This window comes from Aminobacter sp. DSM 101952, assembly GCF_001424795.1.
GTDB lineage: Bacteria > Pseudomonadota > Alphaproteobacteria > Rhizobiales > Rhizobiaceae > Aminobacter > Aminobacter aganoensis.
The window spans coordinates 1-55,495 of sequence record NZ_LMCL01000006.1 but is presented as its reverse complement, the minus strand read 5'-3'; the positions used below and the strand labels follow the sequence as shown (position 1 = coordinate 55,495).

The 55,495-nt window shown below is 58.7% G+C and carries 58 protein-coding genes and 3 pseudogenes (1 of these 61 cut by a window edge); 38 read left to right on the top strand and 23 right to left on the bottom strand.

The annotated features are described in order from the left end of the window. The 5 genes from proV to ASC75_RS07520 all read left to right on the top strand — a co-directional run. Window positions 1-516, top strand: partial view of a glycine betaine/L-proline ABC transporter ATP-binding protein ProV gene (proV, locus tag ASC75_RS07540; RefSeq protein ID WP_055972508.1) — the 3' end only. 699 nt of this gene lie to the left of the window's left edge; the window shows 516 of its 1,215 coding nt (coding positions 700-1,215); its start codon lies beyond the left edge, outside the window; it ends in the stop codon at window positions 514-516. 23 nt (window positions 517-539) lie between these two features. Further along, window positions 540-1,424: a proline/glycine betaine ABC transporter permease gene (locus ASC75_RS07535; protein ID WP_055972505.1), complete on the top strand. Its 885-nt coding sequence runs from the start codon at window positions 540-542 to the stop codon at window positions 1,422-1,424. A 70-nt stretch (window positions 1,425-1,494) separates the two neighbouring features. Further along, window positions 1,495-2,370, top strand: coding sequence for a glycine betaine ABC transporter substrate-binding protein (locus ASC75_RS07530; RefSeq protein WP_055972503.1), 876 nt, complete (start codon window positions 1,495-1,497; stop codon window positions 2,368-2,370). 76 nt (window positions 2,371-2,446) lie between these two features. Next, the gene (locus tag ASC75_RS07525) at window positions 2,447-2,716 is read left to right on the top strand and encodes a helix-turn-helix domain-containing protein (RefSeq protein ID WP_244487778.1); all 270 of its coding nucleotides are present in this window, start codon (window positions 2,447-2,449) and stop codon (window positions 2,714-2,716) included. A gap of 430 nt (window positions 2,717-3,146) precedes the next feature. Beyond that, entirely contained in the window at window positions 3,147-3,620 is a 474-nt protein-coding gene (locus ASC75_RS07520; RefSeq protein WP_082496444.1) for an NUDIX domain-containing protein, read from the top strand. A 43-nt stretch (window positions 3,621-3,663) separates the two neighbouring features. On the opposite strand, the pseudogene ASC75_RS25305 reads toward ASC75_RS07520, so the two are convergent. Then, window positions 3,664-3,987 (bottom strand): annotated as a pseudogene (locus ASC75_RS25305) (helix-turn-helix domain-containing protein); the annotation flags it as partial. Window positions 3,988-4,439: 452 nt separating this feature from the next. Between ASC75_RS25305 and ASC75_RS26930 the strand changes: the two are divergent. Both ASC75_RS26930 and ASC75_RS07505 read left to right on the top strand, forming a co-directional pair. Then, a complete protein-coding gene (locus ASC75_RS26930) occupies window positions 4,440-4,601 on the top strand; it encodes a Thivi_2564 family membrane protein (protein ID WP_156381151.1) in 162 nt (53 codons plus the stop codon). 894 nt (window positions 4,602-5,495) lie between these two features. Then, window positions 5,496-6,656: a hypothetical protein gene (locus tag ASC75_RS07505; RefSeq protein WP_244487777.1), complete on the top strand. Its 1,161-nt coding sequence runs from the start codon at window positions 5,496-5,498 to the stop codon at window positions 6,654-6,656. 602 nt (window positions 6,657-7,258) lie between these two features. Here the strand turns inward: ASC75_RS07505 and ASC75_RS07500 are convergent. The 4 genes from ASC75_RS07500 to ASC75_RS25295 form a co-directional block, all read right to left on the bottom strand. Continuing rightward, window positions 7,259-7,624 (bottom strand): GtrA family protein, encoded by a 366-nt coding sequence (locus ASC75_RS07500; RefSeq protein WP_055972489.1) that lies wholly within the window; start codon window positions 7,622-7,624, stop codon window positions 7,259-7,261. 32 nt (window positions 7,625-7,656) lie between these two features. After that, window positions 7,657-8,349 (bottom strand): class I SAM-dependent methyltransferase, encoded by a 693-nt coding sequence (locus ASC75_RS07495; protein ID WP_055972486.1) that lies wholly within the window; start codon window positions 8,347-8,349, stop codon window positions 7,657-7,659. Next, window positions 8,349-9,380, bottom strand: coding sequence for a glycosyltransferase family 2 protein (locus ASC75_RS07490; RefSeq protein ID WP_055972483.1), 1,032 nt, complete (start codon window positions 9,378-9,380; stop codon window positions 8,349-8,351). Before ASC75_RS07490 ends, ASC75_RS07495 begins: the two co-directional genes overlap by 1 nt. Window positions 9,381-9,944: 564 nt before the next feature. Next, a complete protein-coding gene (locus tag ASC75_RS25295; RefSeq protein WP_184117424.1) occupies window positions 9,945-10,532 on the bottom strand; it encodes a DNA-3-methyladenine glycosylase in 588 nt (195 codons plus the stop codon). Between the two features lie 702 nt (window positions 10,533-11,234). Between ASC75_RS25295 and ASC75_RS07485 the strand changes: the two genes are divergently transcribed. Further along, window positions 11,235-11,813 (top strand): peroxidase-related enzyme, encoded by a 579-nt coding sequence (locus ASC75_RS07485; protein ID WP_280137932.1) that lies wholly within the window; start codon window positions 11,235-11,237, stop codon window positions 11,811-11,813. Window positions 11,814-12,001: 188 nt separating this feature from the next. On the opposite strand, the gene ASC75_RS07480 is transcribed toward ASC75_RS07485, so the two are convergent. Beyond that, window positions 12,002-12,235, bottom strand: a complete 234-nt coding sequence (locus ASC75_RS07480) for a DUF1344 domain-containing protein (protein WP_244487776.1) — start codon at window positions 12,233-12,235, stop codon at window positions 12,002-12,004. A 246-nt stretch (window positions 12,236-12,481) separates the two neighbouring features. On the opposite strand from ASC75_RS07480, the gene ASC75_RS26675 reads away from it, so the two are divergent. The 7 genes from ASC75_RS26675 (at window position 12,482) to ASC75_RS07455 (ending at window position 18,901) form a co-directional block, all read left to right on the top strand. Beyond that, entirely contained in the window at window positions 12,482-12,688 is a 207-nt protein-coding gene (locus ASC75_RS26675) for a PRC-barrel domain-containing protein (RefSeq protein WP_244487775.1), read from the top strand. Further along, window positions 12,631-12,822: a hypothetical protein gene (locus ASC75_RS26670; RefSeq protein WP_244487785.1), complete on the top strand. Its 192-nt coding sequence runs from the start codon at window positions 12,631-12,633 to the stop codon at window positions 12,820-12,822. Before ASC75_RS26675 ends, ASC75_RS26670 begins: the two co-directional genes overlap by 58 nt. Window positions 12,823-13,231: 409 nt before the next feature. Further along, a complete protein-coding gene (locus ASC75_RS07475; protein ID WP_055972681.1) occupies window positions 13,232-14,050 on the top strand; it encodes an N-formylglutamate amidohydrolase in 819 nt (272 codons plus the stop codon). Beyond that, entirely contained in the window at window positions 14,047-15,915 is a 1,869-nt protein-coding gene (locus tag ASC75_RS07470; RefSeq protein ID WP_055972477.1) for a flavohemoglobin expression-modulating QEGLA motif protein, read from the top strand. Before ASC75_RS07475 ends, ASC75_RS07470 begins: the two co-directional genes overlap by 4 nt. 11 nt (window positions 15,916-15,926) lie before the next feature. Next, window positions 15,927-16,973: a glutathione synthetase gene (locus ASC75_RS07465; protein WP_055972474.1), complete on the top strand. Its 1,047-nt coding sequence runs from the start codon at window positions 15,927-15,929 to the stop codon at window positions 16,971-16,973. A gap of 277 nt (window positions 16,974-17,250) precedes the next feature. Then, window positions 17,251-17,556, top strand: a complete 306-nt coding sequence (locus tag ASC75_RS07460; RefSeq protein WP_055972471.1) for a DUF1236 domain-containing protein — start codon at window positions 17,251-17,253, stop codon at window positions 17,554-17,556. Between the two features lie 718 nt (window positions 17,557-18,274). After that, complete coding sequence (locus ASC75_RS07455; RefSeq protein WP_055972468.1) at window positions 18,275-18,901, top strand: hypothetical protein; 627 nt, start codon at window positions 18,275-18,277, stop codon at window positions 18,899-18,901. Here ASC75_RS07455 and ASC75_RS07450 read toward each other — a convergent pair. Next, window positions 18,894-19,082, bottom strand: coding sequence for a helix-turn-helix transcriptional regulator (locus tag ASC75_RS07450; protein WP_156381149.1), 189 nt, complete (start codon window positions 19,080-19,082; stop codon window positions 18,894-18,896). The genes ASC75_RS07455 and ASC75_RS07450 overlap by 8 nt on opposite strands. Window positions 19,083-19,590: 508 nt before the next feature. Here ASC75_RS07450 and ASC75_RS07445 point away from each other — a divergent pair. Continuing rightward, on the top strand, window positions 19,591-19,800 hold the full coding sequence (locus tag ASC75_RS07445) for a hypothetical protein (protein WP_156381148.1): 210 nt from the start codon (window positions 19,591-19,593) through the stop codon (window positions 19,798-19,800). A 1,377-nt stretch (window positions 19,801-21,177) separates the two neighbouring features. Here ASC75_RS07445 and ASC75_RS07435 read toward each other — a convergent pair. Continuing rightward, window positions 21,178-21,528: a hypothetical protein gene (locus tag ASC75_RS07435; RefSeq protein ID WP_055972456.1), complete on the bottom strand. Its 351-nt coding sequence runs from the start codon at window positions 21,526-21,528 to the stop codon at window positions 21,178-21,180. Window positions 21,529-21,596: 68 nt separating this feature from the next. On the opposite strand from ASC75_RS07435, the pseudogene ASC75_RS25275 reads away from it, so the two are divergent. Next, window positions 21,597-22,048, top strand: a pseudogene (locus ASC75_RS25275) (aldehyde dehydrogenase family protein); the annotation flags it as partial. A 186-nt stretch (window positions 22,049-22,234) separates the two neighbouring features. On the opposite strand, the gene ASC75_RS25930 reads toward ASC75_RS25275, so the two are convergent. Beyond that, window positions 22,235-22,453 carry a hypothetical protein gene (locus tag ASC75_RS25930; protein ID WP_156381146.1) on the bottom strand — a complete coding sequence of 73 codons (219 nt, stop codon included), beginning with the start codon at window positions 22,451-22,453 and terminating at the stop codon, window positions 22,235-22,237. Window positions 22,454-22,479: 26 nt separating this feature from the next. Continuing rightward, window positions 22,480-22,776, bottom strand: coding sequence for a hypothetical protein (locus ASC75_RS25925; protein WP_156381145.1), 297 nt, complete (start codon window positions 22,774-22,776; stop codon window positions 22,480-22,482). A 203-nt stretch (window positions 22,777-22,979) separates the two neighbouring features. Between ASC75_RS25925 and ASC75_RS07420 the strand changes: the two genes are divergently transcribed. Together ASC75_RS07420 and ASC75_RS07415 are read left to right on the top strand one after the other, a co-directional pair. Beyond that, a complete protein-coding gene (locus tag ASC75_RS07420; protein WP_156381144.1) occupies window positions 22,980-23,219 on the top strand; it encodes a hypothetical protein in 240 nt (79 codons plus the stop codon). A gap of 461 nt (window positions 23,220-23,680) precedes the next feature. Beyond that, window positions 23,681-24,130 (top strand): MucR family transcriptional regulator, encoded by a 450-nt coding sequence (locus tag ASC75_RS07415; protein WP_055972447.1) that lies wholly within the window; start codon window positions 23,681-23,683, stop codon window positions 24,128-24,130. A 45-nt stretch (window positions 24,131-24,175) separates the two neighbouring features. Here ASC75_RS07415 and ASC75_RS26665 read toward each other — a convergent pair whose 3' ends face one another. Next, the gene (locus tag ASC75_RS26665) at window positions 24,176-24,403 is read right to left on the bottom strand and encodes a hypothetical protein (RefSeq protein WP_244487784.1); all 228 of its coding nucleotides are present in this window, start codon (window positions 24,401-24,403) and stop codon (window positions 24,176-24,178) included. Here ASC75_RS26665 and ASC75_RS07410 point away from each other — a divergent pair. The 4 genes from ASC75_RS07410 (at window position 24,311) to ASC75_RS26660 (ending at window position 29,125) form a co-directional block, all read left to right on the top strand. Continuing rightward, complete coding sequence (locus ASC75_RS07410) at window positions 24,311-26,311, top strand: ATP-dependent helicase (RefSeq protein ID WP_244487781.1); 2,001 nt, start codon at window positions 24,311-24,313, stop codon at window positions 26,309-26,311. The genes ASC75_RS26665 and ASC75_RS07410 overlap by 93 nt on opposite strands. A gap of 516 nt (window positions 26,312-26,827) precedes the next feature. Beyond that, window positions 26,828-27,928, top strand: a complete 1,101-nt coding sequence (locus ASC75_RS07405; RefSeq protein ID WP_055972441.1) for a flavodoxin family protein — start codon at window positions 26,828-26,830, stop codon at window positions 27,926-27,928. An 83-nt stretch (window positions 27,929-28,011) separates the two neighbouring features. Then, a complete protein-coding gene (locus tag ASC75_RS26860; protein ID WP_280137931.1) occupies window positions 28,012-28,143 on the top strand; it encodes a hypothetical protein in 132 nt (43 codons plus the stop codon). Window positions 28,144-28,393: 250 nt separating this feature from the next. After that, window positions 28,394-29,125, top strand: coding sequence for a DUF427 domain-containing protein (locus tag ASC75_RS26660; RefSeq protein WP_244487774.1), 732 nt, complete (start codon window positions 28,394-28,396; stop codon window positions 29,123-29,125). Window positions 29,126-29,424: 299 nt separating this feature from the next. On the opposite strand, the gene ASC75_RS07395 is transcribed toward ASC75_RS26660, so the two are convergent. Beyond that, window positions 29,425-29,763 (bottom strand): PRC-barrel domain-containing protein, encoded by a 339-nt coding sequence (locus ASC75_RS07395; RefSeq protein ID WP_055972439.1) that lies wholly within the window; start codon window positions 29,761-29,763, stop codon window positions 29,425-29,427. Window positions 29,764-30,221: 458 nt separating this feature from the next. Between ASC75_RS07395 and ASC75_RS07390 the strand changes: the two genes are divergently transcribed. Both ASC75_RS07390 and ASC75_RS07385 read left to right on the top strand, forming a co-directional pair. Further along, the gene (locus ASC75_RS07390; protein ID WP_055972673.1) at window positions 30,222-30,458 is read left to right on the top strand and encodes a hypothetical protein; all 237 of its coding nucleotides are present in this window, start codon (window positions 30,222-30,224) and stop codon (window positions 30,456-30,458) included. Window positions 30,459-30,460: 2 nt separating this feature from the next. Further along, window positions 30,461-30,925, top strand: a complete 465-nt coding sequence (locus ASC75_RS07385; RefSeq protein ID WP_055972436.1) for an NUDIX hydrolase — start codon at window positions 30,461-30,463, stop codon at window positions 30,923-30,925. A 158-nt stretch (window positions 30,926-31,083) separates the two neighbouring features. Here the strand turns inward: ASC75_RS07385 and ASC75_RS07380 are convergent, their stop codons facing one another. Continuing rightward, window positions 31,084-31,716, bottom strand: a complete 633-nt coding sequence (locus tag ASC75_RS07380) for a DUF6766 family protein (RefSeq protein ID WP_055972671.1) — start codon at window positions 31,714-31,716, stop codon at window positions 31,084-31,086. Between the two features lie 345 nt (window positions 31,717-32,061). On the opposite strand from ASC75_RS07380, the gene ASC75_RS07375 reads away from it, so the two are divergent. From ASC75_RS07375 to ASC75_RS07360, 5 genes are all read left to right on the top strand, one after another. Beyond that, the gene (locus tag ASC75_RS07375; protein ID WP_055972434.1) at window positions 32,062-32,976 is read left to right on the top strand and encodes a hypothetical protein; all 915 of its coding nucleotides are present in this window, start codon (window positions 32,062-32,064) and stop codon (window positions 32,974-32,976) included. A 110-nt stretch (window positions 32,977-33,086) separates the two neighbouring features. After that, entirely contained in the window at window positions 33,087-33,305 is a 219-nt protein-coding gene (locus ASC75_RS25270) for a KTSC domain-containing protein (protein WP_082496438.1), read from the top strand. Window positions 33,306-33,703: 398 nt separating this feature from the next. Then, window positions 33,704-34,015: a hypothetical protein gene (locus tag ASC75_RS07370; protein WP_055972430.1), complete on the top strand. Its 312-nt coding sequence runs from the start codon at window positions 33,704-33,706 to the stop codon at window positions 34,013-34,015. Window positions 34,016-34,049: 34 nt separating this feature from the next. After that, window positions 34,050-34,673: a general stress protein gene (locus ASC75_RS07365; RefSeq protein ID WP_055972427.1), complete on the top strand. Its 624-nt coding sequence runs from the start codon at window positions 34,050-34,052 to the stop codon at window positions 34,671-34,673. 135 nt (window positions 34,674-34,808) lie between these two features. Next, a complete protein-coding gene (locus ASC75_RS07360) occupies window positions 34,809-35,075 on the top strand; it encodes a hypothetical protein (protein ID WP_055972424.1) in 267 nt (88 codons plus the stop codon). Window positions 35,076-35,309: 234 nt separating this feature from the next. Here the strand turns inward: ASC75_RS07360 and ASC75_RS07355 are convergent, their stop codons facing one another. Next, the gene (locus tag ASC75_RS07355) at window positions 35,310-35,660 is read right to left on the bottom strand and encodes a hypothetical protein (protein WP_156381143.1); all 351 of its coding nucleotides are present in this window, start codon (window positions 35,658-35,660) and stop codon (window positions 35,310-35,312) included. Between the two features lie 269 nt (window positions 35,661-35,929). On the opposite strand from ASC75_RS07355, the gene ASC75_RS07350 reads away from it, so the two are divergent. Both ASC75_RS07350 and ligD read left to right on the top strand, forming a co-directional pair. Next, on the top strand, window positions 35,930-36,781 hold the full coding sequence (locus ASC75_RS07350; protein WP_055972417.1) for a Ku protein: 852 nt from the start codon (window positions 35,930-35,932) through the stop codon (window positions 36,779-36,781). Window positions 36,782-36,783: 2 nt separating this feature from the next. Then, complete coding sequence (ligD, locus tag ASC75_RS07345; RefSeq protein ID WP_055972668.1) at window positions 36,784-39,339, top strand: DNA ligase D; 2,556 nt, start codon at window positions 36,784-36,786, stop codon at window positions 39,337-39,339. Here the strand turns inward: ligD and ASC75_RS07340 are convergent. Next, on the bottom strand, window positions 39,336-40,136 hold the full coding sequence (locus ASC75_RS07340; protein ID WP_055972665.1) for a Ku protein: 801 nt from the start codon (window positions 40,134-40,136) through the stop codon (window positions 39,336-39,338). The genes ligD and ASC75_RS07340 overlap by 4 nt on opposite strands. 253 nt (window positions 40,137-40,389) lie before the next feature. Between ASC75_RS07340 and ASC75_RS07335 the strand changes: the two genes are divergently transcribed. The 4 genes from ASC75_RS07335 to ASC75_RS07320 all read left to right on the top strand — a co-directional run bounded on the left by ASC75_RS07335 (window position 40,390) and on the right by ASC75_RS07320 (window position 45,802). Then, entirely contained in the window at window positions 40,390-40,653 is a 264-nt protein-coding gene (locus ASC75_RS07335; RefSeq protein WP_055972662.1) for a hypothetical protein, read from the top strand. Between the two features lie 139 nt (window positions 40,654-40,792). Next, complete coding sequence (locus tag ASC75_RS07330; protein WP_055972414.1) at window positions 40,793-41,860, top strand: chemotaxis protein CheB; 1,068 nt, start codon at window positions 40,793-40,795, stop codon at window positions 41,858-41,860. Then, entirely contained in the window at window positions 41,814-45,395 is a 3,582-nt protein-coding gene (locus tag ASC75_RS07325; protein ID WP_082496437.1) for a CheR family methyltransferase, read from the top strand. The genes ASC75_RS07330 and ASC75_RS07325 overlap by 47 nt, the downstream gene beginning before the upstream one ends. Window positions 45,396-45,427: 32 nt before the next feature. Continuing rightward, window positions 45,428-45,802 carry a response regulator gene (locus ASC75_RS07320; protein WP_055972408.1) on the top strand — a complete coding sequence of 125 codons (375 nt, stop codon included), beginning with the start codon at window positions 45,428-45,430 and terminating at the stop codon, window positions 45,800-45,802. Window positions 45,803-45,878: 76 nt separating this feature from the next. Here the strand turns inward: ASC75_RS07320 and ASC75_RS07315 are convergent, their stop codons facing one another. After that, a complete protein-coding gene (locus ASC75_RS07315; protein WP_055972404.1) occupies window positions 45,879-46,304 on the bottom strand; it encodes a CHRD domain-containing protein in 426 nt (141 codons plus the stop codon). Between the two features lie 96 nt (window positions 46,305-46,400). Continuing rightward, entirely contained in the window at window positions 46,401-46,760 is a 360-nt protein-coding gene (locus ASC75_RS07310) for a low affinity iron permease family protein (protein WP_055972400.1), read from the bottom strand. Window positions 46,761-48,635: 1,875 nt separating this feature from the next. Here ASC75_RS07310 and ASC75_RS07305 point away from each other — a divergent pair. Then, window positions 48,636-48,899, top strand: a complete 264-nt coding sequence (locus ASC75_RS07305) for a hypothetical protein (RefSeq protein ID WP_055972397.1) — start codon at window positions 48,636-48,638, stop codon at window positions 48,897-48,899. 849 nt (window positions 48,900-49,748) lie between these two features. On the opposite strand, the gene ASC75_RS07300 is transcribed toward ASC75_RS07305, so the two are convergent. Beyond that, window positions 49,749-50,465 (bottom strand): DUF1236 domain-containing protein, encoded by a 717-nt coding sequence (locus tag ASC75_RS07300; RefSeq protein WP_055972394.1) that lies wholly within the window; start codon window positions 50,463-50,465, stop codon window positions 49,749-49,751. A 201-nt stretch (window positions 50,466-50,666) separates the two neighbouring features. Here ASC75_RS07300 and ASC75_RS07295 point away from each other — a divergent pair, with 201 nt between their 5' ends. Beyond that, entirely contained in the window at window positions 50,667-50,963 is a 297-nt protein-coding gene (locus ASC75_RS07295; protein ID WP_055972392.1) for a PRC-barrel domain-containing protein, read from the top strand. A gap of 376 nt (window positions 50,964-51,339) precedes the next feature. Here the strand turns inward: ASC75_RS07295 and ASC75_RS07290 are convergent, their stop codons facing one another. From ASC75_RS07290 to ASC75_RS07275, 5 genes and pseudogenes are all read right to left on the bottom strand, one after another. After that, window positions 51,340-51,651, bottom strand: coding sequence for a DUF1778 domain-containing protein (locus ASC75_RS07290; RefSeq protein ID WP_055972389.1), 312 nt, complete (start codon window positions 51,649-51,651; stop codon window positions 51,340-51,342). A 91-nt stretch (window positions 51,652-51,742) separates the two neighbouring features. Continuing rightward, window positions 51,743-52,363: an XRE family transcriptional regulator gene (locus ASC75_RS25250; RefSeq protein WP_280137930.1), complete on the bottom strand. Its 621-nt coding sequence runs from the start codon at window positions 52,361-52,363 to the stop codon at window positions 51,743-51,745. A 47-nt stretch (window positions 52,364-52,410) separates the two neighbouring features. Beyond that, complete coding sequence (locus ASC75_RS07285; protein WP_162244905.1) at window positions 52,411-53,712, bottom strand: DUF4147 domain-containing protein; 1,302 nt, start codon at window positions 53,710-53,712, stop codon at window positions 52,411-52,413. Window positions 53,713-53,890: 178 nt separating this feature from the next. After that, a pseudogene (locus ASC75_RS07280) lies at window positions 53,891-54,490 on the bottom strand (HupE/UreJ family protein); the annotation flags it as partial. A gap of 12 nt (window positions 54,491-54,502) precedes the next feature. Then, a complete protein-coding gene (locus ASC75_RS07275) occupies window positions 54,503-55,354 on the bottom strand; it encodes an urease accessory protein UreD (protein ID WP_162244904.1) in 852 nt (283 codons plus the stop codon). Window positions 55,355-55,495 lie beyond the last annotated feature (141 nt).

The following is a 55,495-nucleotide window of genomic DNA, read 5'->3' as shown; positions in this document are numbered from 1 at the left end:
GAGGCCATGCGGATCGGCGACCGGATCTGCATCATGCAGAACGGCGAGGTCGTGCAGGTCGGCACGCCCGACGAGATCGTGCTCAAGCCCGCCAACGACTATGTGCGCTCCTTCTTCCGCAACGTCGACGTCTCGCAGGTCTTCCGCGCCGGCGACATCGCCCGCAAGACGCAGGTGACGATCATCGACCGGCAGGGCGTGTCTGCTGCCGCGGCGCTGGAACGCATGGAGCACTACGATCGCGACATCGCCATCATCCTCGGCCGTGACAAGACCTATCACGGCATGGTCAGCCGCAATTCGCTGATCGAAACCACGCGAGACGGTGCAAGCGATCCCTACCGGCGCGCCTTCCTGAAAGACATCGAGCCCATCCCGGCGGCGGAAAGCCTTTCGAACGTTCTCGGCAAGGTCGCGGCCAGCGCCTTTCCGGTTCCGGTGATCGACGAGGCGAACCGCTATCTCGGCTCGATCAGCAAATCCACGCTGCTCGAAACGCTCGACCGCACCGCCTGATCGAGCTCATTCGGAGACAATCCATGACTTTCGATATCGGCGACGGCGTCGACAGCGCCGTCAACTACATACTCGACAATTTCTCGCCGCTGCTGGATCTGATCGCGGCGGTCATCGGCGCGGTGACGAATGGCATTCAGACGGTCCTGCTTGCGACGCCGATGACGCTTGGCATCGCGATCTTCGTCTTGCTCTCGCTCTGGCGCGTCGGCTTCGGCTTTGCGCTCTTCACCGCCGCTTCCCTTTGGCTCGTCGATCATATGGGCCTGTGGTCCGCCATGATGGAGACGCTGTCGCTGGTGCTGGCCTCGACGCTCGTCGCCATGCTGATCGGCCTGCCGCTCGGCATCGCCATGGCGCGCAGCGACCGCGTGGCAGCGATCGTTCGTCCAATCCTCGACCTCATGCAGACCATGCCGGCCTTCGTCTACCTGATCCCCGCCGCCATGTTCTTCGGCCTAGGCGCGGTGCCGGGCACCATTGCGACCGTCATTTTCTCCATGCCTCCGGTCGTTCGCCTGACCAACCTCGGCATCAGGCAGGTGCATGTCGAATTCATCGAGGCGGGCAACGCCTTCGGCTGCACGGCCTCCCAACTGCTCTTCAAGGTGCAGCTCCCCAATGCGCTGCCCTCCATCATGACCGGCATCAACCAGACGATAATGCTGTCGCTGTCGATGGTGGTGATCGCCTCGATGATCGGCGCGGGCGGCATCGGCAACACGGTGCTCACCGGCATCCAGCGCCTCGATGTCGGCACCGGATTCGAGGGCGGAATCGCGGTCGTCATTCTCGCGGTGATCCTCGACCGGATCACCCAGAGCCTCGGAAAGGAACGCGCCGGTTTCTGCCGCCTTCTTTTCCGCCGTCAGGCGCAGCTGCCCACTGCCTCAGCCGTCACGGCCTGAGGCGCGCCCGCTGTGCTGAAAGAAGGCGGTGTCCAGTCCGCCGAATGCGAACCTCAAAAAAGGAGCAAAAATGTTCAAGACACTCGCTACCATGGGCTTGGCAGCCGGGATTATTGCCGGCTCCTTCGTCTCGGCGCTGGCTGAAGACAAGGCGCCGGTGAAGCTCGGCTGGGCGGCCTGGTCAGACGCCGAATTCGTGACAAAGCTTGCCGCCAAGCTCATCAAGGACAAACTCGGCCACGAGGTCGAACTGGTTCAGACCGACGTGGCGCCGCTCTATCAGGGCGTCAGCCGCGGCGACATCGACGCCATGATGATGGCCTGGCTGCCGGAGACCCACGCCGACTACTTCGCCAAGGTGAAGGACAAGGTAACGACGCTGGGTACCGTCTATGATGGCGCAAAGCTCGGCTGGGTGGTGCCCAAATACGTGCCCGAGGACGCCATCGCCTCCATCGAGGACCTCAAGAAGTCCGATGTGAAGGAGAAGCTGAAGGGCCGTGTCGAGGGTATCGATCCCGGCGCCGGCCTTATCCGCCTTTCCGAGCAGGCGCTCAAGGACTACGCGCTGGACGGCTACAAGCTGCAGATCTCCAGTGAAGCCGGCATGCTGACCACCATCGACCGGGCGGTGCGCAAGCAGGAATGGTTCGTCGCCACGTCGTGGAGCCCGCACTGGATGTTCGGCAAGTACGAACTTCGTTACATCGACGACTCCAAGGGCTCGCTTGGCAAGGCGGAGCATGTCGATGTCATCGCCCGCAAGGATTTCCCGACGGACAATCCTGAAGTCGCGGCCTTCCTGTCGCGCATCAAGCTGCCGATCGGAGACCTCGAGGCGGCAATGTTCGACGCGCAGGAGACCTCCTATGAAAAGGCGGTCGACAAGTACATCGCTGACCATCCCGACCAGGTCAAAGCGTGGCTCGCCGCCGACGAAGGCTGACATCGCGCATTGCTATAATCTTTGGTCCTCGCGAGAACGCTCGCGAGGACTTCCCATCGCCGATGAGGGAACGCACATGTCCAGAGACCACTCCATTTCCATGCTCCTCGCGCCCGAGATTGCCGACGACACGCTTGGCGGCCGGATATCGCTGGCACGAGACTCCCGCGGTCTGTCAATTGCAGAAGCTTCCGCGGTTACGGGAGTGATGGCAGAGACGTGGAACAACTGGGAAAATGATCGAGCGGAGCCACGCTCCGATCGTCTCGGCATGCTCGCTGGTGTTCTGCAGATTAGTATTACTTGGCTGATTCACGGGCAGGGCAAGGGTCCAAACCAGATCTAGTAGAAATTGTCGAACCGCGACGTGTTCAGATATGTAACCTTGGGCGTTGGCCCAGCCACGGTCGTAGGATTGGCGCTTCCGCTCTCTGACGATGTCCGAGCGGTGCAGAATGTTGAGTTCTAGGCTAAATCTTCGGTCGTGACGTCGCACTTCAAGCTACAACCCACCGATCTACATGGGTTGTCACGGCAACTTAAAGATGAGACAAACAGTAAACTTAGAAACACGACACCATACTATCGTTTAAGCCTGCATCTGCAAACAAAATATTTGCGTAATACGCAGACATAAGCTGCCGGCCGGGTGGAGCTGGTTAGCGTTGCGGAGCCCGACCGGGGGCGATCCAGTCAAACTCCACTGGGCTTTAGCTTTCTCATCCTGATTGCGGTATGGACGGGCGGGCTCCCGAGGAGACCCATGGAGGTAGGTAGTGGTTTTTTCGCAGGACCAGTTCTTTCAAGCTTTTGCGTCTAGGCAAATCCCAAGAATTAGAATTGCGGGAATCGTCGTGGAGCAGAGTGCGGTTTTGGTCCAAAGACCCGCCGATGATCCGACATCATGCTACGCGTTTATCGGCGGAGAGTATGAGGTTGGAGATACCTTCGAGACCCGACTGAGGAAGGAGTTCGAGGAGGAGACCAATGCGAGAGTGGTCGAAGCTCACTACCTGTTCTGTGTCGAGAACCATTTTCGATACAATGAGAACCTAGTTCAGCAGGCGGAGCACTATTTCCTTGTTAGCTTGGATCGATTTGATGTCGAAAGCCGAGAAAACCACCTGAGACAGGATTGGCTACCCCTTTCGCTGTTCGGTCAAGCCGATGTGCGACCCATCGCCGTCCGCGACGCTGTCGCCGACGGTAGTTATTTGAGTAAACGACACATCGTTCAGATGGCCAATTAATCGATTGCGACCATGGCGCCACTGCTCATTCCGCTGCAGCCAGACGTGATACCGTCAGACCATGGTTCGACGCCAGCTTCTCGGCCGCTAGGGTCGGGCCGATATCGACATATTGGTCACGCACCAGGTCGAGCGCAGCGTTCCGAAAATCCTCGGTATGACGTCGATTGCTTGGCCGGCCGCGCCGCTTCGAGGCCAGGCCGCCGGCGCCGTCCTGATCATAGCTCTGTAGCAGACGGTGCACCTGACTTCGGCTGAGATTCAACAGCTCAGCCGCCTGAACGACACTCAGTCGCCGATCGCGGACTTTCTGGATGGCTTCGAGGCGGTGCAGTTCTTCTTGCGACAAGGTGATGAGACAAGGCATGACGGCTCCAGGCTGAAGCCATCAACCTTCCTTTCCAGCTTCGGGTTGGCGAGCGTCGGAGCTGTGAAAGTCGGGTCGCATCTCTAAATTGCTCAACTGTCGCATCTCTATATAGCCGCTACAGACATTTGCCGCATAAGTTATGTTATGGAACTATTCCGTTGCCACTCGCCGAACATGGGCTATCAGTCAGGCAAGGCTTGCCGGTGAGGCCAAAGCTCAGGCATTTGCCGGGTTGACCGATTCTTTATGCGTAGCACACCGCCTCGCCACCGAGCTTCGTGTTCAACGCCCGTCGCAGATTTCCGCAGTGATTTTGTTTTGGCGCGCTCACCGCTCCTCTCACTGGGCGCCAGTGAACGATGCTGCAAAGGACTGGCTGCGAGGCTGGAACCGTAGGCGCCACCACTCGTTACTCCTTCATCTATCACCAGGATGACAGGCAAGCAGGCATGGGCGTGTTGATCGGAATTCTAATTACTTTCCTTGTAGTTGTTCTGGTTCTTTGGCTAGTCAATCGGCTGCCGTTGGACGGCCGCACTAAGCAGATAGCTCAGGTCATCGTCATAATCATTGGCATCGTGTCCCTCCTCAGGCACCTCGCCGTTTTCTAAACGTTGCAAAGCCCAAGATGAAAGGCTCCCCTATGGCCACCGGTAATCCTTCAGACAACACAAACAAGGCAAACCAGCATGAGGCGCAGGAAGCTTTGGAAAAGCAGGTAGCTCAGATGAGGCGCGAGATCGCCAAGATCAATCGGGTCTTGACAGAACGAGCCGAGGAAGCCGCCGCATCTGCGGCCGGATGGCTAGATAGTGCGAGCGATCGCGCATCCAAAGCGACCCAGGCCCTCCGGAGCCAGGCTCAGACTGTCTCCGAAACCGTGCGGACAAACCCCGGCACTATCTCATCAGCGATGATAGTTGGCGGCGTGGTTGGGTTCGTGCTGGGTTGTATTCTCACACAGGGATCAGACCAACGACGCCATTGGTACTGATGCTGAGAACGGCAGCCCGGCCCAAAGCATTGGCGGCGGAGCACCGAGGGCGGCCGTCATGATACGGCAGGTAGCTTCGAACGTTAGCTCGAAAAAAATTGAGGCCGCACTAGCACCCGATATAGCGATCTAAACGATGAAAGCTTCACAATTTTCGTTAGTTAGGCGGGTTAGTCTGGGATTCCTGCCGCACCCGTTTGCGGGTTCCGGTTCCTTGTCCGAAGGAACGTTTGGGGTCACCCCTTCCCTGTTCACCGTGTCTGCGAATGCGCTCATCGCTGTTGCTGGTTATCACACGCGTGGCCGAGAACCAGGGCAGATATCACAACTGCAACTCTGACGCATCTCATGGTTCAACACCTCCTGAAGGATAATCATCAGGAAGGGAAATATGTTCATTCTTCTTAGGGCGATGACACGGACGGAACAAGCACCGCGCTCAACGATTTACGATGGTGCTCGGTAGGGTCGCGCAACCGCAGCATCCTGTCACCTTAAGCGAGACAAATTCGTGACAACCGAACCGGCGGTGAAGTTGAAGAACCGAAGTCGGCATCGAGATCTGGCGATAGTTATCGCCATGCCTCTGGCATTCTTGGTCATCGGATACGGCTTGCGATACGGCGCATACTCGTTTGGTCACACGCCTTCCTTCGCAGACTATCTGCAGTCTCTTTGTCGGTGGGACTGCTCTTGGTACGTGCGAATAGCAACAGACGGCTATGACGGTTACCCTACCGCCAACCAGACTAATGTGGGACGCTGGGCTTTCTTTCCCCTCTATCCGCTCATGGTGAGAACCGTTGGAACCGTGTTCCAGCTGGAAATACTTTCGGCGGCAGTCCTGACATCAACAGTCCTTGCCTGCGCCGCCTGTCTGGTTGCCTGGCCGCTTCTCGGCAAAGATTCCAGGGCTTATGCACTTCTGTGTGCCTATGTACTTAGCGGGCCGCTTTCGTTTCATTTCACGAGCGTCCTCACCGAACCTCTTTTTCTACTTCTGACGTCTTGTGTCCTTCTAGCTCTGAAGCGCAGCAATTATCTGGCTGCGGGTGCCTTTTCCGCCCTGTTGTCTGCGACGCGATTGGTTGGTGTGTTCATTGTGCTCGCCTCGCTTCTGAAGATCTATCAAGACTACCGGTTGCAAAGACCGGGAAAGCCATTTGCGTACTGGATTCTTGGCAAACCCCAGATTCTGGTCGCCATCTTAATTTCACCGGCCGGCTTGTTTGCCTATATGCTCTACCTTCGGGTTACCGTCGGCGACGGCCTCGCTTTCGGCCATGTGCAGCGAGCTTTCGGGAGGGTCGCGGGCAATCCCATTCTGTTCTTGTGGGAAGGCCTTTCTGCTGTCCCGGCAGAAGGGTGGATACCTAGCCCTCCGCAATGGAGCGCCCTTGTCGCGGTTGGTGGGCTCTTCATGTGCGTATTACTTGCCTGGCGTCGACAATATGGGGCTGCACTGTTCTGCACGTTATGCATCGTCCTTCCACTCTTCACCAATCTCGCGTCGATCGTCCGATATGTGGGAGGACTAGCGCCCATCTTGCTGCTTGGTGCGCAAATATTGTCAATCAGGACGGATGTCTTCATCGTCGTGCTGCTGCTGTTGCTGGCGAGCTGCTATCTGGTCACCCAGGCGTGGATAGGGGGCCATCTTGCGTTGGTCTGAACAATTCGTCAGTCCGAGTTTGATGGGAGCAGCAACATATGCGCTTGCCATCTCGCTGGCAGTCGTAGAGGCAGGCATCCTCGCCGCGGCACTCCTACCCAACGTAGATAGCGACTATCGCGCCTTTTACATCGACGGCACGACAACTTGTCTGAACAGAGGGGTTTCCGCCGACTATTCGATTGGGGAGATCGTTTCGTTTCGTCGTGATGGTGCCAAGCGCGCGAAAGATTTCAAGGTGTGCGGCTGGTCAGGACCAGCGGGTGACGGGACACACTCACTTGGCGAAAGTTCCCGATTGCGCGTCAGGCTCACGAATGCCAGGTCCCCTATCAGGGCAACCCTTGAAATCGCCCCCGTCCTGCGTCCTCCCCAAGACCGACAGCGGGTGTTTTTCTCGATCAACGGCATACCAACTCACGCCACCACCTTGATCGGCCCCGACATAAGGTCGGTTTCATTGGACGTGCCGGATTCTGCTCTCGTTAAAGGTCCGACCCTCGAGCTTGACCTGAGCTATCCTGACGCCATTCCTCCGACGAGATCTGCGAGTGCGATCTACAAACGAGCGATCAAGCTGACTTCATTTCGCCTGGACTTCGCTAGTCTCGGTCAACAAATACCCACCGGCTCAATACCACCCAATTGATCGCCGGGACGGTTGCGGAGACAGTGATGATCGACAAGACCTCATTCATTCCGAACCCCTGAACCAGAACAAAGGGAATGAGACTGGCGATAGCGAAGCCTATGGCGGTGGCGATCACGAAGCGCGGACCTTCGCGCGTGTGTCGGCCTCTAGACATGAAGGTCACCGTCTTGTGTGCGAAGTAGGAATAGATAGCGGCGCATCCATATGCGAGCAGTGACGCGGCAATTGCCGAGAGATCTTGAACGCCGGCAAAAATAAACGCCAGACCGGCGTAGACCAAGGTGGCGGAGATGCCAACGGCGCCAAATTTCGCCATGGGGCTTGCTGCTGTGCGCACCAGGGCGCCCTTCAAACGCGGCCGCTACAGGCATATTGCGCGCCGAGAGGAAAGGCTGCCAGCGCCGTTTCCAGCCGGGATGCAAGAGGTCTATCGCTGGGGAATAGCAAAAAATGCTGTGTCGTGATCTCTGAAAGCCCCGCATCGCGAAACAGTGCCTTGGCCTTGCGCGCGTTAAGAAGCACGGCATCTTCGTCGAATGGGCAACGCAGCACGGCGAGACGGGTCAAGGGATTGTAGGGGTTATGCTCGATCAGACACGCTATGCCGCCTGGCCGCACGACCCGCCGCATCTCATCGATGAACGACGCCCAGGTTTCTGGCTGCACGTGGTGCAGCACACAGCTCGCAAAGGCAAAATCAAACGACCCGTCTGCGTATGGCAGGCGAGCCGGCATGCAGAGGTCATAAGCGTTATGTGGATGATCTTTACGGGCGCGGTCAATCGAGGCTTCCGAAAGGTCGCAGCCATGCAAACTGTCAAAGACATGCGTCAGGTGGGAATGGAGCGCTCCCACTCCGCACCCGATGTCGAGCGCGCCTAGAGGCTTGCCGGTCGCCCTCAAGCCGCGCACGTCGACCTCTCGCGCGAGGAGTCTGGCCTTGGCTACCAGAAAGAAGTCATGACCCAGGCCCGAAAAGCTGATTGAACGGGCGACAACTTCTCCATACCGCGGGCCGTATCGATCAAAGAGCTCGGCCATCAACCAGTTCTCCGGCTGACTACCGCGCCGAGACCAGCCTCCTTGCCCGTAGGATGCATGTCGCCAAAACTTGTCGTCTTGGAAACCACATAAAGCGGCCGCCGCTTAACCTCGGAGTATATTCCACCGACGTAAAGCCCGACCACGCCGGTCATGAAGAGGTTGATACCGCACAGGAAGGAGACGACCACGATCGTCGAAGTCCAACCCTGAGCGATTCCCGCTTCGAGGGCCCACGCCAGCATGGCGTAGACGCCGTACCCCAGCGCCAGAAGCGACACAGTCAACCCACCCCATAAGGCCATGCGCAGAGGGGTGTCAGAGAAGCTTACGATCCCATGGACAGCCAGATGCGCCATCTTCCAGAACGGGTATTTGGTCTCGCCACGGGCTCTCGGTGGGCGCTCGAAGGAGACGGCGGTCTGCTTGAACCCCATCCAGGCAAACATCCCCCGTACGAACCGGTCATGCTCGGGCATGTCCCGGAATGTCTCAAGCGCCTTGCGGCCAACCAGTCGAAAGTCGCCGACGTCGCGAGGAATGTCGATCTTGGTGACCCTTGCAAGGAGCCAGTAAAAGAGACTGGCGGTCGAGCGCTTGAACCAGGTTTCGCCATCGCGGCGAACGCGGCGTGCATAGACGATCTCGTAACCGTCGCGCCACTTCGCGATCAGTTCGAGCACTACCTCTGGAGGATCTTGGAGATCAGCATCCATTACGATGACTGCTTCCCCGGCGGCAGCGTCCATACCGGCGGTAATTGCCATCTGATGACCAAAGTTGCGCGACAATTCCACCAATCTGAATCGGGCATCACCGGCACCAAGCCGACCCAGGCAATCGACGCTCCCATCGGTGCTGCCGTCGTCTATGAAGATTGCTTCGGCATCACCATCCAGGCGGACAAACAAATCCTTCATCCGGTCTACAAGGAGCGGCAGAACCTCTTCTTCGTTGTAAACCGGTATTACAAACGAATAGCGCGGTGCCTTGCGCCTTTGACGCACCAATCCAATGGCATCGTTTCGCATGAAACTCACAATCGCGCAGGTGGCAGAAGGTTCCCAATGTCATGGAGAAATAGTTATGCGGGATCTTGACTTGGCCACGAACAATCCCATGAACCTCCGCTGCCAAGAGATAGCCAGGCCAGAATGCAAGTGTTTGGCAGGAATGGACCCGTACGTACCCCTCAAGATCCGTGGTCAAGAACGACAAAAGGACAATGCTCTTAGGGGTTCGCAATTCTGCTGCTGTAAGCGTGTCTTGAAGGATTAAGCCGGGTTGCCTCAAAGCCTGTCCGTTTCAGATATGGAACCAGCTTTGGCCATTCATCGTTGCCGATAGGGCTATCTGAAAGGCTGGTTTGTGGCGACGATGTTTGCTCTAGCTTTGACATCAACTCTCTACCTGCTCTGGACTTTTGTTCAAGCAGCCTTGAGAGGAGTGCGCCGGCACGATGCTAAGGAGACCCGAGTAGCAGCCTTGGGGGCGGCGATCGGTATCGCGAGCTTGGTGACTATCGCTGCGATAGCATCGTCCAATCTTTGTGTCCCCAAATGCCGACCGCTTGCTGAACTCGCAATGCTCTTGAACTAGATCCGTCTCTTGCCAGGGCTGAGTTCTCCAATGGGCTTGCTCAGATAGGGCGAGTTGGCAAACCCGAAGCGCCAAGCTTTGTCAGTTGCTCTCGAAATGCCGATCCGAACGCCAGATGCGACAGGCATGTCCGAGACGGAAGGCTCGAAAGCAAAACGCTCGTCAAAGAGGGAGATCCCGTCATAGGAAGCGTCGACCCCCAGAGCCTGGCAGAGACGCCCTGGTCCGGAGCAAAGCAGGTGAAGTTGGGTCACGTTGCGGCGTTCAACCATGCGATTGACGCCATAAAGTGGTTCAAGGGCACGTAGCAAAACGGCACTGCCGCGCTGGCAAACGAAATTCAGGCACCAATGGAGCCCGTAAGACCGATACACGTAAGCATGTCCAGGGGGGCCGAACATAGCCGCATTCCGACGCGTTTCGCCGCCAAAACTGTGCGAGGCTGGATCATCTGCGGAGTAGGCCTCTGTTTCAACTATCATGCCTCCCACACCTTCAATGCAGAACCGAGATCCAATGAGTGCAAGCGCAACGGCGTCAGGCGCGCGATCCCAGAAGTACGTGGACTGGACGAAACTTGAAATAACGGACCTCCATAGCGGTATTTTGGGGACGCCACGCTCTACGACCTATTCACAAGTATGTTTGCTTCCTCGGCAGCATCTGAGAACGCCTTTCTTGCCTCGCTCGGCGCAACGTTGCCCATTCTCGCTTCATCCAAGAGGCGGCAGGCATTTCGTAAAATTGCTCCCGGCGCTCGCGGCCACTTCTCATGCCGAATACAATAGATGGCCTCCATGACCGTGGTGACCTTCCTTGAAGTTCCCGGCTTGCCCAGGGCGACCACTACGGGCTGATCGAATTCGACACGCATCAGGAAACAACCAGTACCCTGCCCATAGGTTCCGGCCAGATATTTTTGGTGCAATAACGGAAAAAACCCCACCAACGCTGGCTCATAGCCCGCACCGTGTGGAGGCCTGCTTGGAAATATCCTTGTCCTCGAACCCAAAGATGGCCCAGGCAGAAAATCGGCAGTTGGGGTCGAGATTAATTGATGCAACAGCCCGAAAACTGGCCGGAGAATTTGTTGAGAAATTTACATCAGAAGTAGCCTCAAGGCGTCTGGTGAGTTTATCCGCGATTACCAGGCAGATTGTCGCGATGAGCCACGCACCATTGACTAGCTCGGGAGGCGCCGAGGACGACAACCGCTATGGACGCCGCCGCGTGTTATGCCACTCTCCAAGCCTTGCCACCAAGTCGCGAATTCAAGGAGAACCAAATTGTCCCCCAACGACCTTCCCGTTAGTCGCTTCCCCGTTCCCAGTCTCGCCGATATGCCAATTGACATACGGGAGCGTATCGCGGCGGTGCAAGAAAAGTCAGGCTTCATCCCCAATGTATTTCTGGTACTGGCCAACCGACCAAAGGAGTTTCGGGCCTTTTTCGCTTACCATGATGCGTTGATGGACAAGCCCGGCAACCTTACGAAGGCCGAACGTGAGATGATCGTTGTGGCTACGTCCAGTTTGAACCAATGCCAATACTGCGTGGTCGCCCATGGTGCTATTCTGCGCATCCGGGCAAAGAACCCACTGATTGCTGACCAAGTTGCAACTAACTACCGTAAGGCCGACGTCACTAAAAGACAGAAGGCGATGCTCGACTTTGCCACAATGGTGAGCCAGTCCGCGCAACTGGTCGGCGATGCTGATTTTGAGAAACTTAAAGAGCATGGCTTCAACGAGGAAGATGCCTGGGACATAGCCGCGATTGCCGCCTTCTTCGGTCTCTCAAACCGTCTGGCGAATGTCACCAGCTTGCGACCGAACCGAGAGTTCTACTCAATGGGACGTGACTAGCGGACCCGTTGCGACAGGCTCGCACCAAGTCCGGAGGCGTGGCGAGTCGACTTAAGGCTTGAACTGAACCGCTTGATGGCGAGGATTTCAAGCGCAGTGAAATCAGGATTCGTCCAGCGTTTTCGCATTACCCAAGGCCCGCTCGACGCTAACCGAGCGGCGCATTGGATTAGATCACCAGCAGTCGCCTATGGGGACAGCGTGACTCCGGTTACCTTGGTTGCATCATCGTCATCGGTGGTAATTGAAACCTTGGCACCGGGAACTATGCCTGATGGTATGGCAACATCGGGGGGCACGGTAAAACTACTTCCGTCCTCCAAGGTGATAACCTTTGTTTCCGGGATGAATTCGCTCACTACACCGTCTTTTGTGGTGGCGAACGCGGCGCTGTTCATGAGGGCTAAGGCACCGAGTGCCATGCAAATTTTCCTCATCATTTTCTCCTTCGCTGAACCCGCCCAGTGTCATCAACGCCAGAGGAACTTCATGGTTGCAAAAAGCCTGTCCTGCCAACGACGCAACATGACCACCGCTGGGAACGTCCATTCGCTTCACCACCCAAGCGGGTATCAATATTGCACCGTTGGAAAAGTTGGTTCGACCTCGGAACTCCTCGTTTCAAGACACGTTGCGGCTCCATGTTCGTTCTTTAAAAGGACCTGGAAATGCACGATGTGATCGACAGCAGTAACGTCATCGGCACAAAGGTTTACGATCTGCCTGGCGTCCGGATCGGCTCGGTTGAGAGCTTGGTGTTGACCCGAACTGGAGGCCGCGTGTTCACGTGGTCCTCATTTTTGGAGGCTTCCTTGGCTTGGCAGACGAACACTATCCTGTGCCTTGGGCCAAGCTGTCTTATGACGAAAAAGTAGCTGGCTTCAAACTCGACATCACAAAAGAGCAACTTGAAAAAGCCCCTCGATACATCTCAGCCAGTGAATTCGATTGGTCCGAACGCAACACTCGACAGATATATGGATATTACGGAGCGCAACCCGATTGGTGAAAACTTGCCCTAGGTTCAGGCAACTAGCATGAGCTTAGTAATGTGCTCGGCTACGAGCGAGTGGGCCGCTCGCAAGCGTCAGCTCATCTCAGTTTGCAGGAAGATTTGTTCCAAGTCTTAGCCGAACCGCCCTACAGCGCGCCCTTGACGTTCTCAAACTCGACATTCGTCGCCACCGTCGATCCCCTGCTAGTTGGCCGGACACAACAAGGGGCCTGGATACGAATACAACCACCTGAACGCTGCGGGGTCGGGATAGCAGCTAAATGGCAAGAATCCCTTACAAAGAAGCCCTCACTCGCACATTCGTCGGCCGGTGACATGCGCCGCATCGCTTCACGACCCGTCCTCGCGTCAAGCACCATTCCTGCAAATGGGAACCGTCCAGTCTTCCGTGCATTTGAATGTCGTGGACAAGACTTCTACGATAGACCCGGTGGGGTCACCGAGCGGATGGACCATCAAGCTGGGAGATTCACCAGTAGTTGGAACTGCTATTCACAGCGGTTCGGAGGTGAGAGAAGCTTACCAATCGCTGATGTCGCTTGCCGATGCCGACCGGCTGAGGGAGGAAGATCCCTTTACCGACCTCTTTATCCTAGATTTTCCCACCCAGATCGTCGTTCATCAGTCGCGGTTCCAGGTAGACCTGAACCGCGCGCGGGAGGCTGCGATTTATCTGTCGCCAGACCAATCCTGGGGCCTGAATGTCTGGCGGAAGAAACCTTCTCTTGCGCTGATAAGCGATGTTCATGCCTTTCATGATGCTTACTACTGCGCTTTGAAGCGCGCATTGATGGATGTAGAGGAACGTTTTGGCAGATTCGTTCTGGTCGATGTCCACAGCTACAATCATCGCCGAAATGGGCCGGACGCGCAGGCTGCACCGCAAGAGGAAGCGCCTGACATCAACATCGGAACTTTCTCGATGGACCGGAAGCGCTGGGCGCCAATACTTGATCCCTTCATCGAGACCTTGCGGGGCCATCGCCTCAACGGAGAGCGGATAGACGTTCGCGAGAATGTGTCGTTTCAGGGCAAAGGCGAGCAAGCGCGCTTCGTGCACGCCAATTTTCCTCAAACCGGATGCGCGATTGCGGTCGAGTTCAAGAAAATCTTCATGGATGAGTGGAGTGGTAAGCCTGACCAAGCAATTTTGGGCAAATTACGCGCCATGCTTGCGTCGACAGTGCCGGTCTTAGAGGCGGCTCTGCGAGGGATGGAATGAATCCAAAGCTGGCCGCTCCAGACCCTACGCTAGCACCAGTAGAAGCCGATATCGACGCCCTGCTCAAACAGGGCAGGCCAATACGCCATGAATTTGCCGATGGCGGCCGGTTACACATAGATCGGCCTTTGCCCTTTCTATGCGTCTATATAGGATCAGACCACACAGCTGCGTTCGATGCCGCCTCTGCCAACGCCTCTTATTTGATCGCCCCCCATCCCAGGCTCGCTAGTCAAGTGGCTCGATTGGTTGCGATGAAAATGTTTCGACAGTGCGGAGCATTCCTGATCATCGACATCGGAGAGTTGAGCATAGACAGGTTCCTGACTGACGATGCTCCTTTTCTCCCACCATTCGAAATTGCTCTGGCAACCGGTAATACCGCTCAGGAAAAGGCTGCACTCAAACGTTTTGCTGCTGCGGCTGCTGAGCGAGAGGTAAAATATCGGACGCCGCGTGTCTGCGACCTCAACCTAGCCGAATGGCAAGGGCCGCAGCTTTCTGACGTTCTCGGAAAGATACCATGTCTCATCGTCCGCTTTGCGCCGATCTACCGGATGACCGGCGACAATGGCGTCTACCCGGCTTTGCGCGATCTTGTTGTGAGCAACATTGTGGATTCCACGCTGCAGGCAGTAAGCGCTTTCCTCGAGGCGTCGAAGCTGCCCTCCCCGACTACCCATCGTTCGCTGGGACGGCGTGTGTTTATCGAGGCAGTCGCGCGAGCCGATCGCGACATTGATAAGGTAGCGTCTGCCTTCGACTTTCTGCTTGCGGTGACGCCAATCAATTCCGAGCAGGGGTATCTGGAGTTTGAGGCAAACGGATTCCAACGGATGCCGACCCTACTCTATCGGCCGCTCCCCTTCGACGTCTCCGCAGAGAAGCGAAAACTCTACTCGGTTTCGCTCGATCATCTCGAGGATCCCCTTCTTGCCGGACTTCTTTCCGAAAAACAGCAAGAACTTGATCTCCAATTGTCGATGCTCGCGTCCCGCGAAACCTCACGCTTTGCTGAATTGGGACGTGCCCTCTATGGAAACGTCGAGCCCGACCTGGCCGTAAGGGCAGGAAGAATTCTCAACAACGTGGCTGTCGCCAAGCGGAAGGCAGGAGCAAAAAGTCTCAGCGCAGATGCCGTCGCTGCAGCAGCGCGAGAAATGATTGCTCGATACAGCGCTGCCTGCCCCGATTTCAAGGCGTCCGTGGAAATTCGCGCGGATTTGCCAGCTGGTCTCTTGGTATCTCGAAACCGGCTTCTGGTGTCGCGGAATACTTCTGTCCCGCCCGAGCGTCTGATGGCGCTGTTAAGTCACGAGATCGGCGTTCATTTGCTCACCTATTTTAACGGGGAGACGCAGGGACTTTCCATGCTCCGTAACGGCCTGGCGGGTTATGAGGGCATGCAGGAAGGGCTCGCTGTGTTGGCGGAATATCTCGTCGGTGGCATGACAGCAACGCGGCTGAGGCTGATTGCGGCAAGGGTTCTCGCCTGCCAAGCAATGCTCGATGGCGCTACGTTCGAAGAAACTTTCAGGATACTCAAAGACGATTTCAGTTTCGATTGCCCCGCCGCCTACAACGTGGTGTTGCGTGTGTTCCGAGGTGGTGGCCTTGCCAAAGACGCCATCTATTTGCGCGGCGTACTACAAGTCCTCCATCACCTTAGGAACGGTGGCAGCCTAACGCCTTTTTGGGTAGGCAAAATCTCGGCCGCCCATTTCGGCGCGATTGAAGAGCTCCGCACCAGAGGCTTGCTTCGTGCACCTCGATTTGAACCTGCATTCCTGTCGTCTCAAGTGGCGCGGCCGCGCCTTAAGAAGGCGATGGCTGGGATGGATCCAATCGACATGATTTCGACATGACAGGAGCTCCAATGCGCATTGCCTTCTTTGTCAATTCCGTTGAGAGAGAAACTGCCGGTTACACGACGACAACGCTTGCGCTGACCGCAAGTCAACGCGGGCATTCGGTTATCTATGTCGAACCGGGTGACTTCATTTTGCGTCCAGACGATAGCTTAGCCGTAAGCGGTGTGGTTCTGCCAAGTGCGTCCTACAGGACCTCCGATAAGCTTTATGCCGCCTTGCAGGGGGCGAGCGCCCAGAAGAAGATCTTCGCTGTAGGCGACATCGACATTCTGTTTCTACGAAACGACCCGTCACTCGACGCGAGCGAACGACCATGGGCCGCCAATGCGGGCATTATGTTTGGGCGACTTGCCGCGCAACACGGAGTAATGGTGGTCAATGATCCTGACGGGCTCGCTCAGGCACAGAACAAGCTTTACCTCCAGGCATTCCCTGCCCTTGTCAGGCCCGCCACGCTGATCTCCCGCAGCATTGCTGAAATTCGCGCGTTCATAGACGATCAGCCCAAAGGGTGCATCGTCAAACCGCTTCAGGGATCCGGTGGCAAGAATGTCTTCCATATTGCGACCCCGGACGATTCAAATCTGAACCAGATTTTCGAGGCGGCGAGCGGAGATGGTTATCTGATCGCGCAGACTTACATTCCCGAGGCCAAAGCTGGTGACGTGCGCCTGTTTTTGCTTAACGGCCGGCCACTTGAGCGAGATGGCAGCTATGCCGCTTTCCGCCGGGTTCCAGCAAAGGGGGATGTCCGATCCAACATCCATGCAGCTGGAACTGCGCGCAAGGTTAAGGTGACCAACCAAATGCTGGCTCTGGCCGAGACCGTGCGCCCAAAACTGGTGCAGGATGGCATGTTTCTCGTCGGGCTGGATATCGTCGGTGACAAACTCCTCGAGATCAATGTTTTTACACCAGGCGGTCTGACGAGGCTCGCAGCGATGTACAAGGCAGATTTTAGTGCATCTGTCATCGACATACTGGAAGAGAAACTGGCACTGCGCCAAGCGTATGGAATGGCCATTTCGAACGCCCGCTTGTCCACGCTATAAATCTGGTGCGCGATCTTAGGTCGACTGCGCGGCCAGCGGCCTCAACGCCCACAGAGCGAAAAACTGTTCTTGAGCGTTTGGGTTAGCTCACGAGGGCGGCATGATTGTCTGCCAAGACACCGATGAGCCCGCCTCCCTGCGGATGCTGTCAATCACGCAGGAGCAGCGATGCGGAAACCTTTGCGCTCTAGACCAACAGCTTCCCCTCGGCGCGACGTAAGGGAACCGATTTGGTCCACGTCGATTGTTACACTGCAACCAACGAGAGGCTATTGAGATGATTTTCCGAAGCACCCTTGCCACAGCGATCTTGTTTGCCGGTACCGTTTTCGCTGCCGCCCAAACAGTCGTTGTTACCCCGGAACAGGAAGTCGTGGTCCGCGAGTATGTGAAAACGAATCCGGTGGTTGTTGAACGTCCGTCCAACTTTGAACTGGTAGTTGGAGCCATTGTACCTGACATTCTCAAGCCCGGCGCACTTGCCGAAAACACAATGCCAAATCAGTATCAGTATGTCGTCATGGACGGTCGGACTGTGCTGATCGATCCCCAGACTCGCAAGGTAGTCTATATTATGGACTAACCAGCCAAGCGGGTAGGTACCTCGCGAGAGCAGGGCCTCCGCTACAGTGCATGACCTAAAAGGTGCCTGCTTCGCGGCAGGCGCCTACTTTTTGAACTAACGGGCTGGGAACAGAAGCATGCTGCCGAAGCCGCTCGTGAAACGATACTCTCTATATGAAATTTCATTTAGGTTGGAGTAAAATGGTGCACGCTCAGAAGGCGCGGAACGCAAAGCGTCCGCTCGCACCAATGACCTGGCAGGATTGGTATTACTGGACAGTGGTCGTCGCCGCCATCGCGATGATTTTGTGGCTTGTGATCTCGTAGAGATTTCGGGTGATCGGTGATTGGGGTATAGGGGTCATTAGCGAGATGCCAATGAGCGAGCGCACGTACGTACAGACAAGTCCGTGATACTGCAGGTGGCCCCAGCCTCAACGACGGCTATCATTATTCGCGTGCCGACCCTGACAGCGCTTGTCGTTCATGAGACTGACGTTACTGTCGCTGTCGAGGAGGTGTGTTCTGCACAGGGCGAAGGGCGCATTGGGACTTCTCGGCAACATCTTAGCCACGACTAGCTCCTTCGGTATTGTCTTGTTCCACGCCACATTTGAGCATCAGGGTCTCTGAGCAGTCCCGTCTTTTGGGAATCCGATACAGCTCTGCCCTTTTTCGTCCGACCGGACCCTCTCATGCCACTGGATCAGTCGGTCGAAACTCCTATCTGATGCGGAATGACCTTACGACCGAAGACACAGACCCCAATAAAGCTTGTGGGAGAATGGGTTCTGCCTACGGCGGCCACACTCGGGTCGGCAGTGCGCGCTAGAGGCATTCTTCTTGAAGTACGGGCCCGCTTACCGCTGGCGGCACGAAAGTTCCTTCATGTGCAGAGTGGGCAATTGGTCCTTCTCGTCCCGGAGGAAAGCGATGGTGACTGGCTCGACGTAATTAAGGTCATTGCTGGTACGCTGCGGGCCGTCGAAGACCTACCCGTCATTCCTAGAGAAGTCGAAGATATCCTGACGATAAGTGCGGCCGAACGACATCGCTGGCTGAAAGATGGTCGCTTACAGAGCGCCGGCACCAGGACAGTTAAGCTGCAAGGTCGCGCGCGGAAAATCACCTTCCACGTGTTCGATCCGCGGCAAATCGAGGACGTGCTCGATCGCGACTTAGTTTCCGTGTGGCGAGAGAAGGATGCCACTACCGCTTCCGAAAACCGACGTCGTGCCGCAGGAAAGGCTGCGCTTACGCGAGCCCGCAAACGCGCGGCGGCTTTCGCCATGAAGACACCAGAAGCTAGGTTGTCGAAGCTGGAAGGTTGGGATGACTTCGACCTTGATGGATTGCTTAGATAACGGTGATGGAAATCCGGCAAATGGAAACGGGTAATTTCCCACCAGCCTCAAGGCGGGAGACAGTGCCTTGGCGCAGATGGATGTGGTCACCGTTCGTGCCTTGCGTCAGGCCGGCTTGCTTGCGGGCCCGGCGCAGGATAGCGCCAAGTTGTTTTTCGCTGCGGGCAATCTGATCAGCCATGTTGACCTCCACAAACAAGTAACGAGTTCACGTATAAAGGTTCAATATACGATTTTGCGTATTGAATAGAAAAATACGCTTTTGCGTATTACGCGAACGCATACGCAAACCCGTATGAGAAATACTTCCATGGAGCCGTGACGCGCCGATTGGCTGGCGCAAGACTTAGAAAGCAAAGCACCCTGATGGCCAACCAATCTGCCCGGCTCTCTTCCCACGTCTGGACAAGGGTCTGAACCTGCCAATGAGGGGTAGACCGCGTCGGACTACCCTTTGCGTCAACCACGAGAATAGCGGGCTTGCGAGACGGCAAGCCGCCCTGCCCACTTCCATCGGCATGCTGGAGCCGTCCGATTATAACAGCACCAGCCTCAGCATAGCTTCCCCTGAGTGAGTCGGACTGCTCACAGAGACCATTTTCGCTGACGAGTTGTCGGGAAGTGTCAGCAATCTTTTCCACGTTTCGCGTTCGTGCGGGACAATGCCCTCATTAGCTGAGGAGGCATTGATGAACAGGTTTGACATTTCGTTGTTCGGTTTTCGTCTGATTGCCAGAGGGCACGTTGGGATTGCGGGCGCATTGCTTGTGGTAGCGATGCTGGTTGGCCTCGCAGTTGCCTCTTCATTAATTGCACTGCTGGCCGATGGGGTTGCGGTCTTACCACCGACCACTCGAACAGTGCAGTTGCCGCAGTTGGAACAAGGCTTCTCCAGATAGATGGAGAAGCCTCCAAGACAGCGAGACCTATGCTTTATCACGAAAGCCGGCGGTAGCAGGGGACTGGGCGACCCCCAAAGAGACCTCAGTGCCACAACGACGCAACCTTCTTCGTTCGCGTGCAGTGGTGCCAGTCGCGCCGAGGGCCTACATCGACGTGGACAATGCCCGTGCTGCAGTAGGTTCCGACGCCGCCTATTCCATTCAGCCCCCGAGCGTAGCGGGCAATCTGGCCAGGTTTGATACCAATAATCCTGATATCGGCGGCCTTGCACTTCGCGTGCATGGAGCGACCCGACCTCGGACGATAGCCTGAAGTCACCACAGGCCGCTTTCCAAATCTTCGGTGCAAGCTTGCCAGCACAGCAATAAGTTGAGCTGGAAAACAGTTGCTTCTGACATTGTTGCTCTGCTTGGTGTAGGCGACCTCAAGTTTACTCTCGAAATCGGGGGTAAGGCCCTGAAGGCCGCTTGGATGGTGAGCCTCAGGGCTCTGGCTTGCGTACAGCGAGGCGACGGACAGTCCGCAGATCATGATGCCAGTAGCAAAGGTTGAAGTTGCCGACATAGGCATGGGGAAACTCCATATTGAGTTGCCATTCCCAAATGCCGCAAGTCAGGAAGCACCCTCATTAGTTGCATCGATTTGGGCTCAATTGTGGCAAGCGAGGAATTGAACGCCTCCTATCTTTTCCGCGAAGGCCCGCCCTCGATTCGCTTGGCATATCTCACGCAAACTCCCTGTCGGGCCCGCGTGTTGCCGCATGTGCCCTTTGGTCTGAGAGGCGACCGGGACCGGGACCGAAGGTCTTCGAGCACGTCCATGTGATGGAGCGACCCGCCCCACGCTCTGAAGATTGAGGCCTGCCGTCCCTCCCCGCAGGCCTCTCTTCCTGCGGCGCATCGGCGCGCGGTCCCAAACCTCCGCTTCCAGGCCAGTCCTTAGATCTCCGATACCGCGGAAGCTTCTGTTGACCGTAGGTGCCTTACCTTTACTCGCAGCACAACCGAGCCGGGACAGCGCCTTGTCGCCGGAACTGCCTTGCGACCCAAGTTTCGGCATGCGGGAATTCGCGTCACCCAGGTGCTGGCACGGCGCTTTTAAACGATACCTACAAGGCCCATTCGCTCGGCGGCGGCGAATAGTCGACAGCGGTGCCACGCCTCGCTCAACTGGATTGGGATGAAAGGCCTGTGGGTGCCGACAAAAAACTGCAGCATTGCCCGCCGTTCCTCGCAGTTCTGCCGCCGCAGCCGTTCAGTTCGAGCTATCAAGGCGTAGAAAACCAAGCTCGAGGTCGGCGTCCCGCTTGATGAGGGCGCGGGCGCCGGCGAGCTCTGAGGCCTTTTCATCGATTATTGAGTTGGTAGCCGCTTTCAGTTCAACCCGCCGGCTCGTTCGAGTTCCCGCCTGGCAATGGCTTGAAATTCCTGCGTTGCCTCGGGCAATGCGGAATCGATCAGGTATCTGAGCATCGGCCAGTTCGCGGCCTGGGCCTCGGCCTCGTTGAGCTTGTCGATCATGGCAATGATGCGGGCCAGATCGGTAGGTTCGTCGCTCATCTCAGACCTCTCCCCGCCGCCTGCGTGACTGGCTCGTCGGTCTACACCGGTGATGTCCGGGGCATCCGCGCTGATGGTCATCCGGCTATTTCCCAGGCGTTGGTCGACCGTGACTTCAATCGTTATCGTATCCCCGACGCGGATGTCTCGCGGTTTCTCAGCCATCACCCCAAACGCCTTACGCCCCGCCTCGCCAGCAATGACATCTTCGCTGTCGGCGCGGCTGCCCGCCCCGGTCGACCGACCTCGGCACCGTGGTGCACGAGAAGGCCGCCGCCCTGTTCGAAAAGCGCGTCTACATGGCCGCTGAAGAGGGTGCCGAAGTACTTACGACCCCGGCCGCAAAGGCGCGCTGTTGCCCTCCATCGTCGTCGATCGCGTGCCGCACACCTCGGAGCTGGTCATGGAAGAGACCTTCGGCCCGACAATGACGACGCGCTGATCGCTCTCTCCAACTCCACCGCTTCGGCCTGCTGTCAGGCGTCTGCACCAACGACTTCCGCCGCATGCAGAAATACATCGCCGGCCTGCAGTTCGGCACCGTGAACATCTGGGAAGTTCCCGGATACCGCATCGAGATGTCGCCTTTCGGCGGCATCAAGGACAGCGGCAACGGCATAAGGAAGGCGTCATCGAAGCCATGAAAAGCTTCACCAACGTCAAGGCATTCTCATTGCCCTGGTAAGTTTCAACTCGCTCGCCGCTTGGAACAGCGCAGTATATCACGGGCCTGGTAAGTAGAGAACGCGGGACATCTTGCTGCCTTGAGACACCCCGGGACGCTAGCCGACGACAAGCCAATCGCCACGCATTGGAAAAGACGCCCGCCACATCGTGGCGGGCGTCTTTTCATTTTCAGAAGCGAGTACTGCTACGCTGGCGGCAGACTGTCTTCTTCTTCATCGTCCGCCGCTGGATCGGAAGTATCGTCTTCGTCGCCTTCCGGCTCGTCCGGAGCGACGTCCTCATCCGCATCGTCATCGTCCAACTCCGGTCGCGAAGGATCATCGGCCGGCATGTCATCGGGACGAAACCTCCGCGGTTCGTCCGGATCGTCCTGCAACGGTTCACGTCCTTGCTGTGAGGTCATCTTGTTTTCCTTCGAGATGGAAGTGGCTACTTGCGATTGCCGCGGCCGCTGTCGCTCCCGCCGGTTCGCTTGTCGTCCTCTTTCCCTTTGCCGCTGGACGACGACCCGGTGCCGCTCGACTTCTGCTTTTCGTCCTTACCGTCGTTTTTGTGGCTCTGCTCTCCGGCCTTGCGATGCTGCTCGCTGCTGCCGCCTTGGGTACCTTGATTGGCCATGACATTTGGTCCTTTAAGTTCCAGTGTCGGCGGGTTTGCCGACGCCTGCGAACCAACCTGTTTGCCAATCAAAGGTTCCAACCCAAAGAAAAACGTGATCGATGGCATTGCTCTAGGTACGTCTTTTTACATAGCAGTACGTCTTTTTACATAGATACCCGCGGAATATGCTTTTGTTATTTGCAATCCGTGATGTGTTGATATTTGTAGATTCTAGCAGTACGATTAATTATCAACGGCAACTAACAAGGGCATCGTCGGCTGTAAGCGTTCACCATGTTCCCGCTCCAGACAACATGGAAGAGGAAGCCATGGCGCTTTCAGTCTCAGCTTTCGAATTCGATATAGCGAAAAGCATCATTGTCGAAGCGGCCACCTCAAATCCCGACAAAGACACTTCCTGGCTGCGTAGCCAGGCACAGATGACCTTGGAAGTGATGTGTTCCGGGGCGAAGGTGACTGAGGAACAGATCTACGCTTTAACCACAGCTGCAATTAAAGCCAGGGGCCGCACCACCGCTACGTTGGTTTGTTTTGGCGTTCTTAGCTAGAAATCGAGCTTCTCTTACGAGAGCCGGCCACTCATGCCCGAGATCCGCAACCAGCCTCCGGCTTGGTCGGGCATAGGATCCCCAGTTCTGCTGCTGTTGGGAACATGGGATTGGCGTGGCTAGCCGCAGACTTGTCCCAGAGCTATCCGGCAACCGTTTCACCGCTTCCGCTTTTAGGGAAACAATCTGCCTTTGTGCCATCGGCCAAATAGAAAAGCCCGCCGTATTACTACGACGGGCTCAGCTTGGAGGTGTGCTGAAGGAGGAGCTCAGGGGGATCTGTATTCCTTCAACGCGCTGCAGACTGATTTGAAAGCAGCTAACACGAGGTAAAAGATGACTCGTCTTGAATCGACTCGAGAAACGAATGATCGCCAGATGCCACGATGGCCAAACCGCCAAGCCTGTTGCAATATCAACGGCAGGAGCGACTACGTTCTGCGAAACCATGGAGTAAGCTAATGACCGAACCATTGCCGAAGCCGACCGACCAGTTTGTTGAGCTAACTGCAGATCTGGTCGCTGCCTATGTCTCTAACAATCCGGTGCCGCCTGCGGAACTTCCAGAGCTGATTGCCCAAGTTTACACTAGCATTAGTAGCCTTAGCGCGCCGACAGAGGAGGTTGCAGTGCGGCCGAAGCCGCATATTCCCATTAAGAAGACCGTCACCCCCGAATATCTGATCAGCCTGGAAGACGGGAAACAGTATCGGCTACTTAAGCGCCATTTGGCGGGTGCCGGTCTGACGCCTGATGAATATCGCATGAAGTGGTCGCTTCCAACCGACTATCCGATGGTAGCCCCTGCGTACACTGCCAAACGGTCTGAACTGGCCAAGAAACTGGGCCTCGGACGCAAACCCCTGGCGAGGACGCCTGCCAAACGACGAAATGGTAAGGCAAAGACCTAACAAGGCTGCCTTACGGGCCGTGATGGCCAGCGGGCGGCGGCTTCTTCACACCAACCAAGCGAGGCCGTTGCGAACGAAACGGAAACGATGCTTCATGATCGGATGAACATCGCCATTCGTGATTCGGCACCGGAGCCCGATTATCTCTCGAGGTTGAACGTCGGCCAGCGCGCCGCTGTCATGCATGGCGATGGTTGTTCCGCAAGGCCCCTGCTCATTGTTGCCGGTGCCGGATCTGGCAAGACAAACACCCTCGCTCACCGGGTTGCCCATCTCATCGTCCGCGGCGCCGATCCTCGCCGCATTCTGCTAATGACCTTCTCCCGCCGCGCTGCCGCTGAGATGGCCAAGCGTGTCGAGCGCATCGCCGCCGAGGTGTTGAAGGAGCGCGCGGCGAGCCTGATGGAGGGGCTGAACTGGGCCGGCACATTTCATTCCGTGGGCGCCAGGCTGCTCAGGGACTATGCGCTGGATATCGGGCTTGAGCCCGCCTTCACCATCCATGACCGGGAAGACTCCGCCGATCTGATGAACTTGGTTCGCCACGAGCTCGGATATTCCGAGATGGAGAACCGCTTTCCCACTAAGGCGACCTGCCTTGCGATCTATTCCCGCGTCGTCAATTCCCAGGATGCGATCGAGGCCGTGCTGGGCAGCGCCTTTCCCTGGTGTATCGGCTGGAGCGACGAGCTCAAGCGCCTGTTCGGCGCCTATGTCGAGGCCAAGCAAGCCCAGAACATCCTCGATTACGACGACCTTTTGCTCTACTGGTCGCAGATGGCCGCCGAGCCGGAGATCGCGGCGCATCTTGCCTCGCGTTTCGACCACATCCTTGTCGACGAGTACCAGGACACCAACAAGCTGCAGGCGGCGATCCTGACTGCGATCAAGCCCGACGGCCGCGGCCTGACGGTGGTGGGTGACGATGCCCAGTCGATCTATTCGTTCCGCGCCGCCGAAGTGCGCAACATCCTCGACTTCCCCACCCTGTTTGCCGAACCTGCCGACGTGGTCACGCTCGACCAGAACTATCGCTCGACGGATGCCATCCTCAACGCCGCCAATGCCGTCATCGGCGAGGCCTCGGAGCGTTTCACCAAGAATCTCTGGACCGAACGTGCGTCGCTCGAAAAGCCTTTCATCGTGACCGTGCCCGACGAAGCCGAACAGGCAAGCTATGTCTGCGAGGAGGTGCTGAAGCAGCGCGAGGCGGGCACGCTGCTGAAGGAGCAGGCGGTGCTGTTTCGCGCAGCCCACCATGCAGGGCCACTCGAGGTCGAGCTCACCCGGCGCAACATCCCCTTCGTCAAATTCGGCGGACTGAAGTTTCTAGATGCTGCTCATGTCAAGGACTTGCTGGCTGTACTGCGCTTCGCCCAGAACCCGCGCGACCGCATCGCCGGCTTCAGGGTGATGCAACTGTTGCCCGGCATTGGCCCGTCATCGGCGGTAAATGCGATCGACAGCATGGAGCAGTCGCTTGACTTGGAGATGGGCCTGGCAAGGTTTGTGCCGCCAGCTCGGGCAGCAAGCGACTGGCCCGGCTTCGTTGACCTGTTTTGCGAACTCAGGCGCGGCCCCGGCTGGCCAGCCGAGATGGAGCGGGCGCGGCTCTGGTACGAGCCGCATCTTGAGCGCAAGCATGAGGATGCGACGACACGAAAGGCCGACCTTCTCCAGCTGGAACAAATCGCCTCGGGATATCCCAGTCGCGAGCGCTTCCTTACCGAGCTGACACTCGATCCGCCATCGGCTACCAGCGACGCGGCTGGGCCGCCGTATCTTGACGAGGACTATCTCATCCTATCCACGATCCATTCGGCCAAGGGCCAGGAGTGGACCAAGGTGTTCGTTCTCAATGCGGTGGACGGCTGCATGCCGATCGACCTGAGCGCTGGCGAGCACAAGGAGCTGGAAGAAGAGCGCCGGCTGCTCTATGTCGCGATGACACGGGCCAAGGACTCACTCCATCTGATCACGCCGCAGCGTTTCTTCACCTCCGGTCAGATGGCCCGCGGCGACAGGCATGTCTATGCCTCGCGCACCCGTTTCATCCCAGCGCATCTTCTGGAGCACTTCAAGGCCACGTCCTGGACAAGTCAGTCGTTCCGCCAAGACAAGTCGGCACGGCCGCGCGGCTCGGTCGACATCAAGGGCAAGATGCGGTCAATGTGGAAATAGCTCGCCGCCAGGAGCTGCTTTTCTTTGCTGGCCGTCCATTTCCTTCCATTCGAATAGCCGCTGATCCGGGGCTGAGGGGCGACGGGACATTGCGCCACGGCACAGAAATCGGAGGGCGGCATTACCGACCTGGTCACCTGCCGGCTGCCCTAAGGAACTGACCACGACATGTTGCGTTGATCCAGCGCCAACTCACTCGATCGCTAGGAGGTACTTCGCAATGAGCGGTTTGTTGGGACTCGATACCCTGGGACGATCTGGCGACGGGCTAGGCGAGAAGTTCAAGCTATTGCTCCATGCAGCAGCACGCGATGCGCAACGTGCGGCGACTATGAAACGCCTAGGCGAAGCAGGTTCCGTACAAATCGCCCCTGGTGTCGAACCGGGACTGACGGCCGCCGACGACAACCTCCCCAGAGACCAGCGAAAGCCCGCCCGAGGAACCGGCTCTGGTGGCTTGCCCCCCTCTGCCGAGGCTGGGCCGGGCTGTGGCATTCCACCCCAAGGCGCGAAATCATGAAAAGCAAATTCGATACTTCGCGAATGCCCGACATTCGCAAGGGCATGCCTAGTTCCAACTTGGACGAAGAGACCTTCAAGAACAGATTTCGGCAACAGTTCCTGGATCCGCAATTTGGTACTCTTGAAGCCGAACTCAAGAAAATTGCCAATGTCGCCTGGCGCGCCTATTCGACGTCACGCAAGAGCCCAAAAACGCGTCGGGCCGGAGACGGGTTTAGCGATCCGGATCACGAGTTGTCTTTCGATTGGCTCGCCACGCGCGACAACATCGCGGCCGCCCAGATCAGGCACGATGATGAATCTTTGCCGGCACGGATCCTGCTTATCAACGGGTCATCGCGCAGCGAACACACCTGCCCCGGCGAAATGTCGAAAAGCTACAGGCTGGTCGAGATTGCTCGCTCGGCAATTCTGGACACAGGGCAAATTGATGTCGAAGTTCTCGATCTCTCGCGGCTGGCATCCGAGTACGGCCGCAACATTCATCCCTGCAAAGCGTGCTTTTCGACGGCCGCGCCGCTCTGTCATTGGCCTTGTTCCTGTTATCCCAATCTCGGGCTTGGACAGACACAAGACTGGATGAACGAAATCTATCCGATGTGGGTTGCCGCCCACGGTATAATGATCGTGACGCCCGTCAACTGGTACCAGGTCAGCTCGCCGCTCAAATTGATGATGGACCGCTTGACATGCGCCGATGGCGGAAACCCCGACCCGACGTCGACCCATGGCAAGCATGCAAATGAGGCGAAGGCGCTGGAAATGGCGGGCTGGCATTACCCCCGCCATCTGGAGGGACGCCTGTTTTCGGTGGTCGTCCACGGCGATGTTGAAGGCGCGGAAAATGTCAGGCGGCTGCTCGTCGACTGGCTGGCTTTCATGCGGCTCGCGCCTGCAGCCGCCAAGGCGCAGCTCGATCGCTACATCGGCTACTGGCAGCCCTATGCCACGAGCCACCTGGCATTGGACGAGGATCGCGACATCCAGAAAGAAGTCGCCAATGCGGGAAAGGCGCTCGCGAGCGCAGTCATCGAACTACGCCGTGGCAAATTCCCCTTGGCCGATGCGGGACTTTCGGATCCAAGGTCCAAATGACATAACCCGCCGTTCCACGTCTCCGTGGTCCGGTCAACAGTCCTCTTCTGGAATTACATTCTGTTCTCAGTGAGAAGGCTTTGATGCAATCACGCCTCTACATCGTGCTGACAGTTTCGGCGATCGCAGTCGTGAGTTTCCTGATCCTTGGCCGGCCGAACGGTCTCCTTGAGACCCGTGGCGAAGGCCGCACCATAAGCCAGATGGCGGTCTGATCCGGCTCAAGAATATCTGCCGCCGCCACCCGCCTTGCGACGTCCTGTCGGATCGCACCGATTTCGTGATCGCTGGGCGCGGAACCGCCGGGCTCCGCAGTGGTTACGGAACAGCACAACAACGACGTGCAAGTCAGCCACAGACGGTCAACCAATCGACCATTTCGAAGCAGCGAAATGGGCCAGCAGGACTTGCGACGCTCTCATTGGGGAGGGCTTTGCGCGATCCCATCATTGGAGTTCCTTGCGAATGCTCATTAACGGAAAAGCGGTCGATCTGGATGAACCGGCGACATTTTACGAAGACCGTTTCAATCACGGCACATACTTCTCGCATTTAGCGCAAGCGATCAGCCATGCCGTCGCCACGCCATCGTCTCACCAGATGCACGCGGCCAGCATCGTCACCCAGTCGGGCGAGCAGTTCGGCTGGACCGAAATAGGCCTGCTGCACGATCACCTACGCAATGATGCCGCCAGCTCCGACCGAAGCGCCCACGAAGCCTTGTCAAATGGGAACCACGGACAGCCCCAAGGATTGGGCCCGGGCGGAGAGGCGGCGGGTAAGGGTCAGCAATTGGAGACCATCATGCAAACCGGAACCGAAGAGCTAAAGATCAGAACCTTCGATGGAACCGTGACCGTCACCTTTTCCGATGCCGTCATTGCGTCCACGACCAGGGCGCGGGTAGTCTGCGTAGAAGGCGAGCCTGACGTGTTCTACATTCCGTTCGAAGACATCTATTTCGAGATGCTGCGGGCGATGGACAAGAACGTTCATCGGCCTGATTGGGGCATGGCGCATTTCTGGAGCGTGTCCGCCGTCGGCGAAGCGGCCGACGATTTCATGTGGGCCTATCTGGCGCCCGAGCCGGCGGCAGCCGCTGTGGCGAACCACGGCGCCTTCAACCCGGAAAGCGCAGGGATTTCGGCAGTGCCAGCCGAACACGGCATTCACTCGACCGCCCTGCCCGACAACTAGCAACCGACAACGGCCAGCAAATCAAACACACCGACAAGCGCAAGGCTGAGAGCATGTCGACGAGGGTTAAAGGATCGCGGCATGCCTGTCGACGAGGCGGAGAGGCCTGAGCACGATGAACAAGGGTTCCGGCGGCCAACAATTCGGCTTGGGTGAGGCTGACCCAGCCTGCTGACCCGCACGCCTTCGCCTGCCGACCACCGCACCAGATTCATGGGACGAGGCGTGGCAAAAAACCTTTGCCACGCCTCGTCATGGACCGAAACGGTCGCTGAAGTGGTTACCCCTCTCCTGCCGCGTTACCAGTAGGGTTGAGCGCCGTAATGATCGTAAATACGCCGATTGTTCTCCTCCGACCAATCATAGCCGTCCCCGGTATAGGTCGGCGCTCCGTCGAGTTGCTCTCTGGTGATGTCAACCTGAAATCCGCCAAGGTCCTCGTTGTAGATTAGCTTGTTCCACGGCAATGGATAACGGTCCTGCGCCATGCCGAGAAAGCCGCCGAAACTTAACACGGCATGCGCCACACGGCCGTCGATCTTCTCAAGGATCAATCGTTCGACCTCGCCGATATGAGCGCCATCGGATCCGCAAACTTCGGTTCCAATAACCTTGTCGCTTTCGATGAGATTGTTCATTTAGGTCTCCTCGGGTTCAGGGCATCTAAAGGCCAACGCGTCCCGACGGGGCTGGTTCCGAACTTTCTGATCGATCCCGACCGGCCCGGTGTCAGAGGCCCAAATCATCGGCTTAGGCAGCCCCATTCGGTTTCGGCGGCTTTCTCCGGAACCCAATGCCCGATGCCGAGTTGCTCTCCGAGGATGGTTCACGAAGGTCGTCGCAGATGCGATATGTCCGAAGAGGAAATGGTCTACTAGGTGGTGATCTCCGACGCGCTCGCCTCGATCATCTTGCCGTACGGCTTCTAACCGATAACGAACCGCTATGCTGGAGTTGCTGGTTCCATCTTGCCGTGGCTTTCGGTACCGCAAGCGGTTTTTTCTGGCTGGCCGGCTATTGATCCACTTGAGTCTCATTCCAACGAGCAAACGTGTCGACATTTGCCCTGCAATAGATGGACATTCGAGGTATCATCATGAAAACGCCTTGCGAAGAACTGGTAAGGAAAATTCTCAACGACCCGCTGGCATCCCGCGAGATCAAGATACAGCGTCTCCGCCATCTCGAAGAGGACGCGCGCGCCTTACAGCGGGCGGCTTCCGAAAGCGCCATGAATTCCGACGATGGCTGGCAGGCGGAACTGCGCCTCGCTCGCTTGGCGCTCGAGCAATTGGGCGCCAGGCGCCTCCGCAAGGGCGCGGCGAGCCTGTGATCATGAACAAACGGAAAAAGCGTGCCATCCGGTCAGCCATCAAGGGCGATCCCGCAAGCCAGGTTGCGGCGCTGCCCTATCGCTTGGCTGCGGATGGGTCCATGCGCGTGATGCTCATCACCTCGCGCGGAACCCGGCGCTTCGTCGTACCGAAGGGCTGGCCGATGAAAAAAAAGACCTCGGCGGCTGCGGCAGCGTGCGAAGCGAGACAAGAGGCCGGCGTGGTCGGGCAGATGGCAAAGGTTCCGATCGGATCCTTTCGCTACTGGAAAAGGCTGTCGGTCGGCTTTGTTCCCGTAATCGTTCGCGTCTTTCCAATGGCGGTCGAGACGGTGCTCGAGAGCTGGAAGGAAGAAGGCGAGCGCGGTCGCCAATGGCTGTGCCCGGAGGATGCGGCAACCCTTGTCGACGAGCCGGCGCTGGCCAGCCTTGTCAGACGGATGCCGGAATTGATCGCCCCGCGTTAATTAGAGCCAGCCCGCTCTCGCGCTCGACCATGCGCACTGCGTGTCCCAAGCGGCCAGCATCGCGACTACCGGCCGGTCACAGCGCGGCAACGCCTCCAGTGTAGTCTTTTGCGCCAGCATCTCAATCCCCGCTGTGGTCCCGGACTTGTGAGGCGGCATCAGGCTCCCGTCTGACCATGAGGGGCGGAGACAGGCTTCGATTCGGGCGAGCCTTTGAAGCGGAGGAAGATGGACAGCACGACCAGCATCGCCGTGGAGAGGAATTCCGACTGCCAGTTCTGGAAGGATTCGAACCAGAGCTGCGGATCGAGCAGATAGCTGAAGACGGACTTGATATCGCCACCGTGCCGGGCCGCCTCCTCATTGGCGGCAACCGCACTTGCCAACCAATGGATAGTGAACGAAAGCACGAACAAGACGGCAAGGCCCAGACCCAACCCGTAGGAATAAAGCCACCTTCTGATGGTGCCATGCAGCCTGGCTGGCGGAGCGTCCCCTTGCCTGTGCGGATCGTCGGGATCGAGGGATTCCGCCGACCCGCGCTGGAACAGAAACGCGGTCAGCATCACATAGGCGCTCATCTGGAGAAACTCACTCTCCCAATTCTCGAAAACCGCTGAAAGAAACGAACCCGAACTGAGATATGCCAAGAAAGTCAGGGGCGGTTCGCGGTGGAGCGCCAGCTGGCGGCTCTCATGCGTGAAGCCCGCGACCGCCATTCCCAGGATCGTCACCAGAAAGACAAGCATCAACGTGATGGTGAGCCCGTTGTCCCTGAGCCAGCGTTTCATTGCATTCTCCATTTGTCGAACCACCCTTCAACGGCCAGGCGGGGATATGGTTCGCAGACACCTAAGCGTAGAAGTTTGAGCCGGGCCCCTTCGTGCAGCGCGCCGGTGATGCCGGGCCTGAAAAGCCCGCCTGGAGAAAGTCGTCTCTCCGAGGAACCTTTTGCGTCCAAGCACGCTTTTCCTTTGAACTCTTCATCCACTGAAGCCAGGTGCCGGATTGACGGTGCCTGGCATCCCAGCACTGACGGGAGACGTAAATGGGACGCGGTATTCTTCTTTGGCTGCTCGGGATTCCGATCCCGATTATCATCTTGATCCTTCTTTTCGCGCGCTAGGAGGAACGACATGACCCTAGCTCCCGATGAGACGCTGGTCTCCCAAGAATTCGCTGCTTCGCCCCAATCCGCCGCGTCCGCCATCAATTGGGGCCCGATCCTGGCCGGGGCCGCCTCCGCGGCGGGCATCACTCTGGTTTTGATGCTGCTCGGCTCCGGGCTCGGATTGACGATGGTTTCGCCCTGGTCCACGGAGGGTGTCACCATTACCACGCTGGCGGCCTCGACTGCTGTCTGGCTGGTCATCGTGCAGTGGCTGTCGGCCGCCGTCGGCGGCTACCTGACTGGCCGCCTGCGCACCAAATGGGTCGGCATCCACACCGACGAGACGTTCTTCAGGGATACGGCGCACGGCTTTCTCGCCTGGGCTCTTGCCACGTTGCTGGTCGCCGGTGTCCTTGGGTCGGTACTTACGGCTGCGGTCGGCAGCGGCGTTCAGGCGGCGTCGAATGTCGCCTCGGGTGCTGCTGCGGCCGTCACCGCCAATGCCGGTCCGCAATCGGTTGACACGGCAACCTCCTATTTCGTCGACACCCTGTTCCGGCCGTCGGATCCTGCCGCGGCCGGCGCTGCCGGGACGGTCGATTCCGACCAGGCGGCCCTGCAAGCGTCTCGCATCCTTTTGGCAAGTGCCGCCACCAATGAAGTCTCGCCCGAAGATCGTACCTATCTGGCGCAATTGGTCGCCGTTCGCACCGGCCTGTCCGAGGCCGATGCCCGGGCGCGCGTCGATGGGGTGTTGACCCGCGTCAACGAAGCCAAGGTCACCGCACAGCAAGCGGCCGACACTGCGCGCAAGGCGAGCGCCACCTTTGCCTTGGTGAGCGCCCTTTCGCTCGCCATCGGCGCCTTCATTGCAAGTGCCGCAGGCGCCCTGGGCGGCTGGCAGCGCGACGACGACGAGGTCCGCTACCGGTCGCGATGATGCCAAGTTCGCCAATGCCTGCTGGGTCCGCTCAGCAGGCATTGCGATCAGTCGTGGGCCTCGGTTCTTACCTGAGCAGGAGTGTTTTGCGCCGCTAGGGACTGAGCGAAATGCCTTCGACTTCTATTCGTGAAACCGCCTACGATCCGGAAACCAGGGTTCTCTCCGTCTGGTTCGTAGCAAGCGGCAAGCGCTACAATTATGAGGCGGTACCACCGGAGACTTACGCCGCATTTCGAAGGGCCTTTTCGAAGGGCCGCTTTTTTAATGCCCACATCCGCGATCGCTTCCGCTACCGTCTGGTGCCCGACAAGCGAGCGGCAAGATAGGCGAGTGGCAAGAGAGGCCAGTGTGTAGGCGGATGAACTATTAGGGATATATCCCGTATTCAAGCTCGGGTCAGCCAGGAGTCTGCAGCGCACTGAAACGCCGGCAATTTGCGCCTTGGTCGAGGCGTGTTTCTTGCCTCAAAAGCAGTTCGGCTTGCTCTGTTAAAAGGCCTACCGGGAGGGATTCGCGGCAGGCCCCTAGTTGAAGCGCTAAGCCGTTCGGCGATGGCAAGCGCTCCGGGAGCTAAATGCAATAGTGACACTATCGTTCCCCTGAATATTCGAACGGGAGGATCGATCGATCGCGATACGAATTCTCGCATGCATATCGCACAGTCATTGGAACCTATCGCCCTCCAAAGGGTTCTTCTCATGGCAAAGCCCAAGGAGAAAAAATAATGCAAAAGCTGATACTTAGCGCGGCATTTCTTGCCGCCACGGCTCTCTATGCCCACGCGCAAACCCAACCGTCGACGGATGGCGAGACACCGGCAATCGCCAGCCCCGACACCACAAATCCCACCGCACCGGTTGCCGGCGCGAACAGCTTCACCGAAGCCCAGGCCAAAGAGCGCATCGAGGCGGCAGGGTTCACCAATGTCGGCGTTCTGGTGAAGGCCGAGAGCGGCCTCTGGGAAGGCAAGGCCACGAAGGACGGCAAGGAAGTGGTCGTGTCGCTCGACTATCAGGGCAATGTCGTCGCCCGCTAATCCCATCCCCCCTCAAACTTTTCAGGAGGCCTAAATGGCAACCGTGACAGGACTTTTTGACACCTATTCCGACGCGAAGACCGCGGTGGGTGAACTGGCTCGTGCTGGCATCGATCACGATGACATCAGCATCGTGGCGAGCAATGCAGACGGCTCCTATGACCGCTCCACGGGCGACGTCGATACCGGCGAAGCCGCAGGCGCAGGAGCTGGCATCGGCGCCTTGGTAGGCGGCACTGGCGGCTTGCTCACAGGCCTCGGTGTGATGGCCATTCCCGGCGTGGGTCCGGTGGTGGCTGCCGGTTGGCTGGCTGCCACCGCTGCCGGTGCTGCAGCTGGGGCGCTCGCGGGCGGGGCGGCCGGTGGGATCATCGGGGCGCTGACAGATTCCGGCGTGAGTTCCGATGATGCCCATGTGTATGCCGAAGGCGTGCGTCGGGGTGGAACACTGGTGACGGCGCGGGTGTCGGACGGCGACCAGGAGAGTTTGGCCAGGTCCATCTTGCAGAATTCCAACTGGGTAGACATCAACCAGCGGCGCGCGTCCTATGCAGAAGGTGGCTGGGACAGTTTCGACGAGACTGCGGATCCTTTCTCCCCCGAGCAGGTCGAGGAAGAGCGTCGCCGCTATGCGGGCCGGGTTCCGCCGGCCGTCTGAGTCGGAGCTTCGCAGGCCCGCCAGGCCCTAAATCTGGCGGACTTGCTTCAAAGCTGCTTGTCGCGACGCTAGCCGAAGCTTGAGCGCGGAACCTATTGGCACAATCACGCTTATTTGGACAAGCGGGGAAGCGATATGCCTAAATATCGATTTGAATTTCTTCAGGAGACAGATGCCGCACCCGTTGTCCTCGAATTGGCGGGCGAAGATGCGGCCAAGGCTCAGGCGCGGCAGGCAATGGCCGAAGCCGTGTTGGATCACGTCTCTAAGAGGCTCGACCCCAGCAAGCTGGCGACGCGGATCTATGACGAGGCAGGCTATTTGATAGCGACCGTAGATTTTGGCTCGGTATTCACGGACACAGAAGACAAGGAACCGCCCTCCGCGCTTATTCCTCGGTAAAGAGATCAGGCTAGGCACTAACAATGCCACGGACATATGTGGCGTCGTCGCCAGCCTCTCGCAAGCCTTGCAGTAGGTGTAACCCTCAGCTTCTGATGAAGTGATCTAGGTTCGCCTTCTGGTAAGCCTCCGCAGCAGTACTGCGGAGTAAGTTCGGGACTGTTCTAAGCCCCGTCTTATGACGCTTAGGCGATCCGAGTCGTCGCAATCACGCCATTTGTGGACCTGCGGCGTTCACTCGTGGAAACGGCCGCCCTCTCGTGTGGGACTCTGTGAGATCGCCCGCTCTTCAATATCTTCAGGCAGCGCCTGGTCGCTTTCCTGGTAAGGATCATCGTCATCGATGCTCGGTCCGACTGCTGCCTCAGGTCCAAGCTCGAGTGGGGCACTTTCCACTGAGATTCCGGCCGTTTCTGCCATCACGCGCAGAGCCTGCTCTTCAACGAGGTCGTCGCTTTCAATAAGCTCGTCTGAAGCATAGTCGACCACGATCGACTGCCCAGCCTCGCCCATAAAAGAGACCTTGTAAAAATAGGCTGAACCGGTTTCAAAGCGCTTGGTGATGTCCGTCTTCAAAATCTGCATGGTCGTGATCCTTTGTTGATTGACCTCGACAACGCAGAGCAGGCTACTCCGTTCCTTGCCCGTTTTGGCGTCCGAAGCGCATCGGCAACGGTCGCTGCCGGGCGACGGAACCTTTTGATCCGCCCAGCGCTTTTCTAAGAGCGTCATGCAGAAGGAGACGGCCCCCGCTAGCGGTTTAACGATCCGGCGAAGTCGGTGGAAAACCTACTCGCCCACGTTCGGAGAACTCGCCAGCCACCCATCATTCCCGTCACACGAAAGGATCGGTTTTGGCACCGCGAGCAAACTGGAAGGGGGTGTTGAAGGTCGGGGAACTGAGTTGCCCGGTTGCGCTCTACACCGCTGCCTCGACGTCGGAGCGCATTGCCTTCCACACCATCAACCGCGCGACGGGCCATCGGGTCCGGCGCGAATTCGTCGACAGCGAAACCGGCAAGGCCGTCGACAGGGAGCAGCAGGTCAAGGGTTACGACATCGGCAAGGACGATTACGTCGTGCTTTCCCAGGACGAAGTGGCAGCGGCCGTGCCGGAAAGCGACAAGACGCTTTCGATCACCGCCTTCATCGCCTGCGCCGATGTCGACGACATCTATTTCGACCGCCCCTATTATCTCGCCCCGTCAGGCGACAGCGCCGAGGAGGCCTTCACGCTCATCCGGGAAGGCATGCGGCAGAAGCAGGTTGTCGCCATCGCCCAGGCGGTGCTGTTCCGGCGCGTGCGTGTCCTGCTCATCCGCGCCTATGACGACGGCCTGGTCGCGACAACGCTCAACTTCGACTATGAAGTGCGTTCGGCGAAGGAAGCCTTCGGCGATATCGCTTCGATGAAGATGGAAGGTGAGATGCTGGAGCTCGCCGAGCACATCATCAAGACCAAGAAGGGCAAGTTCGACGCGGCGACATTCGACGACCGCTACGAGGCCGCGCTGGCGGACCTCGTCAAGGCAAAGCTGGACGGCAAGAAGATCGCGGCCCCGAAACAGCCGAAACGCGAGGATGTGATCGATCTGATGGCGGCGCTGCGTGAGAGCGCCGGCGTTGCCGGCAAGACCTCGCGGAAAAAGACCCGGGCGCCGCGCAAGCCCGGCAAGGCGCAGCCGGCGCGGCGCAAGGCCGGATGATCATGGCGCTCGAGACCTATCGAAAAAAGCGGAATTTCGGCACCACGCCTGAGCCGAAAGGGCGACAGGGGCGCCGCACAGGCAACAGCTTCGTCGTCCAGAAACACGATGCGACACGCCTGCATTACGACTTCCGTCTGGAGATGGATGGCGTACTGAAAAGCTGGGCGGTCACCAAGGGGCCCAGCCTGTCGCCCGGCGACAAGCGGCTGGCCGTGCATGTCGAGGACCATCCGCTCGCTTATGGCGATTTTGAAGGAACGATTCCGAAAGGCGAATATGGCGGCGGCACCGTGATCGTCTGGGACCGCGGCAGCTGGACGCCGATCGGCGACGGCGCGAAAGGTTACGCCAAGGGGCAGCTCGATTTCGAACTTGATGGCGAGAAGCTTCACGGCCGCTGGCATCTCGTGCGCATGCGCGGAAAACCACGGGAGAAACGGGAAAACTGGCTGCTGATCAAGGGCGACGACGAATTTGCCCGGAACGACGGCGCTGATGTGTTGGACGAGCAACCGCTGTCGGTGAAGACGGGCCGGGACATCCCTGAGGTCGCGGGCGAAGCTCCCGGCTGGTCGTCGAAGAGCGGGCGCATCAGCGCCGGCAAGTCGCCCGACAAGACAACACCCGGCAAGGCCGGCAAGAGAGCGCCGGCCGCCAGGCCGACAGGGGGCTCGCCGGCCAGCGCCGCCGCCGACATGACCAAGGCCAGAAAGGCAGCCCTTCCTGACTTCATCGAGCCGGCTCTGGCGAGCCTTGCGGCCTCGCCGCCCGCAGGCGAGCGCTGGATTCACGAAATCAAGTTCGACGGTTACCGCCTGCAGGCGAGACTGCAGGATGGCGATGTTGTCCTGTTGACGCGCAGCGGACTGGATTGGACGGGCAAGTTCGGCAAGGCTACAACAGGCGCGCTTGCCGCCCTTCCCGCCGCCTCGGCACTGATCGACGGCGAGCTGGTCGTGGAGACGGGCACCGGTGCGTCGGATTTTTCCGCCCTGCAGGCCGACCTCAGCGCGAGCCGGATGGACCGCTTCGTCTTCTATGCATTCGACCTGCTCTATCTCGACGGATACGACGTCACCCAGACACCCCTGGTGGAGCGCAAGGCCATGCTGCAACAGCTTGTCCCCGAGGGCGACGGCATGGTCCGCTACAGCGGTCATTTTGAGGAACGGGGCAGTCTGGTGCTGCGGCACGCCTGCCGCCTGAGCCTCGAGGGCGTGGTGTCGAAGCTGCGCGACGGCCCCTATCGTAGCGGCCGCGGCAAGTCTTGGATCAAGTCGAAATGCTCCGCCCGCCAGGAGTTCGTCGTCGCCGGATTTGTCCCTTCAAGCGTTTCGCGCAACGCAATCGGTTCGCTCATCCTCGGCGTGTTCGACGGCAAAGAGCTTCACCATGTCGGCCGTGTCGGGACCGGATTCACCGAAGCTGTGGCACGGCAGCTCTTCGGCAGGCTCGACCGCATGGCGATCGCGACCAGCCCATTTGCCAGCCGCCTGTCGGCCGACGAAAGGCGCCAGGCCCGCTATGTCCGGCCCGAACTGGTGGCGGAAGTAGAGTTCCGGGCGTGGACCGCGGATGGTCACCTGCGCCACGCCTCGTTTCGCGGCTTGCGGGAAGACAAGCCGGCCACGGAAATCGTCCGCGAAGCGCAACCGGTCGCGAAAGCGCCGCCGCCTCAACGTCGGACAGTCAAGCTCACCCACCCCGACCGCCTCTACTGGCCCGAGGAGGGCGTGACCAAGGAGGGGCTGGCGGACTACTACAGCGACGTCTGGCGTCATATGGCGCCGATGGTCGTCGGCCGGCCACTGGCGCTGCTGCGCTGCCCGAACGGCATTGACGGCGAGAAGTTCTTCCAGAAACATGCCTGGAAAGGCCTGAACCAGAACATCGTGCTCATAAAGGACCCCGAGGATGCCGCCGGCGCACCGCTGATCAGCATCAACGACCTCGACGGCATGCTTGGCCTGGTCCAGTCGGCGGCGCTGGAAATCCATCCGTGGGGCTCGACGGCAGCGGATTGGGAACATCCCGACATGATCGTCATGGATCTCGATCCGGGAGACGGAGTCTCCTGGCAGGCCGTCACCGAGGCGGCGCAGGAGGTTCGACAGCGGCTGGTCGACAAGGGGCTTGCCGCCTTCCTGAAAACCTCGGGCGGCAAGGGCCTCCACGTCGTGGCGCCACTCAAGCCGAAGGCCGGCTGGCCTGAGGTCAAGGCCTTCACCAAGGCGATCGCCGACGCAATGGCGTCGGACGATCCGGATCGCTATGTCTCGACGATCAGCAAGTCGAAGCGCCACGGCAAGATCCTAGTCGACTATCTGCGCAACCAGCGCGGCGCGACCGCCGTGGCCTGCTATTCGACTCGGGCCCGCCCGGGGGCTTCGGTCTCGGCGCCGCTGTCATGGGATGAGCTCGGCGCAGAGGTGGGTCCGGCCCACTTCACCGTCGAAAATATGCCGAAGCGCCTCGAAGCTCTGGCAGGCGATCCGTGGGAGGATTTCCGCGCCGCCGCCGTCCCGCTCGTCGTAAAAGCCGGCAAGCCCGGCTAGTTCTTGGCGCGGCCTTCCGCCTTGATGCTGCGTTTCAGCGCATCCATGATGCTGACGACATTGCTCGAGGACGGCGTTTCGGTCTTTTCTCTGGCAGGTCGACGGCGGCCCTTCTTCTTGGAGGCGATGATGTCGAGCAGCTTTTCCTGGACCGGATCACGAACCATGTCGGGGTCCCAGGGGCGTGTCCGGGTCTCGATGAGGCGGCCCACCAGGGCCATCAGATCGGGATCGAGCTTGCGGGCATCGATCTCGGCGAAATAATCGCCCGCGTCGCGGACCTCGTCGCCATAGCGCAATGTCCACAACACGATGCCCTTGTCGCGCGGCTCCAGCATCACGGCGCGCTCACGCCGGTAGAGAACCAGGCGCGAAATGCCGACCATGCCTGATGCCGCCATGGCATCGCGGATCACCGAGAAGGCTTCCTCGCCGACGCTGTCGTCCGGCATCAGATAATGCGGCTTGTCGAGCCAGATCCAGCCGATGCTGTCGGCGGAAACGAACATCTCGATGTCGATTGTCCGGGTGCTGTCGAGACCGACTGCTTCAAGCTCCTCGTCTTCGAGGAGCACATAATCGTCCTCCCCCTTCGGGTAGCCCTTGACCTCATCGTCCTCGTTTACAGGCTTGCTGGTGACCGCATCGACATAGTGGCTGACGACCCGATTTCCGGTCTTTTCGTTGAGGGTGTGAAAGCGAACCTTCTCGGACTCGCTGGTCGCGGGCGTCATGGCGACAGGACAGGTCACCAGCGACAATTTCATGTAGCCCTTCCAGAATGCGCGCTGTGCCATGGTATCGACCCGCATGTCATTGCCAGATGTCGGGTAACGTCGGATGCGGGCATGCGTTCCGATGCGATGCCTTGCTCGGCATGCTGCCAAGGCAAGCCATCGCGCATGATCGAACATAAGGCATCAGCCAATCGGCAGATTTGCGCCCCATGGTCCCGAAACCAACTGGGAAAAGAACGGCCGGAATGGAACTCGTCGCAGTTGCCGAAGTTTTCTCTTTGAAAGCCTGTCGTCGATGACAAAGGAGGCCAGCATGAGGTCCGCGCAGACGACAATTGACCCCGACATCATCCGCCGATGGGCGGAGCAACGTGGCGGAAAACCATCGCGGATTAAAGACTCCGCCAAGGGTGCGGGTATACTGCGTCTTGACTTTGGTGAGAAAGAGCCGGGACTGGAGGAAATTTCCTGGGAGCAGTTCTTCGAAATATTCGACAAGGAGAAGCTTGCCTTTCTTCATCAGGACAAGACCGACGAAGGCATCAGCCGTTTTAACAAGTTCGTCAAACGGGACTAGGTCGCACTGCACCGGGCCGGCGGTCTTGCAACAGAATCGTTTGGCCGTCGGGCGCTTTTCGCGAGCGTTGACGCCAACCATCCTTCCGACATGGAAGGTCGACCGGCTTGTCCAACTATCGGGAGCGTCGAAACAGGTCATGTCCAACCAAACATCGATGCTGAATCCCGCGCGGCGCAACCACTGTCTGATTGCCATCGGTGCGTCCTCCGGCGGGGTCGAACCGTTGAAACAGATCGTGCGCGACCTGCCGGCCGATCTCGCGGCAGCAGTCTTCGTGGTCCTCCATATCGGCCCGGTAAGCCATCTCGCAGGCATCCTGGATCGGGCCGGCCCGCTGCATGCCAAGACGGCGGTGAATGGCGCGATCTTCAAACGCGGGAACATTTACGTGGCGCCGCCGGACTACCATTTGTTGATCCATGACTATCACATCCTGCTGCGCCGCGGCCCGCGCGAAAACCTTTCGCGACCGGCCATTGACCCGCTGTTTCGATCTGCCGCCTTGAGTTTTGGCCCACAGGTGATCGGGGTTGTTCTTTCGGGCTCTCTGTCGGACGGGACAGCAGGATTACGAGCGATAAAAGCGATGGGCGGACTGGCGGTGGTCCAGGATCCACAAGACGCCACGGTGCCGGCGATGATCAACAGCGCGATAAGGTATGTCGATGTGGATCACACCGTCCCTGCCGCCGATATCGGCACGTTGCTCGGAGAGCTAGTCGCCAGACCGGCGGGAGAAAAGCGTCCTGCACCGCCGCATTTGCGACTTGAAGCCGCCATCGCGGCACAGGAGCATTCGACCATGCAAGAAGAAGATCGACTTGGTGAGATTTCGATATTCATATGTCCCGAATGCCATGGCCCGCTGTGGGAGATCGAAGACGGTGACATGGTGCGTTATCGATGCCATACGGGACATGCTTTCACTTCGGAGGCGATGCTGGAGGCGCAATCGGTCGAAGTCGATGAGATGTTGTGGAGTCTATTGAGAGCGCATCAGCAACGTGCCGAATTTACGCGACGGATGGCACAGCGCGAGAGCAAGAAGAATCTCCCCGCTCTGGCCGCACAGTTGGCCGCGAGAGCCCAGGAATACACTAATGACGCTCGCGTGATAGAGCGCATTCTCGAGAGCAGGCAGGCAGCAGTAAGCGAGCATGAAGCAATCCCGGAACAAGAAAACGGAAAGAAACGCCCAGGCTAATCAGGCCAAGGAACCCGGGAACGGGAAGAATACTCCCTTCCCGATCATTGGTGTGGGTGCCTCAGCAGGTGGGATTTCCGCCTTGCGACAGTTCTTCCCGACGGTGTCGCCAGAAAGCGGGCTTGCCTATGTCGTCATCCAGCATCTGGATGCCGAGCACGAGAGCGTCTTGCCCAGCATTATCCAGCGCTGCACGACGATCCCGACGGAGACGGCAGCCGAGGGCGACGAGATATTGCCCAACCGGATCTATGTCATTCCGCCGGGCGCTTCGGTGACCGTCAAGGACGGCAGGTTTCACATTGCAAAATTGGCTGCAACCCGGACAAAGCGGACGCCTATCGATGATTTCTTTATTTCGTTGGCCGAGGAAAAAGACGAACATGCCGCTGGTGTGATCCTTTCGGGAACCGGTAGCGACGGCACGATCGGCCTGCGGGCGGTCAAGGAACATGGTGGCCTCACGCTTGCGCAAGAGAGCGCCGAATATGACGGCATGATGCGAAGTGCCGTCCAAAGCGGCCTCGTAGACCTGGTCCTGCCCGCCGAAGAGATGGCCGCCAAGCTCGTCAATTATTTCCAGCATGTCTATCGGCCGCAGACCGACGGCGAGAAGGATCGGCGCAAGCGCGACGTCGTCGACCAGTTGACGCGGATAACGCTTTTGCTGCGCAATCGCACAGGCCACGATTTCAGCGGCTACAAGAGCAACACCATCTTGCGCCGCATCCAGCGCCGCATGCAGGTCCTGCAGATCGACGATCCCGTTGCCTTTCACGACCGGCTGCGCCAGGAACCGCAACAAGTCGACCTGCTCTTCCAGGACCTGCTGATCGGCGTCACCAGTTTTTTCCGCGATCCTCAGGCCTTCGAGGCACTTGAGCGGTTAGTCATCACGCAACTCTTCGAGGGTCGCAGACCAGACGAACCGATAAGGGTATGGGTTCCCGGCTGCGCCACGGGCGAAGAAGCCTATTCGATTGCGATGCTACTTCGAGAGAACGCCCCGCGCGGCGCGGCATCACCCAAATTGCAGGTGTTTGCCACCGACATCGACGAGCGTGCCCTGGAAATCGCCCGCGCCGGCCGTTATCCCGCAGCGATTGCCACCGACCTCACGCCAAAGCGGCTCAAGGAGTTCTTTTCGCGCGAGGACGGCACTTACCGGGTCGCGGCCGAGCTCAGGGAAATGTGCCTGTTTTCGGCTCACAACCTGTTGCGCGATCCCCCGTTCTCGAAACTCGACCTGATTGCGTGCCGCAACCTGCTCATCTACATGGGGCCGGAGCTGCAGGAAAAGGTCATTCCCATTTTCCACTATGCGCTTCGAAACAATGGCCACCTGTTTCTCGGCTCCTCCGAAAACGTCACGCGCCACGCGCGCCTGTTTTCGACGATCGACAAGGCGAGCCGCGTCTTCCAGAAGCGAGCCGGATTTGGCGGCCCACGGCTTCCTGAATTCCCGCTGACCACATCGGCAAAACCCACGACGCTTCCGGCGCGCCAGAAGGCGACGACGGGCAGCTTGCAGGAGACCGCCGAGCGCGTCCTTCTGGAGCGTTATGCCCCAGCCTATGTCATCATCAATGCAGCCGGAGATCTCGTCTTCAGTTCCGGCGGCACAGGCAAATATCTCGAGCTCGCGGCGGGCGCCCCCGACAACAACATCTTTGCGATGGCCAGGCGCGGCCTGCGGCTGGATCTCAGAGCTGCCATTCACAAGGCGGTCAGCACCGGCCAGGTTTCCGTCCAGAACAAGATCAATATCGGCACCAATGGCGGGCGGCTGACAATCAGCCTTGCCGTCCAGCCGCTTCCGCCTGATGGCTCGGCCGACCCGCTTTACATGCTTGTGTTCAGAGACAGCGGTACCGTTCAGCCGGACTTCGAAAGCGAGCGCGCGCATACGACCGACGATGTCGAGAGCGCTAATGTCACCCAGCTGGAGCGCGAGCTGAGGGAGACCAAGGAACGCCTTCAGATCACGACCGAAGAGCTGGAATCGTCGAACGAGGAGCTGAAATCCTCGAATGAAGAACTGTCATCGATCAACGAGGAGCTGCAGTCCTCCAACGAGGAACTGGAAACCTCGAAGGAAGAGCTGCAGTCGATCAATGAGGAACTGCAGACCGTCAACTCGGAGCTGAACATCCGTGTCGACGAGCTCAGCCGTGCGAACAACGACATGGCCAATCTGCTTGAGAGCACCCAGATTGCGACCGTGTTCCTCGACCGGGACCTGTGCATCAAGAGCTTCACCCCCACCGCACGGGACTTGTTCCGGCTCGTCGAAAGCGATGTCGGGCGGCCTTTGGCCCATGTCCGCCCTCGCTTTGCCGCCGACAATCTGCAGCTTGACCTGGAACAGGTGCTGCAGCGTCTCGGCACCATCGAACGGCAGATCGACAATGCGGAGAACGAGCGCCGCTACATCATGAGGGTGTTGCCTTACAGGACCGTCGACAATGTCATTGCCGGCGTGGTCGTCACTTTTGTCGATGTGACGCAAATCGCACGCGCGGAAGAACGCATAGGCGCGCTTTCCCACGACCTGCGGGACCGGGTCGACATTTTGGAAACCTTGCTCGACCTTGTTCCGGTGGGCATATTCATCGCCGAGGGCGGCAATGGCGAGCAGATAAGGGCCAACCGTTACGCGGTGGAGCTGGCGGGTCGGCGCGTGAGCGACGACAAGCTGGTGTCGATGCCGGCCGACCTGCCATTGCTGGTGGGCGGCGAGGCAATGGATACGGACAACCAGCCCTTGATGAAGGCAATCAGGACAGGAAAGGCCGTTCCCGGTTATGAGGCCGTGCTCAAGCGACGGGACGGCAGCCAGAGCGATATCCTGTTTTCGGCCAACCCGCTGTTTGACGAGGCAGGCAAGATTCGCGGCGCCATTGGCGCTCTTGTCGACATATCCAGCCACAAGGAAGCTGAGCGCAACCGCGAGGAGTTGCTTCATGAACTGCAACACCGGGTTAAGAACATCCTCGCCATCATTACTGCACTGACCTCGAGAATGCTGCGCTCGGCGACGTCGATCGAGGAGTTCGCGGCGGCGTTTCAGGAGCGTCTCAAGGCGATGGCCAGGACGCACGAACTCCTGTCGTCACACAGTTGGGGCAGTGCCGATCTCGAGGGTCTGCTCCGAAGGACGGTGTTTCCTTATGTCGGCGACAGCCATCAGAATGTGAGCATCATGGGCGAGCCAGTCGTGCTGAATGCAAATCTGGCGGGAACCTTGGGCATGGTCTTTTTCGAGCTGGCCAGCAATGCTGCCAAATATGGCGCTCTGTCCACTACAAGCGGCCGCGTCGAGGTGGCCTGGAATGTCGAAAACAAGGTGCTATCCCTGACCTGGAGAGAGGCCGACGGGCCGGTCGTCGCGCAGCCGCCGAAAAGAAATTTTGGAACCACTTTCATCCAGCGCAGTTTGCAATACGAGTTTGGCGGAAGCGTCCAGTTGAGATTTGAGCGAACCGGACTGGAATGTTCCATAACGGTACCGCTTGCCAAGAAGAAGTCTCGCTAACGCTTGCGTTGCCGCCTGCTCCCGGATTAGGGATGACAAACAAATCGCAACTGGATGGCCTCAGCGTTCTCATCGTTGAAGATGCGTTTTTGGTCGCTTTGGATCTTTGCGACTATCTCGAAAGCGCCGGCTGCACCGTGATAGGTCCCGCAGCGACTGTAAATCAAGCATTTCAGGAGATGACCGACGTCAGCCTGGATGGCGCAGTACTTGACGTCAATCTTGCCGGTGAACAGAGTTTTCCCATAGCTGAGCAGCTGGCGTCGCGTGGCGTGCCATTCCTCTTTTTGACCGGATATGACAGCGCAACCGCATTTCCCAGCGAGTTTCAGAGTGTCCTCAGATTGTCAAAGCCTGTGGAACTGGAAACTCTGGCAAAAGCAGTTTCGGACTTTCGGAAAAGCTAGGCAAGGTCCGCGAAGCTCAACCAAAAAAGCCCACTATAAATAAGCCCCACCACCCCTCGGCGGTGGGGCTTGCGCGTCACTGCGCCTTTTCGACCTGGCCCCTGATTTCGCCATCGGGGAATTTCTGCGTGTGAATGTTGAGATACCATTTGCCCGCCTGCAGATCGGCCATCTGCTGGTCGGTCAGGTCGGCGGAGCCGCTGGCTACGCTCGACGATATGTCGACGACAGGATCGGCATTCTCGCCCACGGCGGCGGGCCCGTGGAAATGAGCGGCCGTCGCATCGCCGGTCAGCCCGGTCGATGTCACGGTCCAGGTCAGCTTCTTGGTAGCACTATCGACGCTGACGTCGGCTGTCCCCGTACCGGGGCTATCGGTGGGAGGCACCTCGCTGGCAGCCTTAAGGTCGGCCTTGAACTTCATGGTCTCAGACAGCGACGGCGTCACCGCCAGCAGCGTTCCAACCGTGAACGCAAGCGCGAATGTCTTGAAAGCGGACATTTCAGATCCTCCTGGGGAATGTGCAGCATGCGCCGCACCGATTGTCTGAAACGTGCGGTCTACCGCAGTAGTTCCACCGATGAGGCCGTAGCGCTTCTATTCCGTCGCGTCGGCACGAACCGTGCCGTGGTCTTCTTTTGCTTCCCTTTCAATGCTGTTCAACGTCTTCTTGATCTCTTTGGCGTCGGCATGTTCGAGCCCCACCACCTGATTGCGGGCGCTGTTCAAACTGAGGACAATCTCGTCCAGCTTGGCGTGAATTGCTGCCGTATCACGGTAGCCCTGGATTAGGACGACGCCCGTTATAAGGATAGCAGCGACCGAAAGACCATAGGTAACGATGTCGGTCAGGCCAAAGGGAACCAAGGCGGTGCTAACGATCATCGCTGCCATCAGCAGGTAGAAACCCGGCGGCCGTGAGAGAAAGCCGGCCAGCCTGAAAAGATGCAGGTCCATGGTGACGCCTGACGTCCAATTGCGTAGCTGATAACGCAGGCTCCGGCCTTTGGTTCATTTGTCGGCCTCCGAGCGGCCTGAAAGGTTTCCGGAAAATAGCCAAAGTGCATTCCCTCCACAACGGCCAGATCTCTTCAGAAGCCACCAGCTCTGGCAAACTGCTCAATCGGGTCGTGAATGTCCGATGTGTCGTCGTTCGGCGACCCGTCCTTTTGGCCAATTTTCGACATAGTCATCAACTCGTGTGGAAACGGCTTCAGGAGTGGGCAGGATTGGCCTCAGGCCCGATCCACTTGACATTAGTCGTCCGACGCCAGGACGATGGGATGCGATCGTAGATCGTAGCCATGAGTTCATTCGACGCGCAGGTGACGACACAGAAGGTTCGAAGCAGCTCGCCATTGGCTGGGTTGCGCCATTGTCGTAGATCCCGGCGAGCCAGAAGGAAGAGCCGTCCTTAGGGCTGCTTTTCCTTGCCCGTGCCATGGTGTCTTGTCACTCAATGCAACCGTCAACCGGTGTCAGGCAGCGCTTCGCGGCATAACCCCGCTTGAACATGCCATAGCGATGGCGGCGCGGGGGCATTGACCGATGGTACCGCCTGCCCGGTGCAAACCACTCTGGCTTTCGCGCTGGTCGGCGCAATGGGATCGCATCCACCGCTCGCGCTTTGTGGTCACGGGAGGAAGTTCCATGATCGACGAGACGAAATGCTGACCGAGCAAGTCGCAAACGATACCGACTAAGATGTGCTCACATTGGCTGAGCAATATGGATAGTCCGACGGTCAAGCCCGCGCGCCAATCCGGCTGCACGGCACATCTCGCGGGAAGCTTGCCAAGATAATCGCAGGCGAGATTTTCGACAGTTTCCCTATCGCCTATGCGATAGCTCTGTGGCCTTGGTGCTTGTCATTACCCTTTGCAGATCGGGGGAACGTACTGACGGTTTAGCTCCGAAGTTCAGCAATTCAGAACCGCAAGTATGGCTAACTGTGAAAGCCTGCCGTGGGCAAAAGGTACCGGCAGGCTTTCACCTCAAACGTGGCGAAGACGCCCACGCTACCGCTTTGCGCGGCATATTCATAACCGGCTCGACCAATCGTAGGTTCCCTATATCATTCACAAAGTTTAACGGGATTGGCGATCAAGTTGGGGAGGCGCATTCGCCCCTAGCTAAGGGTGTCCGCTCCCTAGTTTGAGCGGACACCCATACTCTAATCTGCTACCAGTATCGATACCAGATCCAAACACGTCGCCTGTAGCACCGCGTAACTCTCCTGCCTCGGCGCCAGTGGCGACGGCAGTATCGCCTCCAAACACGACGTCTGCGCCGGCGCGGCCGATGGTGCCATCTCCGGTGATTAACTGGCGCGACTTCGTCCGGATCCTCATGGGCCTCTAGGGGGAATATGTCGAGTTCATCCAGGATCCCGTCGCCAGTCTTGGGACGAAGCGGAAATGCCTGGATTGGCTGAGCTATTGTGGTTGCGGCTGCGGCGCCGGTAAAGGCCACCATGCCGGTCAGGAATAATCGGCGGTCCATTGGAACCTCCCAATCGTTGACACAACGTGTTGGTCAACAGCTCGCGGGTACGTTGGTTCCCTCGGAAACTGGGGCCCCAAGAAAGCCAAGACCTGCCGGAGGGCGATCGCGGCAGGCTTGGTCCTCGGGAGTGATATTCGGGGTATGATCGCTCCATCGCGAGAACGCGCCGGTCGCCGTTCCGTACCCATAGCAGCGTTTGAATGAGACGCAGCACAACTCGGCGGCCGAAGTTGGAACCTCACCACGCAACAGCCAGCGGCCCCCGGGCGGCTGATGGACTCTTGGGTGGTGCAACGGCATGATCCCGGCGATTCGGAAGGGATGCCCATGTCTGTAAAATTCGGAAATACGACCACAACGCCGAACCTGGTCAACGTGCATATCAATGCGCTCGAACCAGGAAACCTTATCGTTCGGCTGGAATATGTGATCTCCCAGGACCACATCGAGCAGATCCGACGCGGCGAGGCCACGGTCGACAACGTCGAGCTGCTGATCAAGCCGCATCAGGCGCGAAAGATCGCCGAAGGACTTGTCCGCCAGGCGGAACTGATCGAGGCCTCGAAGCTGCCCGGCGGCACGCAACAGTAGAACTGCGCCATACGCTTTATAGACTTGCTAAGACAGATGCGGCCAAGGCCCTGCCGGACGGCCCATCACGTGCGCTGATCAAGGGATTTCCGGAGCGCGGGTTACCGACAAGCCAACGGCGTGGTGTGGGAACTGCCGTGGTCTGCCGGTTCGGCCGCCGGGCAGACCACTATCGGGAACGTGGTCCGCTGAGGGGACGGACACGTTCACGAATTCCACCGCAAAGCGGTGGAAGGCATCTTGGCCGTTACTGGCCGCTTGGTGCCGGTGCAGGCGTAGCAGGGGCAGCGGGGACTTCGGGGGCGGCCGCAGGGGCTTCAGGCGCAGCTGGTGCGGCCGGCGCGGCAGGTGCCGCCGGTGCTGCGGGTGCTGCGGGCGCAGCCTCAGGCGCCGAAGATGTTGGTGCTTGGACATTTACGTCGACATTGCGGTCCCAATCGCCTTGAACGAAAAAGAAAAGTGCAACAGCGGCCGCAATTGCGATGATAATCGCAACAACCCAACCGGTCCCGCCGCCGCCGGAATTAACTACCGTAGGTCCATCAGCCATAACCAACATCCTCCGTCATGTTAAATATATGCCGGCCACAAACAGTCCGACACCTAACCCAAAGATGGGTGCGAGAATCCACCGCGCCTGGTGCACGCTGCGGTCCATTTGATCCTCCCGTTTCACTGGTGTTATTCGAACGAGAAACCCTGGGAATTGGTTCCCTGGGGTCAGATCATCACTGCCCGCTCGGGATGAATTGAACCCAACCCGGCGAGCGACAGCTCAGCTTTGGCGCAGCAAAAGGCCCCGCCGGGGACTGCGCCGGCGGGGCTGTCAGTGCCAGTTTAATGTCGGCCCTAGACGAGGATGAGCACGATTTTCAAGGTTGAGGGCTCGACGATCACGATGCGCCCGTCGACGAGGATAAAGAACAGATATCCTTCGTATGCCGGCACGATCTTTACGATCCGGACAGGAAGCGGTCTCAGCTTGACCTTCACCGTCTGCGGCACGGCCACGCCGACCGCTACGTCAACGTCGACACGTACCGGCTCCACCTTCTCTTCCTTGATCACCTGGGTAATCTCTGTCTTCTGCTCGACGGTGACGTTGACGTTCGTGCCAGCAGACTTGCCACCTTGCTCAGTCTGCTGCTCGCCCTGGGCAGGCTGTGTTTGCGTCTCGGTGTTACTGCCTTGGGCTGGCTGCTGTTGTGTTTCCGTGCCCTGGGCTGGCTGCTGCTGCGTCTCAGCGGTACCGCCCTGTGCCGGCTGCTGCTGCGTTTCCGTTCCCTGTGTGGGCTTTTGGGGTTCGGCCCCCGGCTGCTCAGCTTGTCCCTGCTGAGCCTTGGGCTTGTCGGCCTTACCCTGATTTTCACCGCCCTGCTGGCCCTCGGGAGATGGTGTCGTGCCTTGCTGGGCACCACCTTCCGGCTGTGGGCACGTCGCGGACTGCGATCCATCAGGGCATTTTGCCTCCTGTCCCTGAGCCGGCTGCTCTGTCTGTGCCAGAACCGGGGCGATTGCAATTCCCAGTCCTAAGCCAAATGCACTGGTTATGATGATACCTCGCATGATGACTTCTCCCGTTGGAATAGCCCGCGAGGGGCTAATCCAAAGCGGCAGCTATCGTTCCAAAGCATTTTCCCTGTGTCCCGGTTTCCGCTGCATGGCGATCCGCCGCCGATCTCAATCAATTGCCGCCCTGAGGCAGGTTTGTCGGAACGGATCGCCGCCCCGATGGTTTCGCCCTCCCACCCCAAGAGGACGTCAATCATGAACCATAAGAATCACGTTCGCCTCACCGAAGCCGAGCTCACGCCCGATCTGCTTGCAGAGGCCACCATCTACGGCCCGGACGACGAGGACATTGGATCGGTGTCACATGTCCACGGTTCGGGCAGCATGGCTCAGGTCATTATCGACGTCGGCGGCTTCCTCGGAATCGGCGCCAAACCGGTTGCAGTTCCCCTCAGCCAGCTCGATTTCATGCGCAACGAGGATGGCGAAGTTCACGCGGTTACGTCTTGGACGAAGGACCAGTTGAAGGATATGCCGGAGCACCACGACTAACCCGGGCGCCTGGCCAGCAAAACGCACGGCATGCATCGCATTGAGCCGGGTCAGGGCAACCGCGATCCGACGCGGTCCCCGAAGGTTTCTGCAAGGCGTTTTCCGACGGTGCCGGAAGGATGCTTTCGGGCGATAGGCCTAAAGCCCACATTCGACGCTTTTTCGCGGAACCGCCCTGCCCCAACCTGACGCGCCGCCTCAAATAAGTGCGCAGGATTATGCGCGGCCCACGGCTACGAGCGGTCGCGGTCAGAGATGCACAACCTAGCCGGGTCGCCGGAATGATCGGGTAGCGCGGGAGCTTTCGGATCGTCTGGGCAGGCCATTCGCCAACATCCACCGCCGTTGAGGAATCCTCAGCAAGCTCTCCCACCCGTCAGACGCCATTGGCCCGGCGATACCCGTGCACCGTATTGCGCAGGCGGTCATTCACCGGCCGCAGGTTAGTCAATGCGTCCACGAATGCCTGGCTATCGCGGACGGACAGGTCAAGGCGCTGACGCTCCTCGATGGCGTGGCGAGCAGCTTCCAGCACGCTGGCCATGACGAAATCGGTCACCGTCCGGCCCTGCAACGCGGCGGCATGTTCTATAATACTCTTCTGGTCAGCCGTGACGCGTGTTTCCAGACGCTCACCACGGACACGACCAGGCGGAACCGAGGACGGTTGATTTTTCGTGTATGCCAAATTGCCGGCGCATAGCGCCGAGCGAAGCTGGTCTAGGTGGCGCAGGCCGGCGAGCGCGGATCGGCGTCATCGGGGTGGTCAGGCACGGTTGTTAAATCGCCAGAGATAGAACCGACAAGTACCTCGTCATAAGAGACCTAACACTTTCAGGTCCATGCTGTTTTTCGGCATCAAACTGAAGGCTATCTCCTTTAGACATTAGGTAACAATTATCTCCATGTCGGTACAGCAATTCACCATCTAATATAAATATAAACTGCCTTCCCTGATTACTACGGTATTCTATGGAGCCGCTATTTAACATATCCTGGGTAAGTGTCACTACCTGTTTGTGAACTACCAAATTTCCACTCGCCAGCTGCTCTGCCATATTGCTTGCACATTCAAAATCGTTTGTTATTCCGGGCGGCATAAACTTCGTAAATAAAGCAGTTCTTCTAGATTTGGTGCTTCGTAGCAGGGTAGTTATTGGAATAGCCAAAGCCCAAGAAAGTGACTGCAAGGTGCCTAGGGAAGGCGCGATTGTCCCCTTTTCTATCTTTGAAAGCATTCCAGGCGATATTCCCGAGGCATGAGCAAGCTCGGTAGCCGTCATTTCGTGTTTTCGACGACAATTTCGTACTTCCCTTCCGATGAAAGCCTGTAGTTGCCTTGAATCGAGACCAGAACTATCGCTCAGCCTATCGTTAGGAACATTAACACCGCTTTTCACGAATTTTGCCTTATGTTTGTTTCGACATCCACCTTGTCGTAGCTGTCTCAGTGCCTTGCAGTCCTGTTGATCAGCAGTATTTGCAGGCCGGCTGCAGCGGAGCTGGGGCTGCTAGTTGGAAGTAGATCACCCGAAAACTGCAGGGCATGATGGAAGGCTCCATCCTCAAGCAAAACGCCCGGTTCGCAGCCAAACTTCCGTATCCGCGAAATCGAGTTGGCGTCCACAATCGCGCCGGCGGCCGTGGACGAACCATCACGTCCAGCGCCTCCGCTTAGAAATGCCCATGGATGCCCGATCGGTGCTTGCTCATCGAGAAATGCGAAACGTAATGCGAGCTCTTGGTTTCGCTCTCGGATGCCGGTGATTTTGGCGGCCGGGCTCCATCCCGCGACTATCGCCATTGGCCCGGCTTCTGCAGGTTGCAATTTCGCGAGGCGATGCAGCGTCGCAGCGACATCGGATGCGCACCCTTCGAGTTCGTCCACTTTGAAAATAGTTTGATGGCTGACGGCGGCCCGTTCGATCACCTTGCGCAGGCTGGCGTTGAGGGAGCCAACTACTAGGTTCTCTACATGCGAGAAGCTCATTTCTTCGGTTCGTTGGAGCAGACCATTTGCATAAGAACGAAGGGGGCCTGACATGACCCCATTCAAACGGTAGCGGATTAGCACCGCTAGTGCGTCTGCGGCGGTAGTGGCAGGTTGCACCGTTGGCCCTGAGGCAATTGTTCCGGCATCATCGCCTACAATATCCGACAGGATCAACGATAGTACCCGCGCACCGGTTGCAAGTTGCGCCAAGCGGCCACCTTTCAGGCGCGAGAATTGCTGCCGCACAGCATTAATCTCACTGATATCCGCGCCTGAGTGCAGCAGGGCTTGGTTGAGTGCTATTTTGTCCGCGAGCAGTACGCCTGACGCCGGCGCGCACACCATTGCCGAACCGCCACGGCTTATGAGCACTAGCACCAAATCGCCGGGTTCGGCTGAACGCGCCGCGCGTTCAACGGCATAGCCGGCTGCAACACTGCGCTCGTCGGGTAGCGGATACCCTGAAACCGTGATGTCCATTCCTTTCACGGCCGACTTATTTTCGCAGTTTGTCACGATGCACGACCTGTGCAGTTTGGCGACTACAAAAGGTAATGCGGCGCGCGCCATTGAACACGCTTCCATGCCGAACGAGATGAGGATCACTCGCTTGGCCAGATCAAGTTCGGTGCTGCGACTTTGCAAGGCCGAAGTAACTGCCTTTTCGGGATCGAAGGCTTCTATGCCCTCGTGGAACAAAGCAACGGCCTCTTCGCGAAGCCTGTTGCCCGACGATGTCGAAGGGTCTTGGATCATCGTTCGTCCTGGCCGCCTAGTAGGTTTCGCCTCTCCTCGCATGGATGCGACATCGCCTCCCACACTCTTGTCGGTCTCAGACGAAACCGGTCACCACGCCGACACCCACGATCGCCGCCAGCGCACCGATTGAGCGAACCAGGAGTGCCCCTCGTGCGCCCGCCTTGCCGTCGAGCAGCAGGCCGCCGGTCACCACGCCGACACCCACGATCGCCGCCAGCGCACCGATTGAGCGAACCAGGAGTGCCCCTCGTGCGCCCGCCTTGCCGTCGAGCAGCAGGCCGAAGCTGAGCCCGATCGCGTGCAGGATCGCGGTCGCCATGACAAAACCGGCACCGTAAGCGAGACCGCTGGCGCTTTCGGGCATTTCGGCTCCATGGGCGTAACCGTGAAAGACGGCAAAGAAGCCGACAAGCGCCATCGCCGCCGCCACGCCAGCCCGCAGGTTGAAGGCAACGACGCCGCCGAGAACGACGATCGACAGGCCAATGCCGAGCTCGACGAATGGAACGGCAACGCCGGCCAGGCCRAGAGCGCCACCCAGAACCATCACCGACACGAAGCTGGCCGGCACCAGCCAGCGGGCCCGGCCGCCAAGCTGCGACGCGAACAGGCCAACCATGACCATGGCAAGCACATGGTCGAGCCCACCCAGCGGATGGGTAAAGCCGTGGGCAAATCCGTCGACATGGCCGACACCGGTGTGGGCGCTKGCGACACCGGGCGCCAGCGCAAAGGCGGCCAGTGCCGCCAGGCGGGTGAGAGACGTGTTGTTCATGATCTGCATCTCTCACTTGCGCCGCGGCATGGGCTGTTGTCCGAAGGCTGCGACGACCGCGAGTGCAAACAGGCTTTCGGCAATGCCGCGCGCGGCAATGGCATCGGCCGCCAGGCAGCGCACGCCCCACCCTGCCCCGTTGGGCAGCAGGGTGATACCCACGACCTGGCGCTCCGGCCGCCCGAGGACTGCCAGTTCGTCGGCGGTGGGCAGCCGGTCGGGCGCGCCGACAAGCATGAAGTTGGACACGACCTTCCAGTCTCCGATCGGTGAACCGGCACCTGACAAATGCACGCCGGCGATCTCGAGATTGTCACGCACGAGCAGCCGGCCAGCGGCATCGCGGATGTCGACCTTGGCCTCCAGTCGCTCGAACGTGCGGCCACGACCTTCCGGATCATGCAGGGCGAAGGCATCCGACAACAGCAGCACCGCACCAGGCGCGAGCCTGGCCTGGATGACGCTCGAGCAGGCGGCACCGGGAAACAGCACCAGCGGATCGGGAGTCAGCGCAAGGAACGCACCCTCCTCCAGGACGATCTCTGTCGTCTGGTGCGCCGGTTGGCCGTGACAGTCGTGGACCACCGTCGCTGCCTGGGTGGTGACATGGCCAGCCGCCCCTGCCCCGACGTCGATACGGCTGTCCAGCCGGTCGTCGCGGTAGAGCCCACCTGAGGACGACTGCTGGTAGACCGTGAGCAGCGACGGGATGGCGACGTCGAAGGCAAACGGCCGCGTCATGTGGAACGGGTAGGAGACGTACTGGCGCCCGATATGGGTGCGCGCGCCATGCCGCGACAGCGCGAGTTCGAAGCGGCCGCTCCGCGCCCCTGCCGGGCGTGGCTGCGCCAGGGGTTGCGTCACACGCGGTTGGGGCCAATGGCTCGTCATCTGAACAATACGTCGGCAACGATACGGTCGGCGATCGCGTCGATGCCGTCATTGCTGCGGCAGGAGCAGGCAGGCGGCGGCACCGTCGGCCACCGGGCGCAGTTCGGGCCGGAC

Coding starts and splice junctions, on each gene's coding strand:
- ASC75_RS07330 (WP_055972414.1), top strand. CDS start 40,793: ATGTCCAACCAAACATCGATGCTGAATCCCGCGCGGCGCAACCACTGT.
- ASC75_RS25270 (WP_082496438.1), top strand. CDS start 33,087: ATGCCTTCGACTTCTATTCGTGAAACCGCCTACGATCCGGAAACCAGG.
- ASC75_RS07420 (WP_156381144.1), top strand. CDS start 22,980: ATGGCGCTTTCAGTCTCAGCTTTCGAATTCGATATAGCGAAAAGCATC.
- ASC75_RS26675 (WP_244487775.1), top strand. CDS start 12,482: ATGCACGATGTGATCGACAGCAGTAACGTCATCGGCACAAAGGTTTAC.
- ASC75_RS07360 (WP_055972424.1), top strand. CDS start 34,809: ATGCCTAAATATCGATTTGAATTTCTTCAGGAGACAGATGCCGCACCC.
- ASC75_RS07525 (WP_244487778.1), top strand. CDS start 2,447: ATGTCCAGAGACCACTCCATTTCCATGCTCCTCGCGCCCGAGATTGCC.
- ASC75_RS07380 (WP_055972671.1), bottom strand. CDS start 31,716: ATGAAACGCTGGCTCAGGGACAACGGGCTCACCATCACGTTGATGCTT.
- ASC75_RS07315 (WP_055972404.1), bottom strand. CDS start 46,304: ATGTCCGCTTTCAAGACATTCGCGCTTGCGTTCACGGTTGGAACGCTG.
- ASC75_RS07500 (WP_055972489.1), bottom strand. CDS start 7,624: ATGGCGAAATTTGGCGCCGTTGGCATCTCCGCCACCTTGGTCTACGCC.
- ASC75_RS07320 (WP_055972408.1), top strand. CDS start 45,428: ATGACAAACAAATCGCAACTGGATGGCCTCAGCGTTCTCATCGTTGAA.
- ASC75_RS07390 (WP_055972673.1), top strand. CDS start 30,222: ATGAAAACGCCTTGCGAAGAACTGGTAAGGAAAATTCTCAACGACCCG.
- ASC75_RS07435 (WP_055972456.1), bottom strand. CDS start 21,528: ATGGCTGAGAAACCGCGAGACATCCGCGTCGGGGATACGATAACGATT.
- ASC75_RS07285 (WP_162244905.1), bottom strand. CDS start 53,712: ATGATCCAAGACCCTTCGACATCGTCGGGCAACAGGCTTCGCGAAGAG.
- ASC75_RS07495 (WP_055972486.1), bottom strand. CDS start 8,349: ATGGCCGAGCTCTTTGATCGATACGGCCCGCGGTATGGAGAAGTTGTC.
- ASC75_RS07305 (WP_055972397.1), top strand. CDS start 48,636: ATGTCTGTAAAATTCGGAAATACGACCACAACGCCGAACCTGGTCAAC.
- ASC75_RS07470 (WP_055972477.1), top strand. CDS start 14,047: ATGAATCCAAAGCTGGCCGCTCCAGACCCTACGCTAGCACCAGTAGAA.
- ASC75_RS07355 (WP_156381143.1), bottom strand. CDS start 35,660: ATGCAGATTTTGAAGACGGACATCACCAAGCGCTTTGAAACCGGTTCA.
- ASC75_RS07365 (WP_055972427.1), top strand. CDS start 34,050: ATGGCAACCGTGACAGGACTTTTTGACACCTATTCCGACGCGAAGACC.
- ASC75_RS07335 (WP_055972662.1), top strand. CDS start 40,390: ATGAGGTCCGCGCAGACGACAATTGACCCCGACATCATCCGCCGATGG.
- ASC75_RS07395 (WP_055972439.1), bottom strand. CDS start 29,763: ATGAACAATCTCATCGAAAGCGACAAGGTTATTGGAACCGAAGTTTGC.
- ASC75_RS07490 (WP_055972483.1), bottom strand. CDS start 9,380: ATGCGAAACGATGCCATTGGATTGGTGCGTCAAAGGCGCAAGGCACCG.
- ASC75_RS07375 (WP_055972434.1), top strand. CDS start 32,062: ATGACCCTAGCTCCCGATGAGACGCTGGTCTCCCAAGAATTCGCTGCT.
- ASC75_RS26930 (WP_156381151.1), top strand. CDS start 4,440: ATGGGCGTGTTGATCGGAATTCTAATTACTTTCCTTGTAGTTGTTCTG.
- ASC75_RS07415 (WP_055972447.1), top strand. CDS start 23,681: ATGACCGAACCATTGCCGAAGCCGACCGACCAGTTTGTTGAGCTAACT.
- ASC75_RS07340 (WP_055972665.1), bottom strand. CDS start 40,136: ATGGCACAGCGCGCATTCTGGAAGGGCTACATGAAATTGTCGCTGGTG.
- ASC75_RS07455 (WP_055972468.1), top strand. CDS start 18,275: ATGACCTTACGACCGAAGACACAGACCCCAATAAAGCTTGTGGGAGAA.
- ASC75_RS07385 (WP_055972436.1), top strand. CDS start 30,461: ATGAACAAACGGAAAAAGCGTGCCATCCGGTCAGCCATCAAGGGCGAT.
- ASC75_RS07410 (WP_244487781.1), top strand. CDS start 24,311: ATGCATGGCGATGGTTGTTCCGCAAGGCCCCTGCTCATTGTTGCCGGT.
- ASC75_RS07310 (WP_055972400.1), bottom strand. CDS start 46,760: ATGGACCTGCATCTTTTCAGGCTGGCCGGCTTTCTCTCACGGCCGCCG.
- ASC75_RS07300 (WP_055972394.1), bottom strand. CDS start 50,465: ATGCGAGGTATCATCATAACCAGTGCATTTGGCTTAGGACTGGGAATT.
- ASC75_RS07370 (WP_055972430.1), top strand. CDS start 33,704: ATGCAAAAGCTGATACTTAGCGCGGCATTTCTTGCCGCCACGGCTCTC.
- ASC75_RS26665 (WP_244487784.1), bottom strand. CDS start 24,403: ATGGGCAACCCGGTGAGCGAGGGTGTTTGTCTTGCCAGATCCGGCACC.
- ASC75_RS07460 (WP_055972471.1), top strand. CDS start 17,251: ATGATTTTCCGAAGCACCCTTGCCACAGCGATCTTGTTTGCCGGTACC.
- ASC75_RS26860 (WP_280137931.1), top strand. CDS start 28,012: ATGCAATCACGCCTCTACATCGTGCTGACAGTTTCGGCGATCGCAGTC.
- ASC75_RS07325 (WP_082496437.1), top strand. CDS start 41,814: ATGAAGCAATCCCGGAACAAGAAAACGGAAAGAAACGCCCAGGCTAAT.
- ASC75_RS25930 (WP_156381146.1), bottom strand. CDS start 22,453: ATGACCTCACAGCAAGGACGTGAACCGTTGCAGGACGATCCGGACGAA.
- ligD (WP_055972668.1), top strand. CDS start 36,784: ATGGCGCTCGAGACCTATCGAAAAAAGCGGAATTTCGGCACCACGCCT.
- ASC75_RS07465 (WP_055972474.1), top strand. CDS start 15,927: ATGCGCATTGCCTTCTTTGTCAATTCCGTTGAGAGAGAAACTGCCGGT.
- ASC75_RS07535 (WP_055972505.1), top strand. CDS start 540: ATGACTTTCGATATCGGCGACGGCGTCGACAGCGCCGTCAACTACATA.
- ASC75_RS07445 (WP_156381148.1), top strand. CDS start 19,591: ATGAACAGGTTTGACATTTCGTTGTTCGGTTTTCGTCTGATTGCCAGA.
- ASC75_RS26660 (WP_244487774.1), top strand. CDS start 28,394: ATGCTCATTAACGGAAAAGCGGTCGATCTGGATGAACCGGCGACATTT.
- ASC75_RS07450 (WP_156381149.1), bottom strand. CDS start 19,082: ATGGCTGATCAGATTGCCCGCAGCGAAAAACAACTTGGCGCTATCCTG.
- ASC75_RS07295 (WP_055972392.1), top strand. CDS start 50,667: ATGAACCATAAGAATCACGTTCGCCTCACCGAAGCCGAGCTCACGCCC.
- ASC75_RS07530 (WP_055972503.1), top strand. CDS start 1,495: ATGTTCAAGACACTCGCTACCATGGGCTTGGCAGCCGGGATTATTGCC.
- ASC75_RS07480 (WP_244487776.1), bottom strand. CDS start 12,235: ATGGCACTCGGTGCCTTAGCCCTCATGAACAGCGCCGCGTTCGCCACC.
- ASC75_RS07405 (WP_055972441.1), top strand. CDS start 26,828: ATGAAAAGCAAATTCGATACTTCGCGAATGCCCGACATTCGCAAGGGC.
- ASC75_RS25925 (WP_156381145.1), bottom strand. CDS start 22,776: ATGCCATCGATCACGTTTTTCTTTGGGTTGGAACCTTTGATTGGCAAA.